Raw genomic sequence first — 56,254 nt, forward strand, 5'->3', positions numbered from 1 at the left:
TGCTGGAACGTCGTGTCGCCGAAGGTGGCTCCGATCGCCTGATCGAAAACCGCGTATGAGTTGCTTGACCGCAATGCCTGGAAATATCGCAAATCATGTGCAACACACCCCATGGAGAGGGAGCTTGCTCCCGCTCGGGCGCGCAGCGGCCGCAACCTTCACGCAGCCGCTGCGCAGTTCACCCGACACACCGCTCCAGAACACTCCCAAACCAAACCCATCACAGTAAAAGCCCGGCCTCATCCGCCGGGCTTTTTCATGCCTCAACGCCTGGCTAGCGCCCCGTCGCCCGCGCCATGCATCGCTGATAACGCTCATCCACCCGCTTGGCGAACCATGCCGTGGTCAGCTTGCGCGTGATCTTCGGGCTCTTGAGCACGATCCCCGGCAATACCGCCCGAGGCAACGCCTTGCCCTCGGCCTTGTCAGCCAGTTCGAACACACGTTTGTAGAGCTTGCTGTCCTCGAACGCCAGACTGTCACCCTGTTCCAGTTGATCGCGGATGGTCGGGTTGCGCATTCCCAGCGACTTGCCCAGCGTGCGCACCGCCAGTTCCGTGCTGCCTGGCATGATGGAATCGTGGGCGATCAGATCGCCGTCCAGCGCCAGGGAAATGCCCGATGCCACACTCACCGCATGCTGGAAAGCTGCGTTGCGGCTGGCGTACCACCCGGCATTGAAATCGGCAAAACGATACAACGGCTCGGTGTAGCTCACCGGATAGCCCAGTAAATGCGCGATGCCGAAATACATCCCGCCACGACGACTGAACACTTCGCGACGAATCGAGCCCTCCACCGTATAGGGATAATTGCGCGCATTGGCCTGGGCAAACGCGATGCTGACCTGCATCGGCCCACCCGTGTGCACCGGATTGAAACCGCCAAACAGTGTCTTGCCCAGCGGCACCATGCCGATGAAATCATCGAAAATCCCGCTCAGCTCTTTCTCGCTGCGCGCCGCATTGAGCCGATCGCTGTAGCTTTTGCCGTTGGGCGAACGCACCTGGAGTGCGCCACTGACCAACAGCTCCGGAATGTGCACCTTCGCCGCACGGCGGTTGATCTCCTGACGAGCGATCTTGCCCAGCCCCGGCACTGGCGGATCGGATTGGAACGTCGACTCCTGTTCGGTCACCGCCAGGACAGCACAGATGTTCTGCGTCGTAGAGGGAATCTGCTGGGCCGAAAAGGCCACGTAGATGTCAGTCGCCCAGCCTTCGCGATCCGCAGTCTTGGCCGGCAACAACTGCACAATCTGCTTCTTGACCTCAGCGGGCTGACGCTCAGGCTCCTGCGCCTGACGGCTGCCGCAACCGGCCAAGGCCAGCAGCGCAGCAAGGCTGATCATCAATCGGTTGAATTGCATGGTGCTCCATCGGGTTCGTTATTCCGGAGCAACCATACGATCAAAAGTGGATGCGGGCTATGCCCAATGTGGGAGCTTGCTCGCGATGGCGGTGGCACGGGCCCCACTGATGCAAGTCGAGATCAGATCCCGCTCAGCGCCAGGTCCATGGCGAAGTAGGTGAAGATCAGGTCTGCCCCCGCCCGCTTGATTGCGCCAAGGCTCTCGCGTATCACGCGGCCCTCGTCGATGGCGCCAGCCTGGGCGGCGAACTTGATCATCGCGTATTCGCCACTGACCTGATAAGCCGACAGCGGCAGGTTCGAAGCCTGGCGAATGTCGCGGATGATATCGAGGTAAGCACCGGCCGGCTTGACCATCAGTGCATCGGCACCTTCCTGCTCGTCGAGCAAGGATTCGCGCAGCGCTTCGCGGCGGTTCATCGGGTTCATCTGGTAGCTCTTGCGGTCACCTTTCAACGCGCTACCGCCGGCCTCGCGGAACGGGCCATAGAGTGCCGAGGCGAACTTGGTGGAATAGGCCATGATTGCCGTCTGGCTGAAACCGGCTTCATCCAGGGCCCGGCGAATGGCCTGGACCTGCCCGTCCATGGCCGCCGATGGCGCGATCACATCGGCACCGGCGCGGGCCGCCGCCACCGCTTGCTTGCCCAGGTTGACCAGGGTCCGGTCGTTGTCCACTTCATCGCCGTGGAGCACACCGCAGTGACCATGATCGGTGTACTCACAGAAGCAGGTGTCGGACATCACGACCATCTCCGGCACCGCGTCCTTGCAGATCCCGGCCATGCGCGACACCAGGCCTCGCTCGCTCCAGGTATCGCTGCCATCGTTGTCCAGGTGATGGGACACACCAAAGGTCATCACCGATTTGATGCCGGCACGGGCATAGCGCTCGATCTCGCCGGCCAGTTTCGATTCTGGGATGCGCACCACACCGGGCATGCTCTTGATCGGCACAAAATCATCGATTTCTTCTTCGACAAAAATCGGCAGCACCAGGTCGTTCAAGGTGAACTCGGTTTCCTGGAACAGGCTGCGCAGGCTTGCATTGCGACGCAGACGGCGTGGACGTGCTTCGGGGAACTGGCTGGACATGGGACTCCTGGGGCAAATAGGTGCGCGATCACAGGGGGCAAAGCTTATGCCCTGGTCGGCCAGGGCACAAATACCGGCTGGAAAATAGCGTGTTACCAGCCGGGCAATAATCCCCTCACACGGTCAGCGAGCCATTGATGCACGTCACCACCGCGCCGCCAATCCAGACGTCATCGCCCAACTGCTCGACATGAATGCGCCCTGCCCGGCCCATCGTCAGCCCCTGGCTGACCACATAGGATGTCGGCGCCAAGCCCTTGGCCAGCATCCATTGCGCGAGCCCGGCGTTCAGGCTGCCCGTGGCGGGATCCTCCGGCATGCCATCACCGGCGATGAAGCCTCGCACTTCAAAGTGCGCTTCATCGCCATCCATGGCCAGATCCCAAGGTGCAATCACGCCCACGGCCAGATCCAGCAACTGAGGGTAATCGGGGTCGAGCGTCAGGACCTGTTGGCGATCCTTGAGCATCAAGGCCAGCCAGCCGGCACCGTTATCGACCCATTGCGCCTCGACAATCGCCTCGGCTGCGAGCCCCAACCCCTTGCGCACCCGTTCCAGCAGGTCGGCCTCCAGCGGACCGGACTTGAGCAAGGGCGGTGCGAGGAATGCCAAGCCATGATCACTGCGGCGAATCCTGACCAGGCCGATGCCACATTCCTGCACGATCTCCTGCCCTTTGGGCACGCCTCCGGCTTCCAGCCAGGCGTGACAACTGCCCAGGGTCGGATGCCCGGCAAACGGCAATTCGGTCGAGGTGGTGAAAATACGCACCCGGTAATCGGCTTCCGGGTGCTGTGGCGCCAACACGAATGTGGTTTCGCTGAGGTTGGTCCAATTGGCAAAAGCAGCCATGCGCGAGTCACTGAGCCCATCGGCCCCCAGCACCACCGCCAGCGGATTGCCCTTGAGTGGCACGTCGCTGAACACATCCAGTTGCTTGTAATCGAATCGGCGAATCGTCGGCTGACTCATTCCGGAATCTTCAGCCCGCGCGCCACAGCCGGTCGAGCCAGGAAGCGCTCCAGTACCCGCGTCACGTTGGGGAAATCCTGGATACCGACCAAATCACCGGCCTCGTAAAAGCCGATCAAGTTGCGCACCCAGGGGAACGTGGCGATATCAGCGATGGTGTAGCGCTCGCCCATGATCCAGTCGCGCCCTTGCAGACGGCCATCGAGCACTTTGAGCAGGCGTTTGCTTTCCTCGACGTAGCGATCGCGTGGCCGCTTGTCCTCGTAGTCCTTGCCGGCAAGCTTGTTGAAGAACCCCAACTGCCCGAACATCGGCCCGATGCCCCCCATCTGGAACATCAGCCACTGGATCGTCTCGTAGCGCGCCGCCGACTCCTGGGCCAGCAACTGCCCGCTCTTGTCCGCCAGATAAATCAGGATCGCCCCCGACTCGAACAACGCCAACGGCTGGTCGCCCGGCCCATGGGGATCGAGAATCGCCGGGATCTTGTTGTTGGGGTTCAGGGAAAGGAACTCGGGCGATAGCTGGTCGTTGCTGGCGAAGTCCACTTTGTGGGGCTCGTACGGCAGGCCGATCTCTTCCAGCATGATCGAGACCTTCACGCCGTTGGGGGTGGGCAGGGAGTAGAGCTGGATCCACTCCGGGAACTGGGCAGGCCATTTCTCGGTGATGGGGAATGGGGTCAAGTCGGGCATGGGGTCGGCTCGGAAATGAAGGAAAGCCCGAGGATAATCCAAGATGTACGGGACGGCATCACTGCCCATCACGGAATTCACATCGGCTTTTCTTAAATCCGCAACATCCTGTCGCTAACATTCGCCCTGCCTCCCCACAGGAGGCCTTACAGTGCACCGGGACCAGCCAGGATCGAACCAAAGGGCTTGAAGAGACTCTGAGCAATGCCCCCGAGGATTCAACGCGGCGTAACGACAGGGAAAACACCCGAGGCCAGCCGCTTCGCGGTGCCAGGGTTTGTCAGCCTGACTCAAGAGTGCTGAAGAATAACTATTCGATGATGAACCCACTGAATTTCGCCAGACGCTTCAAACACCGCTCGTGGCTGCTGCTGCCGACGCTGCTTGTGGTCTGTGGCCTGGGGTTGGCGCTGGAATCCAGCATCAGCCGCGCCCAACCAGCCGACGGCGTGCAGACCCTGGTGTTCCTGCGTCATGCCGAGAAACCCGCCGGAGGCCTGGGCCAGCTCAACTGCCAGGGTCTCAACCGCGCCATCGACCTGGCCACCCTGCTGCCGGAAAAATTCGGCAAGGCCGACTACGTGTTCGCGGCCAACCCGACCCGCAATGTCGAAGAGGGCGAGCTGGACAATTCCTATAGCTATATTCGCCCGCTGATGACCATCAGCCCCAGCGCCATCAAGCTCGGGTTGCCGGTGAACATCAATTATTCGGCCAACGACACCAGCGACCTGGCTGAGGAACTGCTGCACGACAAGTACCACAACGCCACCATCTATACCGCCTGGTCCCATGGCTACCTGCCGGAACTGATCAACACGGTCGCCGCAGAGGCGGTGGGCAAGAAGCAAACCATTACCGATGACTGGGCGTCAGGCGATTTTGACTCGCTGTACGTGCTGACCCTGACCTGGCACAACGGCAAGGCCAGCCTCACCAGCCAGAGCTACAAGCAGGGCCTGGATAATGGCCAGAAGACCTGCCCGACCTGATCAGTCGCCACGCCCTGTAGGAGCGGGCTTGCTCGCGAAGACGATGGCAGTCGGCATCACCGCCAACTGATCCACCGCTTTCGCGAGCAAGCCCGCTCCCACAGAGTTGAGGGTGGATGCCAAACCTGTGGTCACCCTCCCCGGGCCGCCCGCTCCCGCAGATATTCCAGCACCGCCGCCTGCTCTCCCGAGAACTCGATCCGCAAGCCCTTCTTTTCCCGCTGGAACACGTACATCGGGTCGTAATACTCACGCAGCAAACCCTCGATCCAACCGCGATGCACGTCGACGGCACCGCTGTGGGCCTGCTCGGCCAGGGCGGTTTCCAGGATGTCCTTCAAGCGCCGGTGACGGTCACCGCCCAGGCGCTTGTGGATGTTGTCCAGGCTTGCCAGCAATCGCTCGGAAAACAGTGCGAAACCTTCGTCGCCATGTACGGCGACAAATTCAGCGCACAGGTCGATGACGTAATCCTGCAGGATCCGTTCGACCCGATGCTCCAGGCTGTCTTCCAGCCAGACCATCGGAACCTGCTGCATGCGCTGGTACAAAGGCAGCGGCAAGGCGCAACTGCCGACCGCACGGCTCTCATCCTCAAGCACGAATTGTTCGATGCCGCTGGCGCGTTTTTTCAGTACGTCCACGGCCAGGCGGTTTTCAAAATCGATGTTGGAAGGCTGGCCGGTGGCGCGTTTGCCGAAGCTGGAACCGCGATGGTTGGCATAACCTTCCAGATCCAGGCTGTTGCTCAGTTGAGCCAGCGCTTCGGTCTTGCCGGTGCCGGTCATGCCGCCCAGCAGCACCAGGTCGCACTGGGCAACCGCCTGTTCGACCGTGTCCAGCAAAAAGCTGCGCATGGCCTTGTAGCCACCGCCGACCCTGGGGTAATCAATGCCCGCTTCGTCCTTGAGCCACTGCTGGACGATCTGCGAACGCAAGCCGCCGCGAAAGCAATACAGCAGACCGTCGGGATGGGTCTTGGCGAACTCGGCCCAGGCCTGGATGCGTTCGGCCTTGATTTCACCGGACACCAACTGATGCCCCAGGACAATGGCGGCCTGCTGCCCCTGCTGTTTGTAGCAGGTGCCGACGCGTTGCCGTTCGCTGTCGGTCATCAACGGCAGATTGACCACGCCGGGGAAGGCCCCCTTGATGAATTCGACCGGGGCGCGTGTGTCCATCATCGGCCGGTCATTGAGGAAGATATCGCGGTAATCGGTGAGGTCATGGCTCATCAAGACACCTCGACCGCGTAACCCTGTCGCTCGACCAGTTCGCCGATAGGTTCCAGCGCCAGCCCGAGTTCAGCGGCAACCTGCAGGAACTCACTTTCGCCTTCCGGGGTGACGGCAATCAGCAGGCCGCCGCTGGTCTGCGGGTCACACAGCACGCGCTTGTGCAGTTCCTGGACCCGACCGACCTTGCTGGCGTAGCTGTCGTAGTTACGCAGCGTACCGCCCGGCACACACCCCTGGTCGAGGTAGTACTCGACACCCGGCAGGCGTGGCACCGCGTCATAGCGGATGCGCGCGGTCAGTTGGCTGCCGTCGGCCATTTCCACCAGGTGACCGAGCAGGCCGAAACCGGTGACGTCGGTCATCGCCGTCACACCGTCGAGCTTGCCGAAGCGGCTGCCAGGTTTGTTGAGGGTACACATCCAGTCACGGGCCAGGCCGACATCGGCGGCGCGCAGCTTGCCTTTCTTTTCCGCCGTGGTGAGGATGCCGATGCCCAGGGGCTTGGTCAGGTACAGGCGGCAACCGGCGGTGGCCGTGTCGTTGCGTTTCATATGGCGCTTTTGCACCAGGCCTGTGACCGCCAGGCCGAAAATCGGCTCAGGCGCGTCGATCGAATGCCCGCCGGCCAGGGGAATACCGGCCTCGTCGCACACGGAGCGACCGCCACGAATCACTTCCCGAGCAATTTCCGGGGCCAATACGTTGACGGGCCAACCGAGAATCGCAATGGCCATCAGCGGGTCACCGCCCATGGCGTAGATGTCGCTGATGGCATTGGTGGCGGCGATGCGACCGAAATCGAAAGGAACATCGACAATCGGCATGAAAAAATCGGTGGTCGAGACCACCCCGCGCTCCTCGTCGATGGCGTACACCGCAGCATCGTCCCGGGACGCATTGCCGACCCACAAATTGGGATCAAGGTTCTGCGCACCGCTGCCGGCCAGGATCACTTCCAGTACCTGGGGCGAAATCTTGCAGCCGCAACCGGCACCGTGGCTGTACTGGGTCAGGCGAATCGGCTCGCTCATGGGCATACCTCTGGTCAGTCAAGATGGCCGATTCTATCAGCAACGCCACCGCCTCAGTGCCGCGTCGATCACATGCCCCTGCAACACGTTGGTGCCCCTTCACCCGACACTGCCGAATTCGGTGCACCGAGCCTGACCAACACGACAGGAAAAAAGCCTGAACCCCATGCATTTCAAGCCAATACAAAAAATTGGTACGACATGTGCAAACGTTTGCGCAATCGATCCTACCCAGCGGATCGATGGTTTTTCTTATCCACGGAACCCGGGCTTCGGCCCGCACGAACAAGGACTTTCCATGCACTGCACTTCCCGGTGTCGCGCTACACCCGGCGTATTGGCAGCCGCCCTGCTACTGACCGCCGTTACCGGACTACTCAGCACCACGACCCAAGCCCAGACCGCCGAGGCGTCCGCCCAGGGCGAAGCCCTCAGCCCCGAGGCCACCCCCTCGAAAAAAGGCGCCTACCTGTCGGACTGGTACAATCAGGACCTGACGCTCATCGGCAGCAAGGACATCAGCTTCGGCCCGCAACCGGTCGACGATGTCTACCTGGAATATGAATACTTCGGACGCAAAGGGCCCTTCGAGCTCTATGGCTACGTCGACATTCCAAAGATTTTCAACATTGGCAACAGTCACGACAAAGGGGTGTGGGACCACGGTTCTCCCGTGTTCATGGAGCACGAACCGCGTATTTCCATCGACTACCTGGCCGGCCGCAGCCTGGCCATCGGGCCGTTCAAGGAATGGTATGTGGCGTTCGACTGGATCTACGATCACGGCAGCAACAGCGCCAATCGCGCGAACACCTTGTACAGCGGGCTGGGCACCGACATCGACACCCACTCGAGGGTCAACCTGTCGGCCAACTTCTATGGCCGTTATCAATGGGAAAACTATGGCGCCAGCAATGAATACTCCTGGGACGGCTACCGCGCCCAGCTCAAATACATCGTGCCGATCAGCCAGTTCAGCAACGGCGCATCCCTGACTTACATTGGTTTCACCAACTTCGACTTCGGTTCGGACCTGCACAAGGACAACCCCGCCCGCACCGCCAACGCGACGGTCGCCACCAACGTTTTGCTGTATTCGTTCACGCACCTGCGCTTTACGCTGGTGGGCCGTTACTTCCACAACGGCGGCAACTGGCAGGACGGCAGTGAGCTTAACTTTGGCGACGGCAACTTCCGGGCCCGCTCCGATGGCTGGGGATACTACGCCGGGGTTGGCTATCAATTCTGAGCAAGCTGTAGAAGCACCACTTCGAATCCATGGAGGTCACGAATACATGATCAATCGCCTGTCTATTTCAATCGGCCTGGCCTGCACGGCTCTGTTCTGCTCGACCGCCGGGGCCGCACCGCCACTTCAACCCAAAGTGATGCTGATCACGATGTTCGCTCCTGAAGCGCAGAACTGGATCGATCGCCTCGAACTCAAGACTGAAATCCGCGTGCCGGGACTTTCCGCCGAATACCCGACGATCCGCTGCAATGCCGAACGGGTCTGCCTGCTGATTACCGGCATGGGCCAGACCAACGCGGCGGCTTCGACCCTGGCCCTGGCGCTCTCCCCGACCGTCGACCTGCGCAAAAGCTATTTCCTGGTGGCCGGGATCGCCGGCATCAACCCGCACCACGGCACGCTTGGCACAACCGCCTGGGCCCATTACCTGGTGGAGTTCGGCACCCAATGGGAGCTGGATTCGCGGGATGTGCCCAAGGACTGGCCTACCGGCTACCTGGGCATCAACACCAAGGGGCCGAACGAAAAACCGCCGCTGGACTACAAGACGGAAGTCTTCGAACTCAACCCGGCCCTGCAAGCCAAGGCCTTTGCCCTCAGCCAGAAGGTGACCTTGGCGGAAAGCAAGGAATCGGCGGCCTGGCGCTTGAAGTATCCGTATGCCCCGGCCAGCCAGCCGCCGGTGGTGACCCGCTGCGACACCCTGGCCGGTAACACCTGGTTCTCCGGTACGCGCCTGAGCGAGCGCGCCGAAGTCTGGACGCGCCTGCTCACCGACAACAAAGGCGTCTACTGCACCACCCAACAGGAAGACAATTCCACCTACGAGGCCTTGCTCCGCGCCAGCCGCGAAGGTCGGGTGGACATCAACCGGCTGGCCGTGCTGCGGGCCGGGTCCGATTTCGACCGCCCCGAGCCCGGCGGCAACGAAGTGGACAACCTGCTCAAATACGCCGACCAGGGCGCGTTCGTCCCGGCGTTGGAAAACCTGTTCCGCACCGGCAACCCGCTGGTGCAGGACATTGTGAAGAACTGGTCGGTGTGGAAGGACGGCGTGCCTGGCGTCTGATCTGACGAGTGCCTGTTTGGAATGGCCCCCTGTGGCGGAGGGAGCTTGCTCCCGCTGGGTCGCGTAGCGGCCCCGGCTTTTTGCGGCTGCTTCGCAGCCGAGCGGGAGCAAGCTCCCTCGCCACAGGGAAAATGAGAACGGCAGAAGTTGGGGCTAATCGCTACAGATCACCCAATGGAATTTTCCATCCCGGGCGGGATCATTTGAACATCAACCGCGCGTACCCAGGAGACCGCCGATGCCTCTCGCCCGATCCTCCGTCGACAGCACTCACCTTGACTACGGTCTCGACACGCTGCTTGGTCGCAATACCAAAAGCATCAACTGTCAGTACGAGGTCAAGCACCTCGACGACGACAAACCGGTGTGGTTCGTGTTGCACGTTCATCCACCGATACCGGACGACCTGGACAAGGCCCAGATCGTGACGTTCTACGCCGAGGGCCGGCACCTGAGCGGCATCGTGCGAAGTACGAAGCGCCTGGCCGACGACAGCCTGCAATTGGACGTGGAACCCGACTGAGTGCTCCAGGCCGGGTTCCCACGGTGATCGAGCGGGTCCTTACGTATATCGCGAAGTGCTCAGTCGAACTTGACCAGGTTCAGCACCGGCAGCGGGCCGCCCGGGAATTGGGTCAAGCGCGCGCCGACACTCAGGGGGCCCAGGTCCACACCGAAAAAGCCCAGGCGCTCGATCAACTGCGCGACTTCACCCCGTGCCTGCGCGTCGTCACCGGTCAGGAACAGCACCCGCTTGCCGCCTTCGGACGTCGGGTCTGCCTCCAGCAGGCGCGCCAGCAGATGATTGAAGGCCTTGACCACCCGTGCGCCCGGCACCCACTCGCTGAACACCTCGGTCGAGGCCCGGCCCTGGAGATCCACGGCCTTGAACCCCGGCACTTCGATCGCGTTGTTGGCGTCGATCACGATTCGCCCGGCAAAATCCGGCAAACCGCCCAGCGCCTGGGGCAACTTCGACCAGTTGACCGCCACCAGCACCATCGGCTGGGCGGCGGCTTCCTCCACGGTGCCGGCGCGTACGCTAGGACCGAGATCAGCCACAAGCTCGGCCAGGCTTTGCGGGCCACGGCTGTTGGCAATCACTACGTTGATGTTCTGGCGGGCCAGGGCGCGGGCGAAAGCACTGCCGATGGCGCCGGCGCCAATGATGCCGATGGTGTCGATGCTGCTCATGTCTTGTGTCCTCAAGGTTGGATAAGCCTGGCGGTAATGTCCGCCGTTGAGGTGCATGGTGCCCTTGCCATTACATTCTGATTAGCCGGTAATATGGCGAATCATTTTCAAGTATTACTATCAGGTCCATGCCATGGAAAGCCTCGCCAACCTCGAATGCTTTGTCCGCAGCGCCGAAACCGGCAGTTTTTCGGCGGCCGCGCGGTTACTTGCCCTGACGCCCGCTGCCGTGAGCCGCAACGTGGCGATGCTGGAGCGCAATCTGGGGGTGCGGTTGTTCCAGCGCTCGACCCGCAAGCTGTCCCTGACCGAAACGGGAGAACATTTCCTGGCCAGCATCGGTGGCAACCTGCACGCCCTGCAGGCGGCCATTGGCGCGGTGACCACGGAGCGCGGCGAACCGGCCGGCGTCTTGCGCGTCAGCCTTTCGCCAAGTTTCGGTATCGGCCAGGTACTGCCGTTGATGCCGCAATGGCTGGCTCGCTACCCGCTGATCCGGCCGGACTGGCATTTCGAAAACCGCCCGGTCGACCTGATCGCCGAAGGTTTCGACGCGGCCATCGGAGGCGGCTTCGCACTGACGCCCGGGGTGGTATCGCGCACCCTGGCGCCCGCTCACCTGATTGCCGTCGCCAGCCCAGCCTATCTGGGCGAGCGCGCCCTGCCCCGGCAACCCGAAGACCTGGCCGGCCTGGACAACATCGTGCTGCGGGCCAGCCGTACTGGCCGGGTACGCCAGACTGTGTTGCGCAACGCCGCCGGGCGCGAATCCGCCGTGCAACTGAACGAGTCCATGATCTTCAATGACCCCGTTGCCATGCGTGAGGCCGCCTTGCTCGGCCTGGGCGTGGCCCTGCTGGTGGTGCCCGACGCCCTGCCCTGGCTGGAGCGCGACGAACTGGTGCGGCTGTTACCGGATTGGTATGTGGACCTGGGGGTGATTTCGCTCTACTACCCCAGCCGCACGCTGATGCCGGCCAAGACCCGCGCCTTTATCGATTTCATCACCGAGCACTTCGAGCGCGAGTCGTTGGCCCGGCGCTTCAGTGCCGGAGCGGTTTGAGCGCCCGGATGAGGGTGCCAATCAAGCGCGCTCCGCCCCGGCACCGCAATGACCGGCCCATTCGCCACGGACGCTGGAGTCAGGCATGGCGCCCATGGGATGATCGGCCTCCAAGCGCGACCACCGTGGAGAGTTTCAATGTCATTGCTGAGTAAACATGCCGCCGCCCTGCTGCTGGCGGCCATCGCCGCTCTGGTCCTGGCGCCTGCCCAGGCGGCCCCGTCCAAAGCCGCCGGCAATGCAGCGGCGCAGAAGGTTTCGATGCTGGGCGGCAAGTTCGTCTTCACCTTGCCCAAGGGGTTCATCGCAACCCCATTGCCCGCCGGAGAGGCCGCCCAAGGTACCGCTGGCGCGACGGGGACGATGTACAGCAATGCCACCAGCCGGACCGTGGTGATCGCGGCGGAGAACACCATCATTAACGGCGCGAACGTAAAGGACGACGATGGCGCGTTCCTCGACACCACCATGGGAGACTTCGCGGCACAGCGAACCACAGCGCTGCCGGACGCCAAGATCCTGAGCGCAAAAAGCCTGACCCAGAAAGGCACCGGCCTGGGCCTGCGCCAGATCGACACCAGCGCCACCCAGGGCGGCGGGCCAACCCTCGACACCACGTTGCTGGCTGCCTCCGGCACGCGCATGGCGGTGGTGCAAATCATCTCCCGGGCCAGTGACAAGGCCGGTCATGAGGCGTTGGTGAAGCAGATCGCCAGCGGTCAATAAGCGCCCCCAGAACATGTGGGAGCCGAGCTTGCTCGCGATGGCGTCGGTACACCCAACTTTGATGCAAGCTGACCCACCGCTATCGCGAGCAAGCTCAGCTCCCACAGGGATCTATTTCCCACAGGGTTCTATTTTGGTCAGGGATTGAGCCGCTCCAGCCAGGCCCGCAGGTCCTGCACTTCCAGGGCGCTGATGCTGTGGCCCACACCCGGGTAGGCATGGAATTCCGGTTCCAGCGCCAGGGTCTTCAGGAAGCTGTTGGCCTCGGTGCCATCGTGGTAGGGAATGATCGGGTCTGCCGTGCCATGGCCGATGAACACCGCCAGTGTCCGGCGCGGTTCATCGGGGGTCAGTTCCGCCCGCAGCACCGACAGGACCCGCCCACCCATTGCGGCAATACCGCCAACGGCTTCGGGGTGTCGCAGGGCCACTTCGTAGCTCATCATCGCGCCCTGGCTGAACCCGACCAGGTAGACCTTGCTCGGATCGGTCGAGTACTTGGCCCGAGCCTTGTCGATGAAGTCCAGCAGCACCTGGCCGCTGGCCTTCAAGTCCGAGGTGTCACCGTCGTAGGCACCGTCACCCTGTTTCGCGAACCACTGATAACGGTCCTGTTCCATACTCTTCGGCGCCCGCACCGAGAGGTAGTTGTAATCGCGCGGCAACTCGTCCTTGAGTGCGAACAGGTCCTGTTCGTTGCTGCCGGAACCGTGCAGGAAGATCACCAGCGGTCGGTTCCGAACCTGCTCATCGACTTGGGCCAGGTAGTTGAGCGGCAAGTCCGTGTGCAGCGAGGGTTGGGCCTGCAACCCGGACGAGACCAGCAATAGAAACAGGGCGAGCGCTTTGAACATCGATCTTCCTCCATCGTTCGATAGCCGCACGACAAGAAGCGTGCGGTGAGGTAGACAGCACTTATCAGTCGTTGATCAATTTCCCCGTTCGAATCGGCTCACGCCCGGCGACTTTTGCCTGCCAGATACCCGGCTGGGTGTAGCGCCCGCGGTCCAGGGCAAACAGCACGCCACTGGTGCCGGCCCGCACGATGGTGACCCGATCATTCAATGGATCGACCACTTCGAACAGCGGATCGCCGCGCTCCACCCACTCACCGGCTTCACGCAGAAAGCTCACCACGCCATGGTGCGGCGCGAACAGGTATTGAGTGCCTTCGAACGGAAAGCCTTCACAACATTGCGCCGGCGCGGGCGGCCAATCCCCGCCAATGAAACCTTGCTCAGCCAGGAACCCGAGAATGGCTTCACAATTGGCCTGGGCCTGTTCCACGCGGGTGTCACCCATGCTGCCCAGCTCCAGTGTCGTCGCCAGGTTCGCCGCCGGGATCGCCGCCGCAGGAAAGGCTTTGGCCAGGCGCAACCAGGGTGAGGAGCAGGACTCATCGAACGAACTGCCACCGGAATCTTCACTCAGCAACGCGACCCCGGCCTTCAGGCGTGCGGCCAGGGAGCGCCATTGCGGCCACTGTTGCGGCAAGGCATACAAGTGGATCGCAGCCTCGAAATCGCAATGCAGGTCCAGGGTGATGTCGGCGTCGCAGGCATGGCGCAGCAGCAGGCGATGCAGCGCTTCAAGTTGCGAAGGCGGCGCCGGCAGGTCGTCGAGAACCTGGGCCATGGTCTGGCGGATCAAGGTGATATTGGCGGCCGGGTCGTCACCCAGGCGATCACCGATGCGTTGCGCCACCGGTGCACTGAGCTCCACGAAAGAGCGGTTGAAATTCTTGCCACTGCCCAACTCGAAACGCCCCATGTGAGCGCTTTGCAGATGTTGATCCAGGCCGATGGGATTGGCCGCCGGCACCAGCTCGATCACCCCTTTGAGCAGGCCTTGCGCCTCGAGGTCGTTGAGCCGCTGCTTCAGCTCCCAGGCAGTACGCATGCCCGGCAGTTCGTCGGCGTGCAGACTGGCCTGGATATAAACCTTGCGCGGGCCATGGCCGTAACGAAACACACTGAGCCGGCGCTCAGTGCCCAGGTGGCTCCATGGCAGGGTATGGTCGATGCGTTGCATGAAATCTCCGAATGACTAGGTGTGGAGCTGTCGAGTGCAACGAGGCTGCGATCTTTGCTCAGCCCCTTGAGCCTCAAAAAGATCGCAGCCTTCGGCAGCGCCTACCGATTAATGCCCGTAGACATCAAAGGCGAAGTATTTGTCCTGCACCTTCTTGTACGTACCATTGGCGCGGATTTCGCTGATGGCGGCGTTGAATTTATCGGCCAGGGCCTTATCGCCCTTGCGCACCGCAATGCCGGCGCCACCGCCGAAATATTTCGCGTCTTCATAGGTCGGGCCCACGAAGGCAAAGCCTTTGCCGGCATCGGTCTTCAGGAAACCGTCGTCGAGGTTGACCGAGTCGGCCAGCATGGCGTCGAGGCGACCGGCGACCATGTCCAGGTTGGCTTCCTGCTGGGAGCCGTAGCGCACCAGGTTGATCCCGGCAGGCACCAGCACTTCGGTGGCGAAACGGTCGTGGGTGCTGGCACGCAGCACACCGACTTTCTTGCCCTTGAGCTCGGTCAGCGGGTCCTTGACCTCGGAGCCTTCCTTCATTACGAACCGCGCCGGGGTGTGGTAGTACTTGATGGTGAAATCGACGTTTTTCTTGCGATCGTCGGTGATGGTCATGGACGACAGGATCGCATCGATCTTCTTCACTTTCAGCGCGGGGATCAGGCCATCGAACTCCTGCTCGACCCAGGTGCACTTGACCTTCATCTGCTCGCAGAGGGCGTCGCCGATATCGACATCGAAGCCGGTCAGCTTGCCGTCGGGGGTTTTCATCGAAAAAGGCGGATAACCGGCTTCGATCCCGAGACGGATCGGCTTGGCGTCTTCGGCCACGGCCGACAGGGACAATACGGACAGTGCCAGGGCACCGAACATGGCTAGTTTCTTCATTTTCGCTCCTGAGTGTGCAGGGTTTTTATTGGCAATTATTGGCAGATTCGTAGGCAGCGTTCGGTCAGCGAGGCACCGAAGTGGGCGGGAGTCTAGAGGGGTGCTCTGGAGGGGAATTGTGTTGAAGCGACAAATAGTTATGAAAATAATCAGGGTTGGCTGGGAAGCATTAGGTTTGGGAAAAACCTGACAGGTTGTGGTTCGGGTGTATATCCGTTTCTTCGGTAACGGCCACTTAGGGTTCCGCCCTGACGGCGGGTCACTTTCGAAAAAGCGTGTACGGACCGGACACATGGTTGACGGGTGTGCGGGGACATGGTTGACACTTTCCAGCGAGCCAATTTCGCCGGAAAGCCATCATGCCGCCGCGTTCCGTTTCTGAAATCAATTGCTCCCCCTGGCCTTCTGAAAATCTCGTAGGAATCTGCTCTCCGTGGCGAGGGAGCTTGCTCCCGCTGGACTGCGAAGCAGTCCTCTCTTTCTGTCAGGCCCACCGCATGTCCCGACTTTACGGCGGCTGCGCCACCGAGCGGGAGCAAGCTCCCTCGCCACGGGGTTGGTGGGCGTCCTACAGGTCGATTGTTGCCTCAAAAATCCCCTTCTATAGTTCGGTTCACCTGCTGGCTTTGGTCAGTGGGGAGGGTTTCGCAGCCCTAACAACGGATGAGACTTTGCACCGTCGAATGAAAACTCAGGCAAACTTGCCCGCGTTCGTTTTATGGCGGTTGCGCGTGGGAGATCTTCGGGTCTGCCGGGTTTGGTCTCTTCCTCGGTCTGCGAACCCGCGCGCAACTGCCACCCGTTTGATTCGCAGCAAACAAGGTGGCAATTCATTTTCCTTGATAGAGCCCAACCTTATGACGACAAATCAATCATCTAACCGCTTTACCCCGCTAACCCCAATCGCCACCACCCACCCTATCCTGTTCATCGACCGCACCGCCCCATTGCCCGAACTCCACGCCTGCGTCAGCGAACGCCTGCACGCCACCCTCGACTACCTGACACTCATGGCCTGCACCACACTGCGCGATTCAGCCGACACCGACATCAATACGATCACCAACATCGCCCGGATCATGGTCCAGGATGTGGCGGATGTTTTTGGGGTAATTGAACAGCGCGGGCTTGAAGGACAGTAAAGCGCCTCTGGTAGGAACAAGCCCGCTCCCACAGGAGGAATGCGTTCACCCCAAACCAGGTCGGCTATCAGGCCGCCTCGCGTCGGACGTTGATCTCGGCGCCCCATTAACCACGCTGGCCGAACGCAGGCATTGCGCAGTGGGCACCTCGGCATGGATGCCGAGGTAGCCGCGCTGGGCCATGGATGGCCCTTCGCGGCGGCCCACGGAGCAATGCCGGAGTGAGGACACACCGAGCCTAAGCGAGGTGCCGAGTGGTGGGGCAGGAGCGCTTTGGTTACTTTCGCGCTTTTCGAAAGTGACCCGCCGTCAGGGCGGAACCCTAAGTGGCCGTTACCGCAGCAACGGATATACACGCGAACCACAATCCGCTTGCAGGAAAAAGTCAGCAGTCACAACGGATAGCCTGGTCCGCCACACGCTCCACCAAACCATTCAGACGAAAGCCCTCATCGAGCCACCCCATAACCCCGCCAATCATCTCCTTCACCGGATACCCCAAGGTCGCCAGACGCACCGCCGCCTTGTTCGCGCCATTGCAATGCGGACCAGCGCAATACACCACAAACAGAGTGGTCTTAGGGTAGGCAGCCAAAGCCTCGGCAGTGAGCGTGCGGGTTGGCAGGTTGATCGCCCCGGGTACGTGACCGCGTTCGTAGGCCAGTGGTCCGCGTACATCCACCAGCACAAAATCGACATCGCCGGCCTGTTGGCTGGCGTGAACGTCGGAACAATCGGTTTCGAATGTCAGGCGACGGCTGAAATGCTGCAGGGCGATATCGGAGGGGGCAGCAGGCACTTCGCGAACCAGGCTGGTCATGGGCGTGTACTCCAGGATAGATAAGGCGTGAAGAGACTTTATCCCCTCGGCGCTTACCGCTACAGTGGCGCACAAGACACTCTGTGGGAATTTTCCGCCAAATGCAGTCTCCCCCTGGTCTGGTCGCAATCCTCGCCTACGACGGCCTGTGCACGTTCGAATTCGGTGTCGCCGTCGAGATCTTCGGATTGGAGCGACCGGAATTCGATTTCCCCTGGTACACGCATCGGATCGTCGCGGTCGATGACGGCCCGATGCGTGCCATGGGCGGCTTTCAGGTATTGGCCGATGGCGGCATGGAACTGCTCGAAACCGCCCGGACCATTGTCGTGCCAGGCTGGCGTAACCGCAGCGAGCCACCGTCCCAGGCGTTGCTCGAGGCACTGCACAGGGCCCACGCCCGTGGTGCGCGCCTGCTGTCGATCTGCTCCGGAGCCTTCGTACTCGCTGCCGCCGGGCTGCTCGATGGCCTGGGCGCCACGACTCATTGGCGCTACACCGACGAACTGGCCGCAAGCTTTCCGGCCGTGCGAGTAGACCCGGATGTGCTGTACGTGGATTCAGGACAGGTCATCACCTCGGCGGGCAGCGCCGCCGGTATCGATGCCTGCCTGCACCTGGTGGCACGGGACTATGGCGTCCAGGTCGCCAACGCCGTGGCACGCCGGTTGGTGATGTCGCCGCAACGTACGGGCGGCCAGGCGCAGTTCATTCCCTCACCGGTCAGCCGCACGCCACGCAGTGACCTGTCGAGTGTCATGCAATGGGCCCGCGAACGCCTGCACGAACCCCTCGGGGTGCGCGAACTGGCCAGCCAGGCGGCCATGAGCGAACGCACCTTCCTGCGCCATTTCACCCAGGCCTGCGGCGTGTCGCCCAAGACCTGGCTGCAACATGAACGCCTGGCCAGGGCCCGCGAGTTGCTGGAAAGCAGCGGGGACAACACCGACAACATCGCGCAGCTGTGTGGCTACCGCTCGGTGGAAAGCTTTCGTGTGGCGTTTCGCAACGTCGTGGGGTTGGCGCCGTCGGTGTATCGGGAGCGGTTTGGGCGGGGGTGAAGATGCCGGAGTGCATCTGCAATCCCCGTGGCGAGGGAGCTTGCTCCCGCTCGACTGCGAAGCAGGCGCAAGATTGAAGTCATGACACAGCTTGTGCATTGGGGGTTGCTGCGCAACCCAGCGGGAGCAAGCTCCCTCGCCACGGTTCGGTTTGAGTCGTCAGATCAAGGCTTGCGCAACAAATACGTATCCATGATCCACCCGTTGGCTGCTCGCGCAGCCTTGCGGGTGCGCTCGATGTCATCGGCCACATCCCCCAGGCGGCCAGCGATAAGGATTTCATCCGGCGTCCCCACATAGGCTCCCCAATAGATGTGCGTATCGGGATCGCTCACCTGGCGATAAGCGTCCTCGGCATCGAGCATCACCACCACACTCGTCGCGTCGCCTACCTGCCCCGCCGCCAACCGGCGTCCGGTGGTGATTTCCAGCGAACCGCCAATGCTGTTCAACGGCACTTTATGCCGGGCGGCCAGGGCCTGGACGCTGGTGATGCCGGGGATCACCTCGAACTCGAAGGCGCAGCGGCCCGCCTCGAGGATCGCCTGCAGGATGCGCACGGTACTGTCGTACAACGCCGGATCGCCCCACACCAGAAAACCACCCCGTTGACCGTCGGACAGTTCTTCATTGATCAAGCGTTCGAAGGTGGCCTGTTTAGCCCGGTTCAATGCTTCGACGCTGTCCGTGTAGTCCAGGCCGCCGCGTTGGCGTTCCGGGCTGTAGGCTTCGACGAAACGGTAGGTGCGATCAACGATGTAGCGCCGACAGACTTCGCGCCGCAGATCCAACAGTTTGTCCTTGGCCGGCCCCTTGTCCATGAGGAAGACCACGTCCAAGCGGCTCAAGGCTTTCACTGCCTGCATCGTCAGCTGATCCGGATCGCCGGCCCCAATGCCAATGACTGACAACGTCTTCATCGCGGCGACTCCTGGTCAGGTCCCTGGGTGCGTAATCGCCATACGCCGTTGAAACGCAATTCGAGGGTGGACAAGGGTTCAATGTCGATCCGGTTGAATGTGGCGGCCGGGCAGCCCAAGACATTCACCAGGGCGGCGCGGATCACGAAGGGGTGGGTGACGGCCAGCAGATGTCCTGGCCGGGTTTCCAGACTGGCCAGCCAAGTCCCGACACGGCGGCACAACTGGGCGACAGATTCACCACCATGGGGAGCCGCCTCGGCATCGTCGAGCCAACTCTGCAGGGCTTGCGGTTCAGCCTGGAGCAAGTCATCGATGGACAACCCACGCCAACGTCCCAGATCGCAATCGGCCAGGGCCAGGTCCTGCTCGGGCTCGTCGCCGAACAAGGCAGCGGTCTGGCGCGTGCGCAGTTCCGGCCCGCACAGCAGTTGCCGGACATTTCGGTAGCGGTGCCCGACCTGCGCGCGGCGTGCCAGCCAGTCGGCATCCAGCGGTTCGTCCAGGCCAAAGCGCGCCTGCTTCTGGGCGGCGGTGCGGGCGTGGCAGATCAAGGTCAGACGAGTGGCTTGCACACTGGATTCTCAGACAATCGGGAGAGTCGCATGGACGGGATATTCACGCACTTAGTTGTACAGCACCTTATACGAAATCAAATAAGTGAGACAAAAAGGCGTTATGTCCGACATCGCCAGAAGCATCAACTGACATACCCGGTCTACCCAACCGAGACCAACTCCTACAAGGGTTTCGCACAATACTGGAGCATTTTAAACGGAACGTAAAAACCACTGGACATGTAGCACCAGCTACATAAATACTGTTTTCAGGAGTTATGAAAGAAATTCAACACCCATCCTGGCAAGGAGCACGGATGCCACCTCTCAGAGACCTGATCACCGACCCCGGCCTGGTTTTGACGCCGTCGGAACGCAAGGTCGTACGTGCCCTGCTCGATCACTACCCACGCAACGGCCTCGGCCCGATGTCACGCCTGGCAGACCATGCCGGCGTCAGCGACCCGACTATCGTGCGACTGGTGAAAAAACTCGGGTTTGGCGGTTACGCCGAATTCCAGGATGCACTGCTCAGTGACATGGACCATCGCCTGCGCTCCCCTCGCACCCTGTTGAAACCGCGGGCCAAATTGCAGCAAGGCGATACCTGGAGCCAGTACCTGGCCGCCAGTCAACGCCACCTCATCGACACCCAGGCCCTGACCCAACCCGAAGACGTGCGCATTCTCGTGCAGTGGTTGCTCGACAGCCGCCATCAGGTACATTGCTTCGGCGGGCGTTTCAGCAGCTTCCTGGCCCACTACCTGCTCAATCATTTGCGTCTGTTGCGCGCCGGCTGTTTTGCCCTGGAAGACAACGCCCAACTGCCTGACCGGCTATTCGACGTGCAGCGCCAGGATGTGGTGCTGATCTTCGATTACCGCCGCTACCAGGCCCAGGCCCTGCGCGTGGCCAGCGCGGCCAAGGAGCGCCACGCCCGGGTCGTGCTGTTCAGCGACGTCTACGCTTCGCCATTGCGCGAGCTGGCCGACCTGATCATCAGCGCCCCGGTGGAGTCGATCTCGGCCTTCGACAGCCTGGTTCCGGCACTGGCCCAGGTCGAGGCGCTGATTGCCTGCCTGACCCTGCAATGCCCCGAGCTGGCCGAACGCCTGGAAGGCATCGATGCCTTGCGCACGGAATTCAACACGCACCTGCTGGAGGAAAAATAAGGATGTTCTCGCTCCCCCACCGCTCGCCCCGGGATCTACCGTTCACCTGCCAGCACACCGCCTTGCTGCTGGTGGACATGCAACGCGCCTGGCTGGAACCGCAATTCGACGCCCACCTGCACACCCGCGAGGCCGAGTATTTCATCCAGCGGGCCCGCCAGCAGGTCATCCCCAACCAGCAGCGCTTGCTCAACGCGATGCGCGAAGCACAGCACAACGTGTTGCACACCCACATCGAAAGCCTCACCGCCGATGGCCGCGACCGTTCCCTGGATCACAAGCTGTCGGACATGCACCTGCCCAAGGGCAGCCCCGAGGCGCAGATCATTGCCGAACTGGCGCCGCTGGAAAACGAAATCGTGCTGCCCAAGACCTCCTCCGGGGTTTTCAATTCCACCAACATCGACTACGTGCTGCGCAACCTGCAGACCCGCCACTTGATCGTCGCCGGCATTGTCACCGACCAGTGCGTCGACATGGCCGTGCGCGACGCTGCCGATCGCGGCTACCTGGTCACGCTGGTGGAAGATGCCTGCGCCACCTACACCGAACAACGGCACCTGGCGTGCCTGAACGCGATCAAGGGCTATTGCTGGATCACCGATACCGACACCGTGCTCGCGCGCTTGCAGGAGATGCAGCCATGAGCCGCCTCGATCCTGCCGCCGTCCTCGCGCCGTTGCCCGTGACGACCCTGGTGACCACCGACCTGATCGGCGTGACCCGTGGGCGCTCGTTTCCAAGTGATGAGTTGCCCCACTACGTCACCGCTGGCTGTGGCTGGGTGCCGGCCAACAGTGCACTGACGCCCCAGGACATCATCGCTTCGACCAACCCCTGGGGTGCTTATGGCGACCTGCGGCTGGTGCCGGACCTGTCTAGCCGGGTGACCGTCAACAACGGTCCCGACGCCCAGGCGCCCGTCCTCGACTTTATCCATTGCGATGTGCGCGAGACCGACGGCCGGCCCTGGAGCGCCTGCCCGCGCACGCTGTTACAGGACGAAGTGGGGCGTTATCGCGTCGAACTGGGCTTACAGGTTTTCGCCGCGTTCGAGCATGAATTCAACCTGGTTGCCACGCCTGCGCAGCCTGATCGCCTGGCCTTCAGCCTCCAGGCCCAGCGCCAGCAAGCCGAATTCGCTGGCTGGTTGCTCAGTGCCCTGCGGGCCGGCGGTGTCGAGCCGGAAATGTTCCTGCCGGAATACGGCCAGCATCAATACGAAATCACCTGCCGCCCGACACTGGGCGTAGCCGCCGCCGACCGGGCCGTGAACGTACGGGAAATCACCCGCGAGATCGCCCGGCAAATGGGCCTGGACGTGAGCTTCGCCCCCAAGGTTTCGGAACATGCCGTGTGCAACGGCGTACATTTGCACCTGAGCCTGCAAGACCTGGGCGCGGACCCGGTGCTGCATGACGCCGCCAGCAGCAACGGTTTGTCCAGCCTCGGCCAGCATTGGGCCGCGGGTGTGCTGCACTATCTGCCGGCACTGTGTGCGCTGACCGCGCCGACGCCGGTGTCCTACGAGCGCCTGCAACCTCATCACTGGAGCGCATCCTATGCGTGCCTGGGACAGCGCAACCGCGAAGCGGCGCTGCGCATCTGCCCGACCGTGAGCCTGAGCGGCAAACCGCTGGCGAACCAGTACAACCTGGAGTTCCGCGCCATGGACGCCACCGCCTCGCCGCACCTGGCGATGGCGGCGCTGTTGATTGCCGGGCGACTGGGCATCCAGCAACGGCTGGCATTGAACGCTGTCACCGATCAAATACCCGATGAGCTGGATGAAGCACAACGTCGTGCCCGTGGCATTATCGCCCTGCCGACAACCCTGGCCCAGGCACTGGACTGCCTGCGCCACAGCGGGGCGCTGCTCGAGACCCTGCCCGGCCCGCTGGTCGACACCTATTTCGCCTTGAAGGCCCAGGAGCTGGCCTTGACCGAGGCACTGTCACCTGCCGAGCGTTGTGAGCACTATGCACGAATCTATTGAGTGTGCTGAAACGGGCCTCTACACCAGGCCGCCCTACCGACTGGTCCGGGAGGAATCCGAACACCCGGTGCTGCTGGTGTGCGAACACGCCAGCCGCTTCATTCCCGCGGCGCTGAACGATCTGGGCCTGGATGAAACGGCCTCCCAGGAGCACATCGCCTGGGACATCGGTGCCCTGGCCCTGGCCGAACGCCTGTCCGAAACCCTTGGCGCGACCTTGCTGACGGCCAATTATTCACGGCTGTTGATCGACCTCAACCGTCCGCTGCACGTACCGGACAGCATTCCGCCCCAGAGCGAGATCTATCAGGTGCCGGGCAACCAGGCTCTGGACGAGCCTACGCGCGAATATCGCCGCCAGTGCCTGTTCCACCCTTTTCATGACCGACTACGCGCGTTGATCGACCAGCGCCTGGCCGCCAACCGGTCGGTGCGCGTGGTGGGCATCCACAGCTTCACCCCGGTGTTCTATGGTCAACCGCGCGCGCTGGAAGCTGGCGTGCTGTTCGGCGAAGCCAAGGATTATGCCCAACGCATCGTCGACGGGCTGAGCCGGCATTCGTTGCGCGCGGCAGGCAACCAGCCCTACAAGATCAACCCCTTGACCGACATGACCGTCCCGGTGCACGGCGATGCCCGCGGCCTGGATTCGGTGTTGATCGAAGTACGCAACGACCAACTGCGCAGCCCCGAGGCGGTACGGACCTGGAGCGCTTACTTGGCCCCATTGCTGTAGAAAAACAGCGGCAACCCGCAAGGACATCCACCCACAGCTGAGAAGGAGAACGGCTCATGAGCATTGAGGCATTTGGCTACAAACAGGAATTGAAACGCGGCCTGTCGCTGACAGACCTGGTGGTATACGGGATGATTTTCATGATCCCCATCGCCCCGTTCGGCGTGTATGGCTATGTCAACGCCGAGGCACCGGGGATGGTGCCGCTGGCGTACATCATCGGCATGGTGGCAATGTTGTTCACCGCGTTGAGCTACGGCAGCATGGCCCGGGCTTTTCCAGTGGCCGGTTCCGTCTACTCCTACGCACAACGGGGCCTTAACCCACACGTCGGCTTCATCGCCGGCTGGCTGATGCTGCTGGACTACCTGCTGATCCCACCGCTGCTCTATGTCTACGCCGCCATGGCGCTGAACCATTTGTACCCGGACATCCCCAAGGTCGGTTTCATCCTGGCGTTCCTGGTGAGCGCGACCTTCGTCAACCTGCGGGGCATCACCTTCACCGCGCGGATGAACATCATTTTCCTGCTGGCGCAGCTGGTGGTACTGGGGATTTTCCTGTTCTACGCCTGGAACGCCCTGCACGGCGGGGCCGGTAACGGCCAGCTGACCCTGGCGCCGCTGTACAGCCCGGAACACTTCAACTTCGCCCTGCTGATGCAAGCCGTGTCCATCGCGGTATTGTCGTTCCTGGGCTTCGACGCCATTTCCACCCTGGCGGAAGAGATCAAGGGCGACCCGGGCCGCAGCGTCGGCAAGGCAGCCCTGGTGACCTTGCTGGTGATGGGGGCGATCTTCGTGGTGCAGACCTGGATCGCCACGGACCTGGCCGCCGGCATGGGTTTCAAATCCGCAGACACCGCATTCTATGAAATCGCCGAACTGGCAGCCGGCAGTTGGCTGGCCACCTTGACCGCGGTTGCCACGGCCCTGGCCTGGGGCGTGGCCGTGGCGATCACTTCCCAGGCGGCGGTGTCGCGCCTGTTGTTCGGCATGGCCCGGGACGGCCAGTTGCCCAAGGTGCTGGCCAAAGTCCATCCAACCCACAACACCCCATACCTGAGCATTTACCTGGTGGCAGTGCTGTCGCTGTTGATCTGCTACCTGTTCATCGACGCCGTGGACACCCTCACCTCCCTGGTCAATTTCGGCGCCCTGAGCGGCTTCATGTTGCTGCACATCACGGTCATCAACCACTACTGGCGCCGCCAGCAGTCCGGCCAACTGATTCGCCACTTGATTTGCCCACTGGTCGGCTTCGTGATCGTCGCGGCCATCATGTACAACATGGGCGTGGCTGCGCAGAAGCTCGGCCTGATCTGGATCGCCGCGGGCGTGATTTATCTGTGCGTGCTCAACAAATTCGGCAACCCTGCCGCCGTGCCCGATCCGGCCGGTCAGTGAGGGCCGGTGGTCGAAGGACTCGGCCAACCGTGGTTACAACGCGTGGACATCGACAGTGATCGTCAAGCCCGGTGCTGGTTACCGGGCTCTCTGGAACAGGAGTGCAATCCATGCTGGCCTTACGTCCAGTTCAATTAACCGATCTGCCGCAACTGCAACAATTGGCCCGTGACAGCCTGGTGGGGGTCACGTCGCTACCGGACGATACCGCGCGCCTAGAGGAAAAGATCCTCGACTCGTGCGCCTCGTTCGAGGCCGATGTGCAGGGCCCTGGCGCGGAGAATTATTTTTTTGTCCTGGAGGACCTGGAATCCAGGCGCCTGGTCGGTTGTTCGGAGATTCTCGCCAGCACCGGTTACAACGAACCGTTCTACAGTCTGCGCAACCGGCCGTTTTCCAGCGAGTCCCGCGAGCTGAACATCCAGCATGGCGTGCCCGCGCTGTCACTGTGCCAGGACCTCAACGGGCAGACGCTGCTGCGTGGCTTCCACATCGACGCCGAGCGGGTGCGCACGCCGGAATCGGAGCTGCTGTCCCGGGCCCGGCTGATGTTCATCGCCGCCCATCCCCAGCGCTTCGCCGAATCGGTCATCACCGAAATCGTCGGTTTCAGCAGCGAGGACGGTCAGTCGCCATTCTGGGACGCCATCGGCCAGCACTTCTTCGACCTGCCCTACGTCGAAGCCGAACGGCTGTGTGGCTTGCAGAGCCGGACCTTTCTCGCCGAGCTGATGCCGCAATACCCGATCTACGTACCCATGCTGCCGCCAGCGGCCCAGGCCTGCATCGGTCGAGTGCATCCCGACGGCCAGGAAGCCTTCGACATCCTGGCGCGCGAGGGTTTCGAGACCAACAACTACGTCGATATCTTCGACGGTGGGCCGACCTTGCATGCCCGTATCGCCAACGTCCGTACCATCACGCAAAGTCGGAGCGCCACGGCCCGGCAAAGCCTGCAGATCGATGCCACAGGCCGTTACCTGGTGAGTAACGACCGTCTTGGAAACTACCGGGCCATCGTCGCCGAGCTGGACGTCAACGACGAGGGCCCCGTGGCCCTGTCGCCCGACATGCTGGCCGCCCTGGGCGTCATGGATGGCGAGCGGATCCGGGTGGTCGCCCTATGAACCTCACTCGATCCCGTGGCACGCATCAGCGCTTGGACCGACGTAATGAAGGAGCTGCAGCATGATTGTCCGTCCGGTCGCCATTACCGATCTGCCCGCATTGCTGGACCTGGCCCGTTGCGCAGGCCCCGGTTTCACCAGCCTGCCGGCCAACGAAGAGCGCCTGGCCCATCGTATTCGCTGGGCCCAACGGACCTTTGCCGGACAAGTCGAACGTGCCGACGCCGATTACCTGTTCGTGCTCGAAGACGATGATCGGCAGGTGGTGGGCATCAGCGCCCTGACCGGCGCGGTCGGGCTGCGCGAGCCCTGGTACAACTATCGGGTCGGGCTGACGGTCAGCTCGGCGCCGGAGCTGGGGATCCAGCGGCAGATCCCGACCCTGTTCCTCAACAACGAGATGTCCGGGCAATCGGAGATCTGCTCGTTGTTCCTTCACCCCGAGCAACGTCGCGGTCACAACGGACGCCTGCTGTCCCTGGCGCGCCTGCTGTTCGTGGCCGAGTTCTCCCAGCTGTTCGGCGAAAAAATGATCGCCGAACTGCGAGGCCATGCCGACGAACGAGGCAGTTCGCCGTTCTGGGACAGCCTGGGACGGCATTTTTTCAAGAAGGATTTCAGTTACGCCGATCAGTTGTCCGGCATGGGCAACAAGTCGTTCATCGCCGAACTGATGCCACGTCAGCCGCTGTACACCTGCCTGCTCACCGAGCAGGCCCAGGCGGTGATCGGCAAGGCTCACCCGAACACCGAGCCGGCCCTGAAGATCCTCAGTGCCGAAGGTTTCAGCCACAAGGGTTACATCGACATCTTTGACGGCGGCCCGGTGATCGAGGCGCCGGTGTCGAAGATCCGCACCGTCCGCGACAGCCAGATGCTGACCCTGGTCATTGGCACCCCGGACCCACAGGCACCGGTCTGGCTGATTCACAATCGGCGCCTGGAAAACTGCCGCGTCACCAGCGCTCGCGCACACCAGCATGGCCACAAGCTGCTTGTCGATCGCCTCACCGCCAAACGCCTGCAAGTGCAACCGGGTGATACGGTGCGGGCCGTGGCATTGCCCAGGCTGGGGCAACAGGCGGTGGCGGCGTAGCCTCGTTACCGCCCAACCTTGGATATTCAATACATAAGAATGTCGTTAATCAGCAATACTTCTCCACAATTGCATAATTGCCACCCACCTACTCGAGACCCATACTTTCGCGCACCGCCCCACTGTAACGACAATATTCATGATCAAGAATCTGATTGCCACACGATTACCGCTCGAACACATAGCGGAGAAAATCAAGACATTAGACATGAACGCGCAAATCAAACAATTGATCGCCGACCTGGATGTTCAACACAAAGTTGCTACGGCACAGTCTCGACGCGCGGCCATCATGAACATGACCAACCCGCACACTGGCACCATCACGCTGCATTGTACGAGCATTGGTAATATCAGCATCAAGGCACTTGCATCTAACACTGCGTCTTCGCAACTGTACTCGGTGCCCGGCCAAAGTATTCTATTCGCACTCGATCAGCCTTTCGAAATCCAGCAATACACCCTCAACACGCATCAACTTGAAAAAACCGACACCTCGATCGTCGACCCGTGCAATCCGCTGATCATTGATGGCAATCGAACCTTATTCGACTATTCTCCAAGGGGCGAAAAACAGCCGACATTGATTGGCAGGATCAACTTCCCCGACCGCAGTGCGGACATCAGCGTATTTGACCCTGTTTCATTGCGCAAAAAAGCCTGGCTGCCTCACGACAACAGTGCCGCCCGGTACCTGGTGAGCCTCGAATTACTTGCAACGATCGAGGACCCGGGAGTGGTCAGGGTTGCCGGGGAGCTGATCTACCATTATCACCCTGCCGTGGCGTGGAAAGCCTTCCAGATGCTTTATCGGGCTGACCCGCAAAACGCGTTGAGTTACGTCCCGTTGCTGAAAAAACGCAAGGACGCACGCCTGGACAATTTGCTCCGTCCACTGGAGCTGGCGGCATGAACCTGAAAACGTTTGTCGAGCGCCTGAACACTTATGACATGCAGCGAGACAAAGCCGGGATCATTGCAGACTTGCGCCAATTGGCCAAAAACCGTTGTCTATTGAGCGATCATCTGTATACCACCCTCCGGCAAGACGGTTTTAGTACACGCAACAGCCTCTATAACGCCTATGGCTTTTTACTGCACAAGAATGATTCATTCACCCTTCGCCTGGGGTTCTGGTCGCCGGTAGAGACTCATGATGAAAGCGAAACATTCATTTATAACCTGAACCACAGTCACGACTTTGAACTTTATGCGGTCGGCTACAGCGGAGATGGCTACACCACCTTTGTACGCGAACTACTTGATGATCTACCGTTGCAAAAAGGTAAAAGACCCCGACTGGGCAAGGAGCGCAGGCTTAAACTTGCGCCAGGAGAAGTCTTGTACATGCCAGCCTTGCGGGAAATCCATAAACAACTAGCCCCGAACTCAATGTCCGCCTCACTCAGCCTGCTTGTCCATCCCGAACGCCTGGACAAGATCGACGAAGCATGGTGCTTCGACAAAGATTACATACCCCTTTACCCCGGCGTAGCTGCGCAAGAGATCACGTTGTTTACAGAGACACTATCACTGCTCCATGCCGGTAGTCATTCGCTGTTCAGCAACCGAAGAAAGGAGGAACCTTGAATAACCTGATGAAAGACTGGGATGAAACCCCATTACTGCGGGCCGGTACCAATGTGGTCGATACCGCGATGCAACTGACGAACGAAATCCACTGCACACTCCCCGGCTTCCCGACGCGCTTCAACGTCGGAAACATCCATGAGATCAAGCAATTCTGGAGCCTACCGAGCGAAGACTTAATAGTTTGAAATGGGCTTTTTTTGCCGGGCTGCCGACCTTTCCGGGCCTGCAGCCTTTTTTCGATGCCATAACGGCATCACCCATACACATTCGTCATCATCTTTGCGCTTGCCACGTGATAGCCTTTGGATCTTTCGGCGTTGACACTTTTGCTCAAGCCTTTCCATTCCATTGGTGGAACTCACATGTCCAGGCTTTCCCATCAAGATTTGCGTCGTAACTTCCGCCAATTGCTGGCTTCCAACACCTGCTACCACACCGCCTCGGTGTTCGACCCGATGTCGGCGCGCATTGCTGCTGATCTGGGTTTCGAAGTAGGCATCCTCGGAGGTTCGGTGGCGTCGTTGCAAGTATTGGGCGCGCCGGACTTCGCCCTGATCACCCTCAGCGAATTTGCCGAACAGGCCACCCGCATCGGCCGCGTGGCCCAACTGCCGGTGATTGCCGACGCCGACCATGGCTATGGCAATGCCCTGAACGTGATGCGCACGATCGTCGAACTGGAACGGGCCGGCATCGCCGCGCTGACCATCGAGGACACCTTGCTGCCGGCCCAGTTCGGGCGTAAATCCACCGACCTGATCGGCGTAGCCGAAGGCGTCGGCAAGATTCGTGCGGCGCTGGAAGCGCGAGTCGATCCGGAAATGGCGATCATCGCCCGGACCAACGCGGGGATTTTGCCGGTCCAGGAAATCATCAGCCGTACCCAGCAATATGAGCGTGCCGGTGCCGACGGGATTTGCATGGTGGGGGTGCAAGACTTCGAGCACCTGGAAAAAATCAGCGAAAACCTGACGGTGCCGCTGATGCTTGTCACTTATGGCAACCCGTTGCTACGCGACGACAAGCGCCTGGCCGAATTGGGCGTACGCGTGACCATCGACGGCCACGGCGCCTATTTCGCCGCGATCAAGGCCACCTACGACAGCCTGCGGGAACAGCGGCAGATCTTCACCCAGGCGTCGGACCTGAGCGCCACCGAACTGACCCACACCTACACCCAGCCCGAGGACTATATCCGTTGGGCCGAGGAGTATATGAGCGTCAAGGAGTAAGAAGGCTCACTGTCCGGGAAGCCGCTATCGCGAGCAAGCTCGCTCCCACAGTGGGTTTGCGGTGCGACGTATATCTCGGGCACACCGCCCATTCCCTGTGGGAGCGAGCTTGCTCGCGATAGCTGTGGGTCAGCTTGCATGAGTGTTGGATGTGCCAACGCCATCGCGAGCAGGCTCCCACAGGGGGATTTGTGGTGAGCGCAATGGCGTTGCCAAGGTAAAACAGGTCTTCAGCGCCCGCTGCGCAACATTTCCCTGGGCACGTACTTGCCAATCTCGAACTTGCCGATGGCGGCGCGGTGGACTTCATCCGGACCGTCGGCCAGGCGCAGGGTGCGTTGCATGGCGTACATGTAGGCCAGCGGGAAGTCGTTGGAAACCCCGGCCCCGCCGTGGATCTGGATCGCCCGGTCGATGACCTTCAGGGCCACGTTCGGCGCGACGACCTTGATCTGGGCGATTTCGCTCTTCGCCACTTTATTACCGACCGTGTCCATCATGTACGCCGCCTTCAACGTCAGCAGGCGCGCCATGTCGATTTCCATCCGTGAGTCGGCAATCTTGTCGATGTTACCGCCCAGGCGTGCCAACGGCTGGCCGAAGGCCGTGCGGCTGACGGCACGCTTGCACATCAATTCCAGTGCGCGCTCGGCCATGCCGATGGAACGCATGCAGTGATGAATCCGGCCCGGGCCAAGACGCCCCTGGGCAATTTCAAAGCCGCGTCCCTCACCCAACAGGACATTTTCGTACGGCACGCGCACGTTCTCGAACAGCACTTCGGCATGCCCGTGAGGCGCATCATCGTAGCCGAACACCGGCAGCGGCCGGACGATCTTGACCCCGGGGGTGTCCACCGGCACCAGGATCATCGAGTGCTGGGCATGGCGCGGCGCATCAGGGTTGCTCAGGCCCATGAAGATCAGGATCTTGCAGCGCGGGTCGCAGGCCCCTGAGGTCCACCACTTCTTGCCATTGATGACCCACTGGTCGCCGTCGCGCTCGGCACGAGCGGCCATGTTGGTGGCGTCCGAGGAGGCAACGTCCGGCTCGGTCATGGCAAACGCCGAGCGGATCTCGCCGCGCAGCAGTGGCTCGAGCCAGCGTTGCTTTTGTTCTTCATTGGCGTAGCGCACCAGCACTTCCATGTTGCCGGTGTCCGGCGCCGAGCAATTGAACGGTTCAGGACCCAGCAGCGAACGGCCCATGATCTCTGCCAACGGCGCGTATTCCAGGTTGGTCAGGCCGGCACCCAGCTCGGACTCAGGCAGAAACAGATTCCACAAACCCTCGGCCTTGGCCTTGGCCTTGAGCTCTTCCATGATGGCCGTGGGCTGCCAGCGGTCGCCTTCGGCCACTTGCTGCTCGAACACGGCTTCAGCCGGGTAAACGTAGGCATCCATGAACGCCGTGACGCGTTCACGCAGTGCCTGAACCTTGGGGGAATAAGCAAAATCCATGAGCAGCACCTTCTTGGCAGAGGTTGTTTTAGGTCATGAAATCGATGCTAGTTCAGCTACGAAAATTTACCTAACCTATTCTCGGCGTGTATTAACATTCATCACCGATATATGTTTCACTGATTCGCATCGCCATCCGGCACCTCACAACACGTCCAAGAATAAGAGTGCAGCGCCATGAATCTGAGCAAGGTCGATCTCAACCTTTTCATTGTCTTCGATGCGATCTACACCGAAGCCAACCTGACCCGCGCCGGGCAGATCGTCGGCATCACGCAGCCGGCCGTGTCCAATGCCCTGGCGCGCCTGCGGGAGACCTTCAACGACCCGCTCTTCGTGCGCACCGCCCAAGGCATGGTGCCGACGCCCATGGCCCAGAACATCATCGGCCCGGTGCGCAACGCCCTGTCGCTGCTGCGGGTGTCGGTGCAGGAAAGCCGGATCTTCAACCCGTTGCAGGCCGTCAAGACCTACCGCATCAGCATGACCGACCTCACCGAAGGCGTGATCCTGCCGCCGCTGTTCCAGCGCCTGCGTCGCCTGGCACCTACCGTGGCGATCGAAAGCTTCCTCTCCAAGCGCCGTGAAACCACCAAGGAGCTGGCCGCCGGCCGCCTCGACTTCGCCGTGGACGCACCGCTCAACACCGACCCGCAGGTACGCCACGTCAAGTTGATGGAAGATCGCTACGTGTGCGCCATGCGCAAGGGCCATCCGCTGGCGGGCAAGGAAAAGATCAGCCTCGACGATTACCTGGCCCAGACCCACGTGCATATTTCCAGCCGCCGCAACGGGCTGGGTTATGTCGACCTGGCCCTCGGCAAGATGGGTATCCAGCGCAAGATCGCCCTGCGCTCCCAGCATTACCTGATGGCCTCCCAGGTCCTGCAACAAACGGACATGGTCATGACCGTCCCCGAGCGCTTTGCCCGTCGTCACGATCTGCACGCCTTCCTGTTACCAGTCAACGACGTGCCGCCGGTGGAAACCCACCTCTACTGGCACGAAAGCACCGACCAGGACCCGGCCAACCGCTGGATGCGCGAGCAGATGATCGAGCTGTGCCAGCAGGTGACGGCCCACGAGAAGAAGCTCGACAAGGTTTAGGCGATCAAAATTGTGGGAGCGAGCTTACTCGCGATGGCGTCGGATCAGTCGCCATTGATATTGGCCGGTCTACCGCTATCGCGAGCAAGCTCGCTCCCACAGGTTCATGCCTGCCATGCAGTGCCGGCCCCATGCTTGACGCGAACGTCAACCTGCCTTTAGCTTAGCGCCAGCCCCTTTCGTTTCGAGCGCGTCCATGAGCAGCCAGACCTACAGCATCTCCGACCTCGCCCGCGAGCTGGATATCACCACCCGGGCCATCCGTTTCTATGAAGAACAAGGCCTGTTGAGCCCGGAACGACGGGGCCAGGAGCGCATTTACTCGCCGCGGGACAAGGTCAGCCTGAAGCTGATCCTGCGCGGCAAGCGCATCGGCTTTTCCCTGGCCGAGTGCCGCGAACTGATCGAACTCTACGACCCCTCCAGCGGCAATCAGAAACAGCTGCACAGCATGCTGGCGAAAATCGCCGAGCGCCGGGAACAGCTCGAACAGCAATTGCTGGACATCGAACAGATGAAGCTGGAACTCGACACCGCCGAAGAACGCTGCATCCAGGCGCTGGAGCAGACACTCAAGGGCGAGGAAATCGTCCAGTAACACTTTCTCCCTGTGGGAGCGAGCTTGCTCGCGATGGCGGCACATTCAACATCAATGCAAGCTGATCCACCGCTATCGCGAGCAAGCTCGCTCCCACAATGGGTTCATCATTGCGCTCGACATATTGGCAACTCACTACAGGTCAATCCCCATGTCCCTCCCCTCCTTTGTACGCCTGATCGAAGTCGGCCCCCGTGACGGGCTGCAGAATGAAGCACAGCCCATCAGCGTCGCCGACAAGGTGCGTCTGGTGGATGCCTTGAGCGCCGCCGGCCTGGGCTACATCGAAGTCGGCAGTTTCGTCTCGCCCAAGTGGGTGCCGCAAATGGCCGGCTCCGCCGAGGTGTTCGCGCAGATCCAGCGCAAGCCCGATGTAACCTATGGCGCCCTGGCGCCGAACCTGCGGGGTTTTGAAGATGCGCTGGCGGCGGGCGTGAAAGAAGTGGCGGTGTTCGCCGCCGCGTCCGAAGCATTCTCCCAGCGCAATATCAACTGCTCCATCAAGGACAGCCTGGAGCGTTTCGAGCCGATCATGGAGGCCGCCAGACAACACGGCGTCAGTGTGCGCGGTTACGTGTCCTGCGTGTTGGGTTGCCCGTATGAAGGTGCGGTCAAGCCTGAGCAGGTGGCTTGGGTCGCTCGGGAGCTGTATGCCATGGGCTGCTACGAAGTCTCCCTGGGTGACACCATCGGCACGGGCACCGCCGGTGCCACCCGCAGGATGTTCGAGGTGGTGGGCGCCGAGGTGCCTCGAGACAAGCTCGCCGGACACTTCCACGATACCTACGGCCAAGCCATGGCCAACGTATACGCCAGCCTGCTGGAAGGCATCGCGGTGTTCGACAGCTCCATCGCCGGCCTGGGCGGCTGCCCTTATGCCAAGGGCGCCAGCGGTAACGTTGCCACCGAGGACGTGCTGTACCTGCTCAATGGCTTGGGTATCGAGACCGGTGTCGACCTGGACGCCCTGATCGCCGCGGGTCGGCAGATCTGCGACGTGCTCGGCCGCCCTAGCGGTTCGCGTGTCGCCAAGGCCCGCAGCGCACAGTGAGGTGTTACCGCTGGCTTTGTAACGGCGGCGAAACGAGTAACACGGAAACAATTTGTCAGGTTTGACGCGCCAGGTTTTTCAGCTAAAAAATTCAAGCCATTGATTTATATAGAGTTTTAAAAGTTGGCACGCCACCTGCTATATCTCTCGCATAACAAGAATAAAAAAACGCAGCAAACCCAATAAAAACAAGACGAAACGACTCTGGCATAACAAAAACAACACGGCAGAGACGCAGCTAACAGATTTTTTTGGAGAGGATGTGCTTTTCAGGGTGCTTTCAGGAGCAACCCGCAACCGGGCAGAGAACAATAAAACTACCTTCAGGTAGCTCCCGAATCGGTTGGATCGCAAGGCGAAAAAGCAGATCAGCGCTCAAAAAAATACGTTTGCTCTTGATCCCGGATGGGGATCGCCAAAAACAGCGGTAAAGGGCAACGGCTGCCAAAAACAACAACAGGCCGCCCCTCAATAATAAAAAAGAGCACGCGACGACAAAATTAAAGGGGAGCTTCGGCTCCCCTTTGTGCTTTCCCGGATTTCACATTTCCCCCGTGGATGCGAGCATGCTCGCGATGACGGCGGCACAGCCAACCTATCTGTCGACTATCCCACCGCCATCGCGAGCAGGCTCGCTCCCGCAAGTGTTGCGGCTAGCTTTGCTTATCGCGCAGCTCTTCGATGCTGATCTCACGCATGCGGAATTTCTGGATCTTACCGGTGACCGTCATGGGAAATTCTTCGACGAATTTGAAATGACGCGGCGTCTTGAAGTGGGCGATGCGCTCCTTGCACCAGGCTTGCAGTTCCTGTTCGCAGGCACTGTGGCCGGGATGAAACTTGATCCACGCAACGATTTCCTCGCCATAACGCGAACACGGAATGCCGATCACTTGCACGTCCGCCACCGCCGGGTGAGTGAAGAAAAACTCCTCCAGCTCACGCGGGTAAATATTCTCCCCGCCGCGGATGATCATGTCCTTGTTGCGCCCGACAATGCGCACGTAGCCCTGCTCGTCCATGGTCGCCAAGTCGCCGGTGTGCATCCAGCCATCCGGGTCGATGGCATCGGCGGTGCCCTTGGGGTTGTTCCAATAGCCGAGCATCACGCTGTAGCCACGGGTACATAATTCGCCGACAGCACCACGCGGGACGAGATTGCCGGCCGCATCGATAATTTTACTTTCCAGTTGCGGCTGGGTACGGCCAACGGTGGTTACGCGCAGTTCCAGTTCGTCGGTAGGACCGGTCTGCAATGACACCGGGCTGGTTTCCGTCATGCCGTAGGCAATCTGCACTTCGGCCATGTGCATTTCATTGATGACCCGTCGCATCACTTCGATGGGGCATGTGGCCCCGGCCATGATGCCCGTGCGCAGGCTGGACAGGTCGAAGTCGCCCCGCTGCGGCTGGTCCAGCAGGGCGATGAACATGGTGGGCACACCATACAACGCAGTGGCCTTTTCTTCGGCCACGGCCTTGAGCGTCAGCAGCGGGTCGAAGGCATCGTTGGGGTAAATCATGGTGCTGCCATGGGTCATGCAGCCCAGGTTACCCATGACCATACCGAAGCAATGGTAGAGCGGCACCGGGATCACCAACCGATCGTCAGCCGTCAGGCCCAGGCTTTCGCCGACCATGTAACCGTTATTGAGAATGTTGTGATGACTGAGGGTAGCGCCCTTGGGGAAGCCAGTGGTGCCGGAGGTGTACTGGATATTCACCGGTTGATCGAAGTGCAGGCTGGATTGGCGCTCGGCCAGTTGTCCAGGCGTCACCGCCGCGCCCAGGGCGGCCAGTTGCGACCAAGGCAGGAAGCCTGACGGTGGCTGGGAATCGAGGCTGATCACGCCGCGCAACTCCGGCAGGCGCTCGCTCTGCATCTGGCCGATCGGTTGCTCTGCCAGTTCCGGTGCCAGCGTTTGCAGCATGGCGTGATAGTCCGAGGTCTTGAACGCCCCGGCACACACCAGCCATTGGCATCCGGATTGTTTGAGCACGTATTCGAGCTCAGAGACGCGATAGGCCGGATTGATGTTGACCAGAATCACGCCGAGCTTCGCACTGGCGAACTGGCTGATGCACCACTGGGCGCAATTGGGTGCCCACACGCCAAGGCGATCACCGGTTTTCAAGCCTAGCGCCAATAAGGCTTGGGCGTGCAGATCGACAGCCTCGGCCAGTTGTTGCCAGGTATAGCGCAGCGATTGATGGCGAACCACCAACGCCTCGCCCTCCGGATAACGGGCCACCGTCTGGTCGAAAACCTCGCCGATGGTTTGAGCCAACAAGGCCTTGGCCGCGGAACCACGGGTGTAGCTGAGCTGCGAATGCAAACCGGGTTGATCCATGACGCCCCCTCTTGTCTTTATTAGTGGGTGTAGCGGTAACCTGATGCAACAACATGCCTTTGCGGGCACTTACTCTGGCTCAAGTTGACGTTAACGTAAAGGGCGATTGACAGCCTCTCGTCGCAGGCTTACGTTAACGTAAAGGTGAGAGCCATTCCCCCCGCTCTCCGCACCCGATAAAAAAGCCAAAGGTGTCCCATGAGCTACCCATCCCTGAACTTTGCCCTCGGCGAAACCATCGACATGTTGCGCGACCAGGTGCAGGCCTTCGTCAAGGCTGAACTGGCGCCGCGAGCAGCGCAAATCGATATCGACAACCTGTTTCCCGCCGACATGTGGCGCAAGTTCGGCGACATGGGCCTGCTGGGTATCACCGTACCGGAAGAATACGGCGGCGCTGGCCTGGGCTACCTGGCCCACGTGGTGGCGATGGAAGAAATCAGCCGTGGTTCGGCCTCGGTCGCCCTCTCCTACGGTGCCCACTCCAACCTCTGCGTGAACCAGATCAACCGCAACGGCAATCACGAACAGAAAACCAAATACCTGCCCAAGCTGATCAGCGGCGAACACATCGGTGCCCTGGCAATGAGCGAGCCGAACGCCGGCTCCGACGTGGTCTCGATGAAACTGCGGGCCGACAAGCGTGGCGACAAGTACGTGCTCAATGGCTGCAAGACCTGGATCACCAACGGCCCCGATGCCAACACCTACGTGATCTACGCCAAGACCGACCTGGAAAAAGGTCCCCATGGCATCACCGCCTTCATCGTCGAGCGCGACTGGAAAGGCTTCAGCCGCAGCAATAAATTCGACAAGCTCGGCATGCGTGGCTCCAACACCTGCGAGTTGTTCTTCGATGACGTCGAAGTGCCGGAAGACAACATCCTCGGCGCGCTCAATGGCGGTGTGAAAGTGCTGATGAGCGGCCTCGACTACGAGCGCGTCGTGCTCTCTGGCGGCCCGACCGGGATCATGCAGGCCTGCATGGACCTGATCGTGCCCTACATCCATGACCGCAAGCAGTTCGGCCAGAGCATTGGCGAATTCCAGCTGATCCAGGGCAAGGTCGCCGACATGTACACCCAGCTCAACGCCAGCCGCGCCTATCTGTATGCCGTGGCGCAGGCCTGCGAGCGCGGCGAAACCACCCGCAAGGACGCCGCCGGGGTGATCCTCTACAGCGCCGAACGCGCCACGCAAATGGCCCTCGACGCCATCCAGATCCTCGGCGGCAATGGCTACATCAACGAATTCCCGGCCGGCCGCCTGCTGCGTGACGCCAAGCTGTACGAAATCGGTGCTGGCACCAGTGAGATTCGTCGGATGTTGATCGGCCGCGAACTGTTCAACGAAACGAAATGAATTTCGTCAGCTACGAGCGACAAGCTTCAAGCGGCAAGCGAACTGCGCTCTTGCTTGCAGCTTGTGGCTTGAAGCTCAAAGCTGCTACGGAGTAGCCCATGATTCTGCACACTCAGCTCAACCCGCGCTCGCCGGAGTTCATCGCCAACCGCGATGCGATGCTCGGACACGTCGAAGCCTTGCGCACCTTGCTCGCGCAAATTCGCCAAGGCGGCGGTCCCAAGGCCCAGGAAAGGCACACGTCGCGGGGCAAGTTACTGCCCCGTGAACGCATCAACCGACTGCTGGACCCGGGCTCGCCGTTTTTGGAAATCAGCCCATTGGCAGCCCACGCAGTCTATGGCGAAGACGTGCCGGCAGCCGGTGTGATTGCCGGCATCGGACGCGTGGAAGGCGTCGAATGCATGATTGTCGCCAACGATGCGACGGTCAAAGGTGGTTCCTACTACCCGCTGACGGTGAAAAAACACCTGCGCGCCCAGACGATCGCCCAGCAGAATCGCCTGCCCTGCATTTACCTGGTGGACTCCGGCGGCGCCAATCTGCCGCGCCAGGACGAGGTGTTCCCGGACCGCGAGCACTTTGGCCGGATCTTCTTCAACCAGGCCAACATGAGTGCCCAGGGCATCCCGCAGATCGCCGTGGTCATGGGTTCCTGCACCGCCGGTGGCGCCTATGTGCCGGCCATGGCGGACGAGGCGATCATGGTCCGCCAGCAGGCGACGATTTTCCTCGCCGGCCCACCGTTGGTGAAAGCTGCCACCGGTGAGGTGGTCAGTGCCGAAGACCTGGGCGGCGCCGATGTGCACTGCAAGATCTCCGGCGTGGCCGACCATTACGCCGACAGCGACGAACATGCCCTGGCCCTGGCTCGCCGCAGCGTGGCCAACCTCAATTGGCGCAAACAGGGCGAGTTGCAGCATCGCCTGCCGATTGCCCCGCTTTACTCCGGTGAGGAGCTGTACGGCGTGGTTTCGGCCGACGCCAAGCAGCCGTTCGATGTGCGGGAAGTGATCGCGCGCCTGGTGGACGGCTCGGTGTTCGACGAATTCAAGGCGCTGTTCGGCACGACGCTGGTGTGCGGCTTCGCCTATCTGCACGGCTACCCGATCGCGATCCTGGCCAACAACGGCATCCTGTTTGCCGAAGCCGCGCAAAAAGGCGCGCACTTTATCGAATTGGCTTGTCAGCGCGGGATCCCGTTGCTGTTCCTACAGAACATCACCGGGTTCATGGTCGGCCAGAAGTACGAAGCCGGCGGTATCGCCAAGCACGGCGCGAAACTGGTGACCGCCGTGGCGTGCGCCAAGGTGCCGAAATTCACCGTGATCATTGGCGGCAGTTTCGGCGCGGGTAACTACGGCATGTGCGGTCGCGCCTACGACCCACGTTTTCTGTGGATGTGGCCGAACGCGCGGATAGGCGTGATGGGCGCCGAACAGGCGGCCGGCGTGCTCGTGCAGGTCAAGCGTGAACAAGCCGAACGCAGTGGCCACCCTTTCAGCGCCGAGCAGGAAGCCGAGATCAAGCAACCGATCCTCGATCAGTACGAAGAACAGGGTCACCCCTATTATTCCAGTGCCAGGCTGTGGGACGACGGCGTCATCGACCCGGCCCAGACCCGCGACGTGCTGGGCCTGGCCTTGTCCGCGTCACTGAACGCGCCTATCGAACCGAGCCGCTTCGGCGTGTTCCGGATGTAAACGGGGAAAGCCCATGGATAACTTCAACACCCTCGAACTGCACAGCGACCCACGGGGCGTTGCCACCCTGTGGCTCAGCCGCGAGTCGAAAAACAACGCGTTCAACGCCGAAATGATCCGCGAACTGATCCTGGCCCTGGACCACGTCAGCAGCGATCCAAACTTGCGCTTCCTGCTGATCCGCGGCCGTGGCAAGCATTTCAGCGCCGGCGCCGACCTGGCCTGGATGCAACAATCGGCCGAGCTCGACTACCACACCAACCTTGATGACGCCCGGGAACTGGCGGAACTGATGTACAACCTCGCCAAGCTGAAAATTCCTACCCTGGCCGTCGTCCAGGGCGCCGCGTTCGGTGGCGCACTGGGGCTTATCAGCGCTTGTGACATGGCCATTGGCGCCGATGAAGCACAGTTCTGCCTGTCGGAAGTGCGCATTGGCCTGGCGCCAGCGGTGATCAGCCCGTTCGTGGTGCAAGCCATCGGCGAGCGTGCCGCGCGTCGTTATGCCCTGACGGCGGAACGCTTCGACGGGCAACGTGCGAAAGAAATCGGTTTGCTGTCGGAAAGTTACCCGGCCGAGGTCCTGGACCAGCAGGTCGAACAGTGGATCGACAACCTGTTGCTCAACAGCCCGGCGGCCATGCGCGCCAGCAAGGAACTGCTGCGTGAAGTCGGCAACGGCGCCCTTACCCCGGCGCTGCGGCGCTACACCGAAAATGCCATCGCCCGCATCCGCGTCAGCCCGGAGGGTCAGGAAGGCCTGCGGGCGTTCCTGCAAAAGCGTGCGCCGAACTGGCAAGCCGAATCGAATAACAAGGAGCCGCGTCGATGAGCGCCCCTGCCCTCACCACGTTGCTGGTGGCCAACCGCGGTGAAATCGCCTGCCGCGTGATGCGCACCGCCAAAGCCATGGGCCTGACCACCGTTGCCGTCCACAGCGCCACCGACCGCGACGCCCGCCACAGCCGTGAAGCCGATATCCGCGTCGACCTGGGCGGAAGCAAGGCCGCCGACAGCTACTTGCAAATCGACAAGCTGATCGCCGCAGCGAAAGCCAGCGGCGCCCAGGCCATCCACCCCGGCTATGGCTTTCTGTCCGAGAACGCCGGGTTCGCCCGGGCGATTGAAAACGCCGGGCTGATCTTCCTCGGCCCACCGGCCTCGGCCATCGATGCCATGGGCAGCAAATCGGCGGCCAAGGCTTTGATGGAAACCGCCGGCGTGCCCCTGGTGCCCGGTTATCACGGCGAAGCCCAGGACCTGGAGACCTTTCGCGACGCCGCCGAGCGCATCGGCTACCCGGTATTGCTCAAGGCCACGGCCGGCGGTGGCGGAAAGGGCATGAAAGTCGTCGAGGATGTCAGCCAACTGGCCGAAGCCCTGGCCTCGGCCCAGCGTGAAGCGCAGTCCTCGTTCGGCGACTCACGGATGCTGGTGGAAAAATACCTGCTCAGGCCACGCCACGTGGAAATCCAGGTATTTGCCGACCAACACGGCAACTGCCTGTACCTCAACGAACGCGATTGCTCGATCCAGCGCCGCCACCAGAAAGTCGTGGAAGAAGCCCCCGCCCCCGGCCTGACCGCGCAATTGCGCCAGGCCATGGGTGAAGCCGCCGTGCGCGCAGCCCAGGCGATTGGTTACGTCGGGGCCGGCACGGTGGAGTTCCTGCTGGATGCGCGGGGCGAGTTTTTCTTCATGGAAATGAATACCCGCTTGCAGGTCGAGCATCCGGTCACCGAAGCGATCACCGGACTGGACCTGGTGGCCTGGCAGATCCGCGTTGCCCAAGGCGAACCCTTGCCGATCACTCAAGCGCAAGTGCCGCTGCTCGGTCACGCCATCGAAGTGCGGCTGTATGCCGAAGACCCGGTCAACGATTTTCTGCCAGCCACCGGCCGCCTGGCGTTGTATCGCGAATCGGCCAAGGGGCCGGGTCGGCGGGTCGACAGCGGGATTGAAGAAGGTGATGAAATCTCGCCGTTCTACGACCCGATGCTCGGCAAGCTGATTGCCTGGGGTGAGGATCGCGAACAGGCGCGCTTGCGGCTGTTGAGCATGCTCGATGAATTTGCCATTGGCGGGCTGAAAACCAACATCGGGTTCCTGCGCCGAATCGTCGCCCATCCCGCCTTCGCGGCGGCAGAGCTGGACACCGGATTTATCCCACGTTACCAAGCGCAATTGCTGCCAGAGCCGGGCGAATTGGATGACGCATTCTGGCTTGCAGCCGCTCAAGGCTTCGCCTTGAGCCTGGCACCGCACGTACGCGGCGATGACGCCGGCTCACCGTGGGCCAGCACCACCGGGATGCGCCTGGGGTTGCCGAGGGAAACCACCTTGCACCTGAGCTGTGAAGGCCAGGATCGTGCGCTGACGCTGGACGTCACAGCCCATTGCGCGGAACTCAAGGGTGAGCGACTGACGATCGAGCACCATGGTGTGCGCCGCAGCCATCGGGCCATTCGCCAGGGCGACAGCCTGTATCTGCACTGGGCGGGAGACCTGCATCGGATCGATCTGTACGACCCGTTGGCCGCGGCAGAGGCCAGCCACAGCCATCAGGGCGGCCTGGCCGCGCCCATGAACGGCAGTATCGTGCGGGTCTTGGTGAGTGTCGGTCAGCCGGTGGAAGCCGGAGCTCAACTGGTGGTCCTGGAGGCCATGAAAATGGAGCACAGCATTCGTGCGCCCAAGGCCGGGGTGATCAAGGCGCTGTATTGCCAGGAAGGTGAAATGGTCAGCGAAGGCAGTGCCCTGGTGGCGTTCGAAGAATAGGCATCGGCCCGCTCCCAGGGCCGATCCAGTCAGAACCTGATGGTGGCCTGCACCACCACACCGATGAGCCGACATTGCTCGGTGTACAGGTTTTTCGGGTAAGTCGGATTGAGCGGAACCAGGTAACGCTGCCCGCTCTCTTCGATCAATTTGCGAAAGGTCGCGTCACTGCTGCCGGGCAAGCAGGCAACCACCAGTTTGCCTGGCACCGCCTCGATGGCCGGATCCACCAGGATCGACATGCCCTCGGGAATGCTCAAGCCGCTGGGTGCGGTCATCGCGTCGCCCACCACCACCAGCCAGAACGCGGCCCCCAGGGCGTGGTAGTCCGTCAGCTCGTAGCGCGCCTGGCTGTAGGCACCAGGATCGCCTTCGCGAACCTCGCCAACCTCGTGCCATTCACTGACCGGGTAGCGGAAGTACGGATTGTACTTCTGCGCCAGGGCCATGCCTTCGTCCGTGGAAGTGTCCGGCTCGCGAATCACCATCGCCACTTCCAGAAACTCCAGCCCCAGCTCCCGCAGGACCCGGTTCATGTCTTCGACACTGGGTTGCCGGCGCCTGGTCAGCCAATGGCCGACGCCGCCCTGGGACATTCCCAACCGTTCTGCAAGCACCACTTGCGTGATGCGCAGCTCCTTCATCTTGGCCTTGACCAACTCTATCCATTTATCCATGTGCGGCACGATACGTGGATGACTCCGGCCATTCAAAACACAAATTGTAGTATTTAAATTATCGTCACAATTACGATAAGTACTATTCTGGATTCAGGAGTTCAGCCCCCCACACGGAGATTTTCATCACCATGGATACACCCAACAAAAACCAACCCGGCAGCCCTTTCGACAGCACGTTCCCTTCCTTGCAGGATTGCCCGGCGGCCAAGCGCGCCCTCGATTACTACTTGAAACCAGGTGTTTCGCAGGCACAGGCAGAACATCGCTTCTTCGACGTCAATCACAGCGTCAGCGCAGAAGAAGCCCTTGTTCACGCATGCGACCTGTTGCGCTGTGCAGCGGCAACCGCCCACGAGTCCGCCAACCAGTTGAACGGTTCGAACCGTGACCTGGCGTTTTCGGTGGTGCACATGATTGACCTGGTCAAGGTGATGCTTGACCGATCCCTGGATGGCTACCCGATTCGCTAGGGGTAACACTCGGGAATGTCGCCGCGAACGCGGACGACGAGAAAAATTTTCCATCGACGCGATAAAATCATTTGACTTGCAAATGATAATGATTATTATTGCATCAGCTGGTCGCGAGATCAGTCGATAGACCAGAAGACCTTAGGTCGGACTTCTGGAATATCTCCTCATCAGGCTAATCACGGTTTTTGACCCGGCTTTTTGCCGGGTCTTTTTTTGCCGATTTTTCGGCTTATGGCTTCAGGCTAATGAAGTCTTTTTGGGTGCTGCCAATTCGATGGCGGCGATGATAGCAAATGAATACCCGTTTGCAAGAGCAGCCCCGCCACGCAGGCGGAAACTATCGACAACCAGCGCTTGAGAATCAATTGCAGACTCTCTAAGCTGGCTCGGCGTCCAGGGAGGACGCCCCCTCGTTTACGTGACGTAAAGCGTCTCGGTTCCCCCCGTCTTGCGTGTACAGTAATGGCCATGAAAATCCTCTCCAGGAATCGTGACCGTGGCTAAATCTTCCTTTGATATCAGCGCCAATTTCGACAGCGGCAACATCGAGGTCGTCGACATCAGCAACCCGTTGCAGTCGTTGCTCAAGATCAGGCCCGACACCCGCAGCGCCCATTTCCAATGGTTCCACTTCAAGGCCAGCGGCCTGCACGTCGGCCAGGAATATTCCTTTCGGCTGCTCAACGCCAGTCAATCGTCTTACAACAAGGCCTGGACGGGCTACCAGGCCGTTGCCTCCTACGATCACGTCAATTGGTTCCGCATTCCGACCCAATTTGAAGGCGACGCCCTGCGCTTTTATCTGGAGACCGAACAGACCAACGTCTGGTTCGCCTACTTCGAACCCTACAGTCGCGGCCGACATGATTGGCTGATCGAGCAAGCACAGCACAAGGCTGGCACCGAACTCTTGGCCGTCGGTAAAAGCGTGGAAGGCCGGGACATTCAGCTGCTGCGCAAAGGCAGCGGTGCCGAAGGCCGGCGCAAAGTCTGGATCATCGCCCAGCAACATCCCGGCGAGCACATGGCCGAGTGGTTCATGGAGGGCGTGATCGAACGCCTTCAGCAGCATGACGATGCGCAACTGAACCAGTTGCTCGCCAAGGCCGATCTGTACCTGGTGCCGAACATGAACCCGGACGGCGCATTCCATGGGCATCTGCGGACCAACGCCATGGGCCAGGACCTCAACCGCGCCTGGCAGAACGCCAGTCCGGAAATCAGCCCCGAGGTCTTTTTCGTCCAGCAACAAATGGAAAAGTACGGCGTCGATCTGTTCCTCGATGCTCACGGCGATGAGGAAATTCCCCACGTCTTCACCGCCGGTTGCGAAGGCAACCCGGGCTACACGCCACGCATTGCCGAACTTGAAGAGCGTTTTCGCAGCCATCTCAAGCATCAGACCAAAGACTTCCAGACCACTCACGGCTACACCCGCGACGAACCGGGCCAGGCCAACATGACCCTGGCCTGTAACGCGGTCGGCCAGAAATATGACTGCCTGTCCCTGACCCTGGAGATGCCGTTCAAGGACCACAACGATCACCCGAACCCGATCACCGGCTGGTCCGGCAAACGCTCGATGCAGCTGGGCAAGGATGTGTTGAGCACCATCGAGGCCATGGTCGACGAATTGCGCTGATCCGATGACCTGATCAATCCCCTGTGGCCAGGGAGCTTGCTCCCTGGCCACAATCCATCAACCCTTGCCGCGCAACATACTGTCCAACACCTCATCCCGGCGCACCCAAGCGTGAAACAACGCCGCCGCCAGATGCACCAGCACCGTCACGAACAACAGGTAAGCCAGGTACCCGTGGGCCTTGCGCAGCAGTGCGAACGTCTGCGCGTGGGCTGGCAGAATCGAAGGCAGTTGCAACGAGTCGCCGAGCATCACCGGGTCCCCCGCCGCCGAAATCATGCCCCAGCCCAACAACGGCAAGAGCAGCATCAGGGCGTACAACAGCACATGCGAGGCGTTTGCCGCCAGCACTTGCCAGGCCGGCAGATCCGCCGGCAGCGGCGGTTGGCGGGTAGTAAAACGCACCATCAGGCGCACAATCACCAACAGCAAAATCGCGATACCCAATGGTTTGTGCAACTGCAACAGCCATTCATGGCGTTCGGACACCGAGGCGACCATGCCCGCGCCGATGAACAGCATGGCGATGACCATCACGGCCATCAGCCAGTGCAGCAGCCGGGCCAGCGGTGCAAAGTGACGAGGGGCGCTCATGGACGGGACTCCTGTTTGGCGGGCAACTGGCTCACTTCGCTGGTACGTCGCAAGTAGGAACTGGCATAGGCGGCGGAGCGCGCGACCAATAGCGGGTCTTCGGAACCTTCGATCCCTTGGGGCAGGATCAGCGGGTCATAGTTGATGTCGCGGCATTCGCCGTTGTCCTGCGCCTGGGTGCGCTCCAGCACCAACGTGCCGGCATTGAGTACCTTGCGGTCAGCGGGCCAGGCCTTGCTGGCATCGTTCACCGGGTCACCCGGGTTGGCCAGGGTGATGTTCAACTGCCAGCGCAACGGCCCGGCGGCGAGGCGCTTCACCAGGTCTTGCTCGAGGAAGTCGCCCCCCTGGGGTGGCGTCGCATCCGCAGCATCCTGGCTCATCGGCACCATGCCCCAGCGCACCGCCTGACGCTGCCCGGCGGGGTTGATCAGATAGAACGCGTTGATGCCGTTGTAGGTTTCAGTGGCATAGCTGGCCGACGGCTTGGCGGTCTTGATCCATTGCAGGAACGGCGCCGCTTCGGGGTGTGCGGCAAAGAACGCCGGTACGGCCGCAGGGTTCGGTTTTCCTGTGGCAGGGTCCGGCGACTGGGCTTGCTGGAGTTGGTAGAAAGCTTGCGGCGTACCCACCGGAAACACCGGCATGCTGTTCATGCCGGTGCGCCATTGCTGGCCGTTGGCCTGGGTAAAGCGCAGTGCCAGGCTGCGAATCGGCACGCTGCCGTCCGGTGCATAGGGATTGCCGCTGGGCAAGGCGAAACGCCCAACCACAGGCGTTTGCGGCAGCGAGAACACCTGGGCGCTGGAATAGGCGCTGGCCTCGCCCGAGCTTTGGAAGTAACCCGCGACGCAGACCCCTTTCGAGTGGTTGCGTCGAAAGCCCGGGTGAACGCCGTTGTTTTTTTCCAGCACATTGACCAATGCCTGTGGTGTCAGGCGTTGTGGGTCGAGGCTGCCATTGACGTAGGCAAACGCCCCGGCCAACGCAGCAACAATCACGGCGATGCCGCTCAGGCGCAATGTCAGGCCAGCGGCACTCAAGGGTGGCCGGCTCGACGAGGATGAAGGATCAACCATGAGAAATCTCCAGGCCTCGAGGCCATTTGTTGGAAAGGACCCGTCAGACGAAGGCCCGGCAGGTTTATTCCCACGCCTCGTATTTATTTTTCCTGCACTGGAATAATCTCGTTCGCGGGTCGTCTTTCCAGTCCCGGCGCAATGACTGCCCACAGAAGCCACAGCCCTATGAACGCATTCGACGAACAGTTGCGCGAGCTCATCCCCAGGCTACGGCGTTTTGCCGTGTCGCTGACGCGCAACCCGAGCAACGCCGACGACCTGGTGCAGATGTGCCTGGAACGGGCATTGTCCAAATGGAACGACAAGCGTCCGGACGGCGATCTGCGGGCCTGGCTGTTTTCGATTCTGTATCGGCAGTTTCTCGACAGCCATCGCCGCTCACGACGGTATGCGCGCATGCTGGAGTTTTTCACCGGCCGCGACGATGCCCACCCTTCGGCCGAGCGCAGCGTGATCGCGCAATCGTCGTTGCAGGCCTTCGATCAGCTCACGACGGAACAGCGCGCGCTGTTGCTCTGGGTGTCGGTGGAAGGCTTGAGTTACCAGCAAATCGCCGACATCCTCGGCGTGCCGACCGGCACGGTAATGTCCCGCCTGTCCCGCGCTCGCCAGGCCCTGCGCCAACTCAGCGACGGCGAAGTCACCCGCCCTACCCTGCGGATACTCAAATGATCAGCATGCCCCCCAGCGACAACGACCTGCACGCCTACGTCGATCGCCAACTGAGCGAGGCCGACCAGCGCCTGGTGCAGGCCTACCTGGCCAACCAGCCGGAAGTCGCCGCCCGGGTCCGCGCCTGGCAACAAGACGCGCAGCACCTGCGCACGGCCCTGAGCGGCGCCTTGCAACAGCCGCCCAATCCGGATCTCGACCCGGCCATGATTCGCCAGCACCTGAAACATCGCTCCCGCCGCCACCTGGCCAGCGTCGCGGTGTTGCTGCTGGCCGTCAGCGTAGGCGGGGTCAGCGGCTGGCAGGCGCGACAAATGACCCTACTCAGCGCCGCAGCCCCCATGGCTGACGCCCTCCAGGCGTACCGGTTAATTGCCCAGCAGGGCATCCTTCCGGCCGATTACCAGACCGGCGACGAGCAGAGCATGCAAGGCTGGCTCGACCGCTACTTCACTCAGGCTGACCGGCTGCCAGACCTGTCGGGGGCGGGCTTCAAGCCGGTCAGCGGACGCTTGCTCAGCACCGAACAAGGCGCGGCGGCGATGGTGGTCTATCAGGACCCGAGCGGTCAGAAAATCAGCTTCTACGTGCGCCCACCCGGCCCGAAAAACTTCCTCCTGCCGCGGGGCAGTCGTCGCGAGGGCGAGTTGCAAGCCGAGTACTGGTCCGGGCCGGGCTACAACTATGCGATGGTCATCCCCAGTGATGCGCCGACGGTGCAAAGACTTAAGCAGACATTGGACTTCTGATCAGCGGTGGGTTTGAGGCAGTGTTCAACCCTGCCCAAACACCTGCGAAGGCCTGCGCAGCAACGGGTCGAACGGGTTGATCCGCGGTCCGATCAGGGCCGCCTCGCGCTTGAGCATGTCCACCACCATCGGCAGGCGATCAGGCCCCAGGCGGTCGCTCACCGTTGCCACGCTCAAGGCGGCCACGGCTCGACCGTCACGGTCGAGGATCGGCAATACCTGGAAACGGCGATTGCCGTGGATTGGGACCAGGTCAACGAGCAACGCCCGGCCTGGAACGCCCGCTGGAACCGCAGCATCGAGCGCTAGCGCGAATTTTGCAGTTATCATGCGGCCATCTCGGGCTTAGTGCCTGAAGATAACCTGTGGCGAGGGAGCTTGCTCCCGCTGGGCTGCGAAGCAGCCCTCAAACCTGACACCAAGGTGTGTCAGACTGATTGCATAGCCGCTTTTTGGGGCTGCCATGCAGCCCAGCGGGAGCAAGCTCCCTCGCCACAGGTTCTTGTGCCCACTCCTTGATCAACAGCGACCCCATCCATGCACACCCTCGCCCAACTACGCGCCGGCCAGCTCTGCGGCATTACCCGGCTGGACCTGGCCTGCGGCTTGACGGAGTTTCCCCGGGAAATCTTCGACCTGGCCGATTCCCTCGAGATCCTCAACCTCAGCGGCAATCAGTTGGACACGCTGCCCGACGACCTGCATCGGCTGACTCGCCTGCGCGTACTGTTCTGTTCCGACAACCGCTTCACTGAACTGCCCGAATGCCTGGGCCGTTGCAGCGCGCTGACCATGGTCGGTTTCAAGGCCAACCGCATCAACCGCGTCACGGGCGCCGCACTGCCGCCACTGCTGCGCTGGCTGATCCTGACCGACAACTGCGTCAGCCGCTTGCCGGATGAACTGGGCCAACGCCCCTATCTGCAAAAACTGATGCTGGCCGGCAACCGTTTGCAGCAGTTGCCGGCGAGCCTGGGCCAGTGTCATCGCCTCGAACTGCTACGCATCGCCGCCAACCAACTGACCGAACTGCCGCAATGGCTGCTCACGTTGCCAAGCCTCAGTTGGCTGGCCTACGCCGGCAACCCACTGGAAACCCAGGCGCAAGCGACAGTCCTGAATACCACGACGCCTATCGAATGGTCGCATCTGGAACTGCAACGACAACTGGGCGAAGGCGCGTCGGGGGTGATTCATCAGGCGCTCTGGCAGACGCCCGGCCAGGCGGCACGAAAGGTCGCAGTGAAGTTGTACAAGGGCCAGATGACCAGCGACGGCTCGCCCCTGCATGAGATGCATGCCTGCATCACGGCCGGTCGCCACTCGAACCTGATTGAGGTGCTGGGTCAGGTTGCCGGGCACCCCGAGCAACAGGCCGGGCTGGTGATGGCGCTGATCGAGCCCAGCTACCGTAACCTCGCCGGGCTGCCGAGCCTGGCGTCATGCAGCCGCGACGTGTATGCCGATGAACTGCGCCTGAGCGCCCCGGTGGCCTTGCGCATCGCCCACGGCATTGCCTCGGTGGCGGCGCACCTGCACCGCCATGGCATCACCCATGGGGATCTCTACGGGCACAATATTCTGTGCGATGAACAGGGCGATTGCCTGCTGGGGGACTTTGGCGCGGCGTCGTTCCATGCCACTGCAGACACCGTGCAAACCCGCGCACTGCAACGCATCGAGGTGCGGGCCTTCGGGATTTTGCTGGGGGAATTGCTGGCGCGGATCGAACCGACGCTCAGTGCCGAGGAACTGGCAGCGTTACAGGATCTGCAGGTGCGTTGCTGTCAGCCAGAGGTGTTGGCGCGGCCGGGGTTCGATGAGATCAGGCAGCTGTTGTCCAGCTTCTAATCCACTGATTCAATCGACGTCATAGGTTGATCGCCCGAACCTTTGTGGCGAGGGGATTTATCCCCGCTGGGCTGCGCAGCAGCCCCCAAAACTCTGCCGAGTCAGCCAGACATACCCAAGTTGTCTGGTTTCAGGGCCGCTTCGCGGCCCAGCGGGGATAAATCCCCTCGCCACATGTCCATCCTGTCCCTGGTCCAAGCAGGGTGGGGTTAACCCGCCAACCCGACAAACATGTCCTGCACGTCATCGTGGTTGTCGAGGCCTTCGAGGAAGGCTTCTACTTCAGCCATCTGCTCGTCGGTCAGGCCACTGACCGGGTTTTTCGGCTGATAGCCCAGCTTGGCCGACAATACGGTGAAACCCTGCTCCGGCAAGGCCTTCTGTACGGCATCGAGGTCGGCAGGATCGGTGAGAAACAACGTCGCGCCTTCTTCGCCCGGTTCGAAATCCTGGGCACCGGCCTCGATGGCGGCCATTTCCGGATCGGCGTCCGGGCTGTCCGGCGCGGCTTCGATCATGCCCACATGGTTGAAGTCCCACGCCACCGAACCCGAGGCGCCGAGTTGGCCCTTGCGGAACGCGACGCGAATTTCGGCAACAGTACGGTTGATGTTATCGGTCACGCACTCAACGATCAGGGGCACCTGGTGCGGCGCAAACCCTTCGTAGGTGACGCGGTGGTATTGCACGGTTTCACCGAGCTGGCCAGAACCTTTCTTGATCGCACGTTCCAGGGTCTCGCGGGGCATCGAGGCCTTCTTCGCCTGTTCGACCACCAGTCGCAAGTGCGCGTTGGTCGCGGTATCAGCGCCGTTGCGCGCGGCAATGGTGATTTCCTTCACCAGCTTGCCGAAGATCTTGCCCTTGGCGTTGGCAGCCGCTTCTTTGTGTTTAACCTTCCACTGTGCGCCCATTACTCACTCTCTTGTCTGACGCGCCGAGACATCTGCCGGCCGGCGCTGTGGCGCAAGTTTATACGGCCTAAACCGGCTGATCGACCAAAAAATTCACCCTGCCGGATCGACATTTTCACAGCGTGTTGTAGGGCGTTTCTGAAATAGCGACTCACAAGCACCGTTTTCCCCTGCGGTTTCGTACCCTCTGCGCCTCTCTCCCTGCCAGTAGGAGCTGCGATGCGCAACGACACGGAAAGTCCCTTCAGCCTGACGCTCACGCAAAGCGGCTTGCAACTGCAAGTCTTGCGGTTCAGTGGCCGCGAAGCCCTCAACCAGCCATACCGCTTTGACCTCGAACTGATCGGCCTGGCCCCGCCGATAGATCTCCAACTGCTCTTGGGGCATCCGGCCTTCCTGCGCCTGGAAGGCGAATCGGGCGTCCATGGGATTGTCCACAGCGTTAGCCTCAGTGCCCTGGCGCCGCGGCGTATCGGCTATCGTGTGACGTTGGTTCCCTACCTCCAGCAACTGGAGCAAGGCCCACAGCGCCGGGTTTTCCATCGGCTCAGCGTGGTGCAGCTGCTGCAACGCCTGCTGGAAGAACACGCGCTACCCGTCGACAGCTACCGTTTCGAACTGCCCCATGGGCTGTATCCGTGTCGCCCGTTTTGCATCCAGTACGACGAAAGCGACCTGACCCTCCTGCAACGACTGTGTGAGGAAGAAGGCATTCATTACCACTTCGAACATGCTCCCCAGGGCCATGTCCTGGTGTTTGCCGAAGACCCGAAGAGCTTTCCCGCGCGCCCCATCGAGCTGCCCCTGCGCCCGAACGACAGCCTGCAGCCGGCCATCAGACGCTTGTATTTGCGTCACCATCCGATGATGCCTGGGCTGCCCGTCGGGTTCAGTGACCGGGCCCCGCCCGAAGCCGAGGCCTCGGCGGCGAATCAACCCCTTGAGCGGCTCGATCACGAAGCCATGCACGGCAACCCGGCCTTGGCTCACCGTTACCAGGCCGGTCGCCGCCACCTTGAACGGCTGCGCTGCCGGCAACGGGAAATCCATGGCCACAGTACCCAACCGGCCCTGCACGGCGGCGACATCGTGCAGGTCTGCGAACACCCGGTTTCCACCTTCAACGATCAATGGTTGATCACCGAGGTCCAGCATCGCGGACGGCAGTTCTCGATCCTGGAGCCGGACCTGCCCGCCGCACCGTCGGCCCGTGACTACCGCAACCGGTTCACCGCCATTCCCTGGTCCACCACGTTCAGGCCAGCCCTCAAGCACCCCAAGCCCCCCGTCCCCGGGTACCACCTGGCCCATGTACTCGGCAGCACCGGCCAGCCGGCCAGCGCCGATGAACGTGGCCAGGTGAGTGTCAGCCTATGGGCGCCGGACCAGGACGGCATCACGCTGCCCGTGTCGCGGCTGACGCTGGATGGCAGCCCCAGCCTGATGGCCGGCAGCGAAGTGCTGGTGAGTTTTCTCGATGGCGACCCTGATCGACCGGTGCTGTGCCCAGGGGCTGTCGATACCGGCGCAGGCCATACCGCCACGTCCCCGAAATCGCCCCGTGGGGACCATGATGCAGGGCTGCTGTTGGACTGGCTGCTGAATCCGCCGGATTTGACTCCCTGACTCAACCCTGTGGCTTCATGCCGGCAAAAGTGATCTGGCTCAAGCAAACCCAGCGAAACGGGCTTACAGTAAACGGATAACGCCGCTCTAGACGGCGCTCTACCCTGATCGTTGGAGAGGCCTGCAATGCCCTGGAAAAACTCAGAAAGCCGCTACAGTACCGTCACGGTCACCTTGCATTGGCTGATGCTGGTTCTGCTGGCCGTGGTTTACGCCTGCATCGAGTTCCGCGGGATTTTCCCCAAGGGCAGTGGCGGTCGCACCCTGATCAAGGAAGCGCACTTCATGCTCGGCCTGACGGTGTTCCTGCTGGTCTGGCTACGCCTGTTCGCCCGCAGCATGGGTAAGGCTCCGGCGATTTTCCCGGCGTCGCCTGCATGGCAAACCGTTCTCGCTCGCCTGATGCATTGGGCGCTGTACCTGTTCATGATCGCCATGCCGCTGCTGGGCTGGCTGATCACCAGCGCCGAAGGGCACCAGGTGATGTTCTACGGTTTCGATCTGCCGTTGCTCATCAATCAAGACAAGGATTTCGCCAAGCAACTGGAAGGCTGGCACGTGCTGGGCGGCACCATCGGCTATTGGCTGATTGGCCTGCATGCCTTGGCGGGGCTGTACCACCACTATGTGGTACGGGACAACACGCTGCTGCGGATGATGCCCAAACGCGGCTGACCGTCGTTACTCGAACCCCCGGCGGCCTTGCAAACCGCCGGTGTGGACGAAGACCAGACGGGTATCCGGGGCAAATCGTCCGGCCTCGACTTGCGTCTTGAGCAACATCAAGGCTTTGCCGGTGTACAACGGCTCCAGTTCGATGGCCGTCGTGGTTTCGATGAACTCGGTGAGTTCGGCATCGACCCGGGCGAACCCGCCACGGCTGCCGTCGAAGAACTCATGACGCGGGCTGGAAAGCCCGGCTTCTCCCACGATGCGCTCGACCTGCCGGGCCACGCCATGGTCCGGAGGCACGGCCAGCACGCCGTAGACCGGGCGCTCGCCCGCTTCGGCCAGCACCAGTCCGGCCAGCGATGTTCCAGTACCGCAAGCCAACCACCAGCCGTGATAATCCGCCCATCCCAGCGCCGCCAATTGTTCACGGACACTGGCCACCCACGTCATGCAGCCTTGCGCCCCAGGCAATCCCGAACCGCCCTCGGGCACCGGATGCAAATGTGGATAGCGAATCTGCCACGGTTCCCAGAAATCCGCTGCGTGCCGCTCTCGGTATCCGCCATAACCCAACCAGTGCAGGTCCATGCCAAACGCTTTCAGGTCGCGCACCGTCGGCGTGTCCTGGGGATGACCGCGCAATAGCCCGGCCGTGGAAAAGCCGAAGCGCCTGCCGGCCGCCGCCAGCGCATGCAAATGGTTGGAATAGGCACCGCCCAGGCTCATGACCCCTTCGGCTCCGGCCTCATGGGCGGTGCGCAGATGAGGGACCAGCTTGAACCACTTGTTGCCGCTGATCAGCGGATCGATCCGGTCCAGGCGCAACACCGCCACTTCGACACCGGCACGGGCGAGCCAGTCCAGGTGAAGGGGTTCGAGTCGGGGTTGGGGATGCCAGTCGAGGGCGGGAAGCAGCATTGCGGCGGGCCGGAGGGGAAGATACCGGCATCTTAACAGCTCGGTGTTGAGAGACTTCAGGATCGGAGTTCACCGTCCCCTGTGGGAGCGAGCTTGCTCGCTCCCACAGGGGATCCGGGTTCTACAGAGCGTGTGAGTTACAACTGCGCCGCCAACCGCGACCCCTGGTTGATCGCCCGCTTGGCATCCAGTTCCGCCGCCACGTCGGCGCCGCCAATGAGGTGGACGGTCTGCCCCGCCGCCTCCAGGCCTTCCTGCAATTCACGCAGCGGATCCTGGCCGGCGCAGATCACGATGTTGTCCACGGCCAGCACTTGCGGCTCGCCGGTTTCGCCGATGCGAATGTGCAGGCCGTCGTCGTCGATCTTCAGGTACTCGACGCTGTTGAGCATCTGCACCTGCTTGTTCTTCAGGCCTGTGCGGTGAATCCAGCCGGTGGTCTTGCCCAGGCCGTCACCGACCTTGGACGCCTTGCGTTGCAGCAGGAACACCTGGCGTGCCGGTGCATGGGGTTCAGCCTTGATCCCGGCCACACCGCCGCGAGCCTCGAGGTGGGTGTCGATGCCCCACTCCCTCCAGAACGCCTCACGGTCCTGGCTGGTGGCGACGCCCTGATGCACCAGGAACTCCGACACGTCGAAGCCAATACCGCCGGCACCGATCACCGCGACGCTACGGCCCACCGGCTTGCGCTCGAGGATCACGTCCAGGTAGCTCAACACCTTGGCATGCTCCACCCCGGGAATCGCCGGCACGCGCGGCGCGATGCCGGTGGCAAGGATGATCTCGTCGTAGCCGCCGGCCACCAATTGCGCCACATCCACCCGGGTATCGAGGCACAGCTCGACATGGCTGGTCTGCAATTTGCGTTTGAAGTAGCGCAAGGTTTCGAAGAACTCCTCCTTGCCTGGCACGCGTTTGGCGACGTTGAACTGCCCGCCAATTTCGCTGGCCGAATCGAACAGCGTCACCTGGTGCCCACGCTCGGCCGCCACCGTGGCCGCGGACAACCCGGCCGGGCCGGCACCGACCACGGCGATTTTCTTCACCTGGGTCACCGGCAGGTAGTTCAGCTCGGTTTCATGGCAAGCCCGTGGGTTGACCAGGCAACTGGTGAGCTTGCCGCCAAAGGTGTGGTCCAGGCACGCCTGGTTGCAGCCGATGCAGGTGTTGATTTCGTCACTGCGACCGGCAGCGGCCTTGTTGACGAACTCCGGATCGGCCAGGAATGGCCGGGCCATGGAGACCATATCGGCATCGCCCTCAGCGAGGATCTGCTCGGCCACTTCCGGGGTGTTGATGCGATTGGTAGTGATCAGCGGGATGCTTACCGAACCACGCAGCTTGGCCGTGACCTTGCTGAACGCCGCCCGTGGAACCTTGGTGGCAATGGTGGGAATCCGCGCTTCGTGCCAACCGATACCGGTGTTGATGATCGTTGCGCCGGCCTGCTCGATGGCCTTGGCCAACTGGACGATTTCGTCCCACGAACTGC

The 56,254-nt window shown here is 61.5% G+C and carries 54 protein-coding genes and 1 pseudogene (1 of these 55 cut by a window edge); 33 read left to right on the forward strand and 22 right to left on the reverse strand.

Annotated elements, in window-relative coordinates:
• Window positions 1–274: 274 nt before the first annotated feature.
• From BM300_RS03050 to BM300_RS03065, 4 genes are all read right to left on the reverse strand, one after another.
• Window positions 275–1,369 carry a DUF1615 domain-containing protein gene (locus BM300_RS03050; RefSeq protein ID WP_092223929.1) on the reverse strand — a complete coding sequence of 365 codons (1,095 nt, stop codon included), beginning with the start codon at window positions 1,367–1,369 and terminating at the stop codon, window positions 275–277.
• 122 nt (window positions 1,370–1,491) lie between these two features.
• Entirely contained in the window at window positions 1,492–2,466 is a 975-nt protein-coding gene (gene hemB, locus BM300_RS03055) for a porphobilinogen synthase (protein WP_063322069.1), read from the reverse strand.
• 115 nt (window positions 2,467–2,581) lie between these two features.
• On the reverse strand, window positions 2,582–3,424 hold the full coding sequence (locus BM300_RS03060) for a PhzF family phenazine biosynthesis protein (RefSeq protein ID WP_092224037.1): 843 nt from the start codon (window positions 3,422–3,424) through the stop codon (window positions 2,582–2,584).
• Between the two features lie 11 nt (window positions 3,425–3,435).
• Window positions 3,436–4,134: a glutathione binding-like protein gene (locus BM300_RS03065; protein ID WP_092145709.1), complete on the reverse strand. Its 699-nt coding sequence runs from the start codon at window positions 4,132–4,134 to the stop codon at window positions 3,436–3,438.
• A 317-nt stretch (window positions 4,135–4,451) separates the two neighbouring features.
• Here BM300_RS03065 and BM300_RS03070 point away from each other — a divergent pair, with 317 nt between their 5' ends.
• A complete protein-coding gene (locus BM300_RS03070; RefSeq protein ID WP_092145488.1) occupies window positions 4,452–5,126 on the forward strand; it encodes a histidine phosphatase family protein in 675 nt (224 codons plus the stop codon).
• A gap of 131 nt (window positions 5,127–5,257) precedes the next feature.
• On the opposite strand, the gene mnmH is transcribed toward BM300_RS03070, so the two are convergent.
• Window positions 5,258–6,361 (reverse strand): tRNA 2-selenouridine(34) synthase MnmH, encoded by a 1,104-nt coding sequence (mnmH, locus tag BM300_RS03075; protein WP_092145486.1) that lies wholly within the window; start codon window positions 6,359–6,361, stop codon window positions 5,258–5,260.
• The gene (gene selD, locus BM300_RS03080) at window positions 6,361–7,395 is read right to left on the reverse strand and encodes a selenide, water dikinase SelD (RefSeq protein WP_092461980.1); all 1,035 of its coding nucleotides are present in this window, start codon (window positions 7,393–7,395) and stop codon (window positions 6,361–6,363) included. Before selD ends, mnmH begins: the two co-directional genes overlap by 1 nt.
• A gap of 298 nt (window positions 7,396–7,693) precedes the next feature.
• Here selD and BM300_RS03085 point away from each other — a divergent pair, with 298 nt between their 5' ends.
• From BM300_RS03085 to BM300_RS03095, 3 genes are all read left to right on the forward strand, one after another.
• Window positions 7,694–8,644 carry a nucleoside-specific channel-forming protein Tsx gene (locus BM300_RS03085; RefSeq protein WP_003200049.1) on the forward strand — a complete coding sequence of 317 codons (951 nt, stop codon included), beginning with the start codon at window positions 7,694–7,696 and terminating at the stop codon, window positions 8,642–8,644.
• Window positions 8,645–8,690: 46 nt separating this feature from the next.
• A complete protein-coding gene (locus BM300_RS03090; protein WP_092344403.1) occupies window positions 8,691–9,716 on the forward strand; it encodes a purine-nucleoside phosphorylase in 1,026 nt (341 codons plus the stop codon).
• Between the two features lie 238 nt (window positions 9,717–9,954).
• Complete coding sequence (locus BM300_RS03095; RefSeq protein WP_092461982.1) at window positions 9,955–10,239, forward strand: hypothetical protein; 285 nt, start codon at window positions 9,955–9,957, stop codon at window positions 10,237–10,239.
• A 59-nt stretch (window positions 10,240–10,298) separates the two neighbouring features.
• Here the strand turns inward: BM300_RS03095 and BM300_RS03100 are convergent, their stop codons facing one another.
• Complete coding sequence (locus BM300_RS03100; RefSeq protein WP_092145707.1) at window positions 10,299–10,901, reverse strand: NADPH-dependent F420 reductase; 603 nt, start codon at window positions 10,899–10,901, stop codon at window positions 10,299–10,301.
• Window positions 10,902–11,043: 142 nt separating this feature from the next.
• Here BM300_RS03100 and BM300_RS03105 point away from each other — a divergent pair, with 142 nt between their 5' ends.
• Window positions 11,044–11,973, forward strand: coding sequence for a LysR family transcriptional regulator (locus BM300_RS03105; RefSeq protein ID WP_092461984.1), 930 nt, complete (start codon window positions 11,044–11,046; stop codon window positions 11,971–11,973).
• Window positions 11,974–12,111: 138 nt separating this feature from the next.
• Window positions 12,112–12,699 carry a DcrB/PsbP domain-containing protein gene (locus BM300_RS03110; protein ID WP_092223920.1) on the forward strand — a complete coding sequence of 196 codons (588 nt, stop codon included), beginning with the start codon at window positions 12,112–12,114 and terminating at the stop codon, window positions 12,697–12,699.
• 137 nt (window positions 12,700–12,836) lie between these two features.
• On the opposite strand, the gene BM300_RS03115 is transcribed toward BM300_RS03110, so the two are convergent.
• The 3 genes from BM300_RS03115 to BM300_RS03125 all read right to left on the reverse strand — a co-directional run bounded on the left by BM300_RS03115 (window position 12,837) and on the right by BM300_RS03125 (window position 15,618).
• Entirely contained in the window at window positions 12,837–13,553 is a 717-nt protein-coding gene (locus tag BM300_RS03115; RefSeq protein WP_092145476.1) for an alpha/beta hydrolase, read from the reverse strand.
• A 64-nt stretch (window positions 13,554–13,617) separates the two neighbouring features.
• A complete protein-coding gene (locus BM300_RS03120) occupies window positions 13,618–14,730 on the reverse strand; it encodes a succinylglutamate desuccinylase/aspartoacylase family protein (RefSeq protein ID WP_092223918.1) in 1,113 nt (370 codons plus the stop codon).
• Between the two features lie 108 nt (window positions 14,731–14,838).
• Entirely contained in the window at window positions 14,839–15,618 is a 780-nt protein-coding gene (locus BM300_RS03125; protein WP_014339257.1) for an ABC transporter substrate-binding protein, read from the reverse strand.
• An 857-nt stretch (window positions 15,619–16,475) separates the two neighbouring features.
• Between BM300_RS03125 and BM300_RS03130 the strand changes: the two genes are divergently transcribed.
• Window positions 16,476–16,760 carry a fructose-bisphosphate aldolase gene (locus BM300_RS03130; protein ID WP_092223916.1) on the forward strand — a complete coding sequence of 95 codons (285 nt, stop codon included), beginning with the start codon at window positions 16,476–16,478 and terminating at the stop codon, window positions 16,758–16,760.
• Window positions 16,761–17,145: 385 nt separating this feature from the next.
• Here the strand turns inward: BM300_RS03130 and BM300_RS03140 are convergent, their stop codons facing one another.
• Entirely contained in the window at window positions 17,146–17,580 is a 435-nt protein-coding gene (locus tag BM300_RS03140; RefSeq protein ID WP_092145470.1) for a rhodanese-like domain-containing protein, read from the reverse strand.
• A 101-nt stretch (window positions 17,581–17,681) separates the two neighbouring features.
• On the opposite strand from BM300_RS03140, the gene ftrA reads away from it, so the two are divergent.
• Complete coding sequence (gene ftrA, locus BM300_RS03145) at window positions 17,682–18,641, forward strand: transcriptional regulator FtrA (RefSeq protein ID WP_092145468.1); 960 nt, start codon at window positions 17,682–17,684, stop codon at window positions 18,639–18,641.
• Window positions 18,642–18,805: 164 nt separating this feature from the next.
• On the opposite strand, the gene cobF is transcribed toward ftrA, so the two are convergent.
• Both cobF and BM300_RS03155 read right to left on the reverse strand, forming a co-directional pair.
• Window positions 18,806–19,561 (reverse strand): precorrin-6A synthase (deacetylating), encoded by a 756-nt coding sequence (gene cobF, locus BM300_RS03150; RefSeq protein ID WP_092461986.1) that lies wholly within the window; start codon window positions 19,559–19,561, stop codon window positions 18,806–18,808.
• Complete coding sequence (locus BM300_RS03155) at window positions 19,558–20,136, reverse strand: histidine phosphatase family protein (protein WP_092145464.1); 579 nt, start codon at window positions 20,134–20,136, stop codon at window positions 19,558–19,560. Before BM300_RS03155 ends, cobF begins: the two co-directional genes overlap by 4 nt.
• A gap of 299 nt (window positions 20,137–20,435) precedes the next feature.
• Here BM300_RS03155 and BM300_RS03160 point away from each other — a divergent pair, with 299 nt between their 5' ends.
• The 11 genes from BM300_RS03160 to BM300_RS03210 all read left to right on the forward strand — a co-directional run bounded on the left by BM300_RS03160 (window position 20,436) and on the right by BM300_RS03210 (window position 30,476).
• Window positions 20,436–21,290: a MurR/RpiR family transcriptional regulator gene (locus BM300_RS03160; protein WP_057447774.1), complete on the forward strand. Its 855-nt coding sequence runs from the start codon at window positions 20,436–20,438 to the stop codon at window positions 21,288–21,290.
• Between the two features lie 2 nt (window positions 21,291–21,292).
• Complete coding sequence (locus tag BM300_RS03165; protein WP_057447773.1) at window positions 21,293–21,937, forward strand: cysteine hydrolase family protein; 645 nt, start codon at window positions 21,293–21,295, stop codon at window positions 21,935–21,937.
• Complete coding sequence (locus BM300_RS03170) at window positions 21,934–23,286, forward strand: type I glutamate--ammonia ligase (RefSeq protein ID WP_092461988.1); 1,353 nt, start codon at window positions 21,934–21,936, stop codon at window positions 23,284–23,286. The genes BM300_RS03165 and BM300_RS03170 overlap by 4 nt, the downstream gene beginning before the upstream one ends.
• Complete coding sequence (locus tag BM300_RS03175; protein WP_092223906.1) at window positions 23,270–24,022, forward strand: N-formylglutamate amidohydrolase; 753 nt, start codon at window positions 23,270–23,272, stop codon at window positions 24,020–24,022. Before BM300_RS03170 ends, BM300_RS03175 begins: the two co-directional genes overlap by 17 nt.
• Before the next feature lie 56 nt (window positions 24,023–24,078).
• Window positions 24,079–25,428: an APC family permease gene (locus BM300_RS03180; protein WP_092145456.1), complete on the forward strand. Its 1,350-nt coding sequence runs from the start codon at window positions 24,079–24,081 to the stop codon at window positions 25,426–25,428.
• A gap of 110 nt (window positions 25,429–25,538) precedes the next feature.
• Window positions 25,539–26,555, forward strand: a complete 1,017-nt coding sequence (locus BM300_RS03185; RefSeq protein ID WP_092461990.1) for an arginine N-succinyltransferase — start codon at window positions 25,539–25,541, stop codon at window positions 26,553–26,555.
• A 61-nt stretch (window positions 26,556–26,616) separates the two neighbouring features.
• Complete coding sequence (gene astA / locus BM300_RS03190) at window positions 26,617–27,651, forward strand: arginine N-succinyltransferase (protein ID WP_092223904.1); 1,035 nt, start codon at window positions 26,617–26,619, stop codon at window positions 27,649–27,651.
• A 139-nt stretch (window positions 27,652–27,790) separates the two neighbouring features.
• A complete protein-coding gene (locus tag BM300_RS03195) occupies window positions 27,791–28,564 on the forward strand; it encodes a hypothetical protein (protein WP_256575786.1) in 774 nt (257 codons plus the stop codon).
• Window positions 28,561–29,241, forward strand: a complete 681-nt coding sequence (locus tag BM300_RS03200; RefSeq protein ID WP_092461993.1) for a transposase — start codon at window positions 28,561–28,563, stop codon at window positions 29,239–29,241. Before BM300_RS03195 ends, BM300_RS03200 begins: the two co-directional genes overlap by 4 nt.
• Window positions 29,238–29,429 (forward strand): hypothetical protein, encoded by a 192-nt coding sequence (locus BM300_RS03205; RefSeq protein ID WP_063322101.1) that lies wholly within the window; start codon window positions 29,238–29,240, stop codon window positions 29,427–29,429. The genes BM300_RS03200 and BM300_RS03205 overlap by 4 nt, the downstream gene beginning before the upstream one ends.
• A 177-nt stretch (window positions 29,430–29,606) precedes the next feature.
• On the forward strand, window positions 29,607–30,476 hold the full coding sequence (locus tag BM300_RS03210; protein ID WP_063322102.1) for an isocitrate lyase/PEP mutase family protein: 870 nt from the start codon (window positions 29,607–29,609) through the stop codon (window positions 30,474–30,476).
• 230 nt (window positions 30,477–30,706) lie between these two features.
• On the opposite strand, the gene BM300_RS03215 is transcribed toward BM300_RS03210, so the two are convergent.
• On the reverse strand, window positions 30,707–31,936 hold the full coding sequence (locus BM300_RS03215) for an acyl-CoA dehydrogenase (protein ID WP_072346633.1): 1,230 nt from the start codon (window positions 31,934–31,936) through the stop codon (window positions 30,707–30,709).
• Between the two features lie 177 nt (window positions 31,937–32,113).
• Between BM300_RS03215 and BM300_RS03220 the strand changes: the two genes are divergently transcribed.
• The 3 genes from BM300_RS03220 to BM300_RS03230 all read left to right on the forward strand — a co-directional run bounded on the left by BM300_RS03220 (window position 32,114) and on the right by BM300_RS03230 (window position 34,692).
• A complete protein-coding gene (locus BM300_RS03220) occupies window positions 32,114–33,043 on the forward strand; it encodes a LysR family transcriptional regulator (protein ID WP_063322104.1) in 930 nt (309 codons plus the stop codon).
• A gap of 196 nt (window positions 33,044–33,239) precedes the next feature.
• The gene (locus BM300_RS03225; protein WP_072346631.1) at window positions 33,240–33,641 is read left to right on the forward strand and encodes a MerR family transcriptional regulator; all 402 of its coding nucleotides are present in this window, start codon (window positions 33,240–33,242) and stop codon (window positions 33,639–33,641) included.
• A gap of 151 nt (window positions 33,642–33,792) precedes the next feature.
• Window positions 33,793–34,692: a hydroxymethylglutaryl-CoA lyase gene (locus BM300_RS03230; RefSeq protein WP_092145448.1), complete on the forward strand. Its 900-nt coding sequence runs from the start codon at window positions 33,793–33,795 to the stop codon at window positions 34,690–34,692.
• A gap of 653 nt (window positions 34,693–35,345) precedes the next feature.
• Here the strand turns inward: BM300_RS03230 and BM300_RS03235 are convergent.
• Entirely contained in the window at window positions 35,346–37,043 is a 1,698-nt protein-coding gene (locus BM300_RS03235) for an AMP-binding protein (protein WP_092461995.1), read from the reverse strand.
• 198 nt (window positions 37,044–37,241) lie between these two features.
• On the opposite strand from BM300_RS03235, the gene BM300_RS03240 reads away from it, so the two are divergent.
• The 4 genes from BM300_RS03240 (at window position 37,242) to BM300_RS03255 (ending at window position 42,886) form a co-directional block, all read left to right on the forward strand.
• Complete coding sequence (locus BM300_RS03240) at window positions 37,242–38,405, forward strand: isovaleryl-CoA dehydrogenase (RefSeq protein ID WP_092461997.1); 1,164 nt, start codon at window positions 37,242–37,244, stop codon at window positions 38,403–38,405.
• A 98-nt stretch (window positions 38,406–38,503) separates the two neighbouring features.
• Window positions 38,504–40,108 (forward strand): carboxyl transferase domain-containing protein, encoded by a 1,605-nt coding sequence (locus BM300_RS03245; RefSeq protein WP_092461999.1) that lies wholly within the window; start codon window positions 38,504–38,506, stop codon window positions 40,106–40,108.
• A 13-nt stretch (window positions 40,109–40,121) separates the two neighbouring features.
• Entirely contained in the window at window positions 40,122–40,940 is an 819-nt protein-coding gene (locus BM300_RS03250) for a gamma-carboxygeranoyl-CoA hydratase (RefSeq protein ID WP_063322110.1), read from the forward strand.
• Window positions 40,937–42,886, forward strand: coding sequence for an acetyl/propionyl/methylcrotonyl-CoA carboxylase subunit alpha (locus BM300_RS03255; RefSeq protein ID WP_092462001.1), 1,950 nt, complete (start codon window positions 40,937–40,939; stop codon window positions 42,884–42,886). The genes BM300_RS03250 and BM300_RS03255 overlap by 4 nt, the downstream gene beginning before the upstream one ends.
• A 29-nt stretch (window positions 42,887–42,915) precedes the next feature.
• Here the strand turns inward: BM300_RS03255 and BM300_RS03260 are convergent, their stop codons facing one another.
• Window positions 42,916–43,563, reverse strand: coding sequence for a LexA family protein (locus BM300_RS03260; protein WP_046064773.1), 648 nt, complete (start codon window positions 43,561–43,563; stop codon window positions 42,916–42,918).
• A gap of 131 nt (window positions 43,564–43,694) precedes the next feature.
• Between BM300_RS03260 and BM300_RS03265 the strand changes: the two genes are divergently transcribed.
• Together BM300_RS03265 and BM300_RS03270 are read left to right on the forward strand one after the other, a co-directional pair.
• Window positions 43,695–44,036: a DUF6124 family protein gene (locus BM300_RS03265; RefSeq protein ID WP_092223889.1), complete on the forward strand. Its 342-nt coding sequence runs from the start codon at window positions 43,695–43,697 to the stop codon at window positions 44,034–44,036.
• A 493-nt stretch (window positions 44,037–44,529) separates the two neighbouring features.
• Entirely contained in the window at window positions 44,530–45,681 is a 1,152-nt protein-coding gene (locus BM300_RS03270) for a M14 family metallopeptidase (protein WP_063322113.1), read from the forward strand.
• A 57-nt stretch (window positions 45,682–45,738) separates the two neighbouring features.
• Here BM300_RS03270 and BM300_RS03275 read toward each other — a convergent pair whose 3' ends face one another.
• The gene (locus BM300_RS03275; protein ID WP_092223885.1) at window positions 45,739–46,275 is read right to left on the reverse strand and encodes a cytochrome b; all 537 of its coding nucleotides are present in this window, start codon (window positions 46,273–46,275) and stop codon (window positions 45,739–45,741) included.
• Window positions 46,272–47,354 carry a catalase family peroxidase gene (locus BM300_RS03280; RefSeq protein ID WP_063322115.1) on the reverse strand — a complete coding sequence of 361 codons (1,083 nt, stop codon included), beginning with the start codon at window positions 47,352–47,354 and terminating at the stop codon, window positions 46,272–46,274. Before BM300_RS03280 ends, BM300_RS03275 begins: the two co-directional genes overlap by 4 nt.
• Window positions 47,355–47,522: 168 nt before the next feature.
• Here BM300_RS03280 and BM300_RS03285 point away from each other — a divergent pair, with 168 nt between their 5' ends.
• A complete protein-coding gene (locus tag BM300_RS03285) occupies window positions 47,523–48,029 on the forward strand; it encodes a sigma-70 family RNA polymerase sigma factor (RefSeq protein WP_063322116.1) in 507 nt (168 codons plus the stop codon).
• On the forward strand, window positions 48,026–48,778 hold the full coding sequence (locus BM300_RS03290) for an anti-sigma factor family protein (protein ID WP_063322117.1): 753 nt from the start codon (window positions 48,026–48,028) through the stop codon (window positions 48,776–48,778). The genes BM300_RS03285 and BM300_RS03290 overlap by 4 nt, the downstream gene beginning before the upstream one ends.
• Window positions 48,779–48,802: 24 nt before the next feature.
• Here the strand turns inward: BM300_RS03290 and BM300_RS03295 are convergent.
• Window positions 48,803–48,994 (reverse strand): annotated as a pseudogene (locus BM300_RS03295) (IclR family transcriptional regulator); the annotation flags it as partial.
• 321 nt (window positions 48,995–49,315) lie between these two features.
• Between BM300_RS03295 and BM300_RS03300 the strand changes: the two are divergent.
• Window positions 49,316–50,629: a leucine-rich repeat-containing protein kinase family protein gene (locus BM300_RS03300; protein WP_092462003.1), complete on the forward strand. Its 1,314-nt coding sequence runs from the start codon at window positions 49,316–49,318 to the stop codon at window positions 50,627–50,629.
• 209 nt (window positions 50,630–50,838) lie between these two features.
• On the opposite strand, the gene BM300_RS03305 is transcribed toward BM300_RS03300, so the two are convergent.
• Complete coding sequence (locus BM300_RS03305) at window positions 50,839–51,543, reverse strand: YebC/PmpR family DNA-binding transcriptional regulator (protein ID WP_003199952.1); 705 nt, start codon at window positions 51,541–51,543, stop codon at window positions 50,839–50,841.
• A 219-nt stretch (window positions 51,544–51,762) separates the two neighbouring features.
• Here BM300_RS03305 and BM300_RS03310 point away from each other — a divergent pair, with 219 nt between their 5' ends.
• Both BM300_RS03310 and BM300_RS03315 read left to right on the forward strand, forming a co-directional pair.
• The gene (locus tag BM300_RS03310) at window positions 51,763–53,169 is read left to right on the forward strand and encodes a type VI secretion system Vgr family protein (RefSeq protein WP_092145427.1); all 1,407 of its coding nucleotides are present in this window, start codon (window positions 51,763–51,765) and stop codon (window positions 53,167–53,169) included.
• Between the two features lie 126 nt (window positions 53,170–53,295).
• A complete protein-coding gene (locus tag BM300_RS03315; protein ID WP_063322121.1) occupies window positions 53,296–53,844 on the forward strand; it encodes a cytochrome b in 549 nt (182 codons plus the stop codon).
• Window positions 53,845–53,850: 6 nt separating this feature from the next.
• Here the strand turns inward: BM300_RS03315 and BM300_RS03320 are convergent, their stop codons facing one another.
• Window positions 53,851–54,759, reverse strand: a complete 909-nt coding sequence (locus tag BM300_RS03320) for a 1-aminocyclopropane-1-carboxylate deaminase/D-cysteine desulfhydrase (RefSeq protein WP_092145425.1) — start codon at window positions 54,757–54,759, stop codon at window positions 53,851–53,853.
• A gap of 137 nt (window positions 54,760–54,896) precedes the next feature.
• Window positions 54,897–56,254, reverse strand: the 3' portion of a protein-coding gene (locus BM300_RS03325; RefSeq protein WP_092462005.1) for an oxidoreductase. Its footprint extends 682 nt past the window's final position; only the last 1,358 of its 2,040 coding nucleotides appear in the window; the start codon falls outside the window, past its right edge — the gene reads right to left on this strand; it ends in the stop codon at window positions 54,897–54,899.

Source organism: Pseudomonas sp. NFACC46-3, from assembly GCF_900114515.1.
Taxonomy (GTDB): domain Bacteria; phylum Pseudomonadota; class Gammaproteobacteria; order Pseudomonadales; family Pseudomonadaceae; genus Aquipseudomonas; species Aquipseudomonas fluorescens_Q.

Coding starts and splice junctions, on each gene's coding strand:
- BM300_RS03050 (WP_092223929.1), bottom strand. CDS start 1,369: ATGCAATTCAACCGATTGATGATCAGCCTTGCTGCGCTGCTGGCCTTG.
- hemB (WP_063322069.1), bottom strand. CDS start 2,466: ATGTCCAGCCAGTTCCCCGAAGCACGTCCACGCCGTCTGCGTCGCAAT.
- BM300_RS03065 (WP_092145709.1), bottom strand. CDS start 4,134: ATGCCCGACTTGACCCCATTCCCCATCACCGAGAAATGGCCTGCCCAG.
- BM300_RS03070 (WP_092145488.1), top strand. CDS start 4,452: ATGATGAACCCACTGAATTTCGCCAGACGCTTCAAACACCGCTCGTGG.
- mnmH (WP_092145486.1), bottom strand. CDS start 6,361: ATGAGCCATGACCTCACCGATTACCGCGATATCTTCCTCAATGACCGG.
- selD (WP_092461980.1), bottom strand. CDS start 7,395: ATGAGCGAGCCGATTCGCCTGACCCAGTACAGCCACGGTGCCGGTTGC.
- BM300_RS03085 (WP_003200049.1), top strand. CDS start 7,694: ATGCACTGCACTTCCCGGTGTCGCGCTACACCCGGCGTATTGGCAGCC.
- BM300_RS03090 (WP_092344403.1), top strand. CDS start 8,691: ATGATCAATCGCCTGTCTATTTCAATCGGCCTGGCCTGCACGGCTCTG.
- BM300_RS03095 (WP_092461982.1), top strand. CDS start 9,955: ATGCCTCTCGCCCGATCCTCCGTCGACAGCACTCACCTTGACTACGGT.
- BM300_RS03105 (WP_092461984.1), top strand. CDS start 11,044: ATGGAAAGCCTCGCCAACCTCGAATGCTTTGTCCGCAGCGCCGAAACC.
- BM300_RS03110 (WP_092223920.1), top strand. CDS start 12,112: ATGTCATTGCTGAGTAAACATGCCGCCGCCCTGCTGCTGGCGGCCATC.
- BM300_RS03115 (WP_092145476.1), bottom strand. CDS start 13,553: ATGTTCAAAGCGCTCGCCCTGTTTCTATTGCTGGTCTCGTCCGGGTTG.
- BM300_RS03120 (WP_092223918.1), bottom strand. CDS start 14,730: ATGCAACGCATCGACCATACCCTGCCATGGAGCCACCTGGGCACTGAG.
- BM300_RS03125 (WP_014339257.1), bottom strand. CDS start 15,618: ATGAAGAAACTAGCCATGTTCGGTGCCCTGGCACTGTCCGTATTGTCC.
- BM300_RS03130 (WP_092223916.1), top strand. CDS start 16,476: ATGACGACAAATCAATCATCTAACCGCTTTACCCCGCTAACCCCAATC.
- BM300_RS03140 (WP_092145470.1), bottom strand. CDS start 17,580: ATGACCAGCCTGGTTCGCGAAGTGCCTGCTGCCCCCTCCGATATCGCC.
- ftrA (WP_092145468.1), top strand. CDS start 17,682: ATGCAGTCTCCCCCTGGTCTGGTCGCAATCCTCGCCTACGACGGCCTG.
- cobF (WP_092461986.1), bottom strand. CDS start 19,561: ATGAAGACGTTGTCAGTCATTGGCATTGGGGCCGGCGATCCGGATCAG.
- BM300_RS03160 (WP_057447774.1), top strand. CDS start 20,436: ATGCCACCTCTCAGAGACCTGATCACCGACCCCGGCCTGGTTTTGACG.
- BM300_RS03165 (WP_057447773.1), top strand. CDS start 21,293: ATGTTCTCGCTCCCCCACCGCTCGCCCCGGGATCTACCGTTCACCTGC.
- BM300_RS03170 (WP_092461988.1), top strand. CDS start 21,934: ATGAGCCGCCTCGATCCTGCCGCCGTCCTCGCGCCGTTGCCCGTGACG.
- BM300_RS03175 (WP_092223906.1), top strand. CDS start 23,270: ATGCACGAATCTATTGAGTGTGCTGAAACGGGCCTCTACACCAGGCCG.
- BM300_RS03180 (WP_092145456.1), top strand. CDS start 24,079: ATGAGCATTGAGGCATTTGGCTACAAACAGGAATTGAAACGCGGCCTG.
- BM300_RS03185 (WP_092461990.1), top strand. CDS start 25,539: ATGCTGGCCTTACGTCCAGTTCAATTAACCGATCTGCCGCAACTGCAA.
- astA (WP_092223904.1), top strand. CDS start 26,617: ATGATTGTCCGTCCGGTCGCCATTACCGATCTGCCCGCATTGCTGGAC.
- BM300_RS03195 (WP_256575786.1), top strand. CDS start 27,791: ATGATCAAGAATCTGATTGCCACACGATTACCGCTCGAACACATAGCG.
- BM300_RS03200 (WP_092461993.1), top strand. CDS start 28,561: ATGAACCTGAAAACGTTTGTCGAGCGCCTGAACACTTATGACATGCAG.
- BM300_RS03210 (WP_063322102.1), top strand. CDS start 29,607: ATGTCCAGGCTTTCCCATCAAGATTTGCGTCGTAACTTCCGCCAATTG.
- BM300_RS03215 (WP_072346633.1), bottom strand. CDS start 31,936: ATGGATTTTGCTTATTCCCCCAAGGTTCAGGCACTGCGTGAACGCGTC.
- BM300_RS03220 (WP_063322104.1), top strand. CDS start 32,114: ATGAATCTGAGCAAGGTCGATCTCAACCTTTTCATTGTCTTCGATGCG.
- BM300_RS03225 (WP_072346631.1), top strand. CDS start 33,240: ATGAGCAGCCAGACCTACAGCATCTCCGACCTCGCCCGCGAGCTGGAT.
- BM300_RS03230 (WP_092145448.1), top strand. CDS start 33,793: ATGTCCCTCCCCTCCTTTGTACGCCTGATCGAAGTCGGCCCCCGTGAC.
- BM300_RS03235 (WP_092461995.1), bottom strand. CDS start 37,043: ATGGATCAACCCGGTTTGCATTCGCAGCTCAGCTACACCCGTGGTTCC.
- BM300_RS03240 (WP_092461997.1), top strand. CDS start 37,242: ATGAGCTACCCATCCCTGAACTTTGCCCTCGGCGAAACCATCGACATG.
- BM300_RS03245 (WP_092461999.1), top strand. CDS start 38,504: ATGATTCTGCACACTCAGCTCAACCCGCGCTCGCCGGAGTTCATCGCC.
- BM300_RS03250 (WP_063322110.1), top strand. CDS start 40,122: ATGGATAACTTCAACACCCTCGAACTGCACAGCGACCCACGGGGCGTT.
- BM300_RS03255 (WP_092462001.1), top strand. CDS start 40,937: ATGAGCGCCCCTGCCCTCACCACGTTGCTGGTGGCCAACCGCGGTGAA.
- BM300_RS03260 (WP_046064773.1), bottom strand. CDS start 43,563: ATGGATAAATGGATAGAGTTGGTCAAGGCCAAGATGAAGGAGCTGCGC.
- BM300_RS03265 (WP_092223889.1), top strand. CDS start 43,695: ATGGATACACCCAACAAAAACCAACCCGGCAGCCCTTTCGACAGCACG.
- BM300_RS03275 (WP_092223885.1), bottom strand. CDS start 46,275: ATGAGCGCCCCTCGTCACTTTGCACCGCTGGCCCGGCTGCTGCACTGG.
- BM300_RS03280 (WP_063322115.1), bottom strand. CDS start 47,354: ATGGTTGATCCTTCATCCTCGTCGAGCCGGCCACCCTTGAGTGCCGCT.
- BM300_RS03285 (WP_063322116.1), top strand. CDS start 47,523: ATGAACGCATTCGACGAACAGTTGCGCGAGCTCATCCCCAGGCTACGG.
- BM300_RS03290 (WP_063322117.1), top strand. CDS start 48,026: ATGATCAGCATGCCCCCCAGCGACAACGACCTGCACGCCTACGTCGAT.
- BM300_RS03300 (WP_092462003.1), top strand. CDS start 49,316: ATGCACACCCTCGCCCAACTACGCGCCGGCCAGCTCTGCGGCATTACC.
- BM300_RS03305 (WP_003199952.1), bottom strand. CDS start 51,543: ATGGGCGCACAGTGGAAGGTTAAACACAAAGAAGCGGCTGCCAACGCC.
- BM300_RS03310 (WP_092145427.1), top strand. CDS start 51,763: ATGCGCAACGACACGGAAAGTCCCTTCAGCCTGACGCTCACGCAAAGC.
- BM300_RS03315 (WP_063322121.1), top strand. CDS start 53,296: ATGCCCTGGAAAAACTCAGAAAGCCGCTACAGTACCGTCACGGTCACC.
- BM300_RS03320 (WP_092145425.1), bottom strand. CDS start 54,759: ATGCTGCTTCCCGCCCTCGACTGGCATCCCCAACCCCGACTCGAACCC.